This window comes from Crystallibacter degradans, assembly GCF_012952295.1.
Classification (GTDB): Bacteria; Actinomycetota; Actinomycetes; order Actinomycetales; family Micrococcaceae; genus Crystallibacter; species Crystallibacter degradans.
Genome location: NZ_JABBCH010000009.1, coordinates 1 through 57,671, shown reverse-complemented (window position 1 = coordinate 57,671; position 57,671 = coordinate 1). Strand labels below are relative to the sequence as shown.

46 protein-coding genes, 1 tRNA gene, 4 pseudogenes and 1 riboswitch (1 of these 52 running past the window's edge) are annotated in these 57,671 nt (G+C 64.2%); of the genes and pseudogenes, 37 read left to right on the top strand and 14 right to left on the bottom strand.

Translation table 11 applies throughout. The annotated features are described in order from the left end of the window. Positions 1–787 carry the beginning of an acetolactate synthase large subunit gene (locus HGO92_RS14685; protein WP_169996093.1) on the bottom strand. It extends 1,118 nt beyond the left edge of the window, so the window shows 787 of its 1,905 coding nt (coding positions 1–787); its start codon is at positions 785–787; its stop codon lies off the left edge, out of view. Positions 788–1,136: 349 nt separating this feature from the next. Further along, positions 1,137–2,840 carry a dihydroxy-acid dehydratase gene (gene ilvD, locus HGO92_RS14680; protein ID WP_169996091.1) on the bottom strand — a complete coding sequence of 568 codons (1,704 nt, stop codon included), beginning with the start codon at positions 2,838–2,840 and terminating at the stop codon, positions 1,137–1,139. 88 nt (positions 2,841–2,928) lie between these two features. On the opposite strand from ilvD, the gene HGO92_RS14675 reads away from it, so the two are divergent. Next, the gene (locus tag HGO92_RS14675; protein ID WP_169996089.1) at positions 2,929–3,372 is read left to right on the top strand and encodes a hypothetical protein; all 444 of its coding nucleotides are present in this window, start codon (positions 2,929–2,931) and stop codon (positions 3,370–3,372) included. A gap of 22 nt (positions 3,373–3,394) precedes the next feature. On the opposite strand, the gene HGO92_RS14670 is transcribed toward HGO92_RS14675, so the two are convergent. After that, on the bottom strand, positions 3,395–4,345 hold the full coding sequence (locus HGO92_RS14670) for a 2-hydroxyacid dehydrogenase (protein ID WP_169996087.1): 951 nt from the start codon (positions 4,343–4,345) through the stop codon (positions 3,395–3,397). Between the two features lie 142 nt (positions 4,346–4,487). On the opposite strand from HGO92_RS14670, the gene HGO92_RS14665 reads away from it, so the two are divergent. The 3 genes from HGO92_RS14665 to HGO92_RS14655 all read left to right on the top strand — a co-directional run bounded on the left by HGO92_RS14665 (position 4,488) and on the right by HGO92_RS14655 (position 6,493). Continuing rightward, entirely contained in the window at positions 4,488–5,201 is a 714-nt protein-coding gene (locus HGO92_RS14665; RefSeq protein ID WP_169996085.1) for a hypothetical protein, read from the top strand. A 196-nt stretch (positions 5,202–5,397) separates the two neighbouring features. Further along, positions 5,398–6,309, top strand: a complete 912-nt coding sequence (locus tag HGO92_RS14660; protein WP_240974654.1) for a PQQ-dependent sugar dehydrogenase — start codon at positions 5,398–5,400, stop codon at positions 6,307–6,309. Between the two features lie 111 nt (positions 6,310–6,420). Then, positions 6,421–6,493: transfer RNA gene (locus tag HGO92_RS14655), tRNA-Lys, on the top strand. 800 nt (positions 6,494–7,293) lie between these two features. Here HGO92_RS14655 and HGO92_RS14650 read toward each other — a convergent pair. After that, the gene (locus HGO92_RS14650; RefSeq protein ID WP_169996081.1) at positions 7,294–7,959 is read right to left on the bottom strand and encodes a recombinase family protein; all 666 of its coding nucleotides are present in this window, start codon (positions 7,957–7,959) and stop codon (positions 7,294–7,296) included. A 1,500-nt stretch (positions 7,960–9,459) separates the two neighbouring features. Continuing rightward, positions 9,460–9,786, bottom strand: coding sequence for a hypothetical protein (locus tag HGO92_RS14645; protein ID WP_169996079.1), 327 nt, complete (start codon positions 9,784–9,786; stop codon positions 9,460–9,462). A 298-nt stretch (positions 9,787–10,084) separates the two neighbouring features. Here HGO92_RS14645 and HGO92_RS14640 point away from each other — a divergent pair, with 298 nt between their 5' ends. The 4 genes from HGO92_RS14640 to HGO92_RS14625 all read left to right on the top strand — a co-directional run bounded on the left by HGO92_RS14640 (position 10,085) and on the right by HGO92_RS14625 (position 14,099). Then, entirely contained in the window at positions 10,085–12,892 is a 2,808-nt protein-coding gene (locus tag HGO92_RS14640) for a hypothetical protein (protein ID WP_169996077.1), read from the top strand. A gap of 290 nt (positions 12,893–13,182) precedes the next feature. Then, the gene (locus HGO92_RS14635) at positions 13,183–13,386 is read left to right on the top strand and encodes a cold-shock protein (protein ID WP_169996075.1); all 204 of its coding nucleotides are present in this window, start codon (positions 13,183–13,185) and stop codon (positions 13,384–13,386) included. 159 nt (positions 13,387–13,545) lie between these two features. Further along, entirely contained in the window at positions 13,546–13,941 is a 396-nt protein-coding gene (locus HGO92_RS14630) for a hypothetical protein (protein WP_169996072.1), read from the top strand. After that, positions 13,875–14,099, top strand: coding sequence for an antitoxin Xre/MbcA/ParS toxin-binding domain-containing protein (locus HGO92_RS14625; RefSeq protein WP_169996070.1), 225 nt, complete (start codon positions 13,875–13,877; stop codon positions 14,097–14,099). The genes HGO92_RS14630 and HGO92_RS14625 overlap by 67 nt, the downstream gene beginning before the upstream one ends. 163 nt (positions 14,100–14,262) lie before the next feature. On the opposite strand, the gene HGO92_RS14620 is transcribed toward HGO92_RS14625, so the two are convergent. Both HGO92_RS14620 and HGO92_RS14615 read right to left on the bottom strand, forming a co-directional pair. Continuing rightward, on the bottom strand, positions 14,263–14,739 hold the full coding sequence (locus HGO92_RS14620; protein WP_169996068.1) for a hypothetical protein: 477 nt from the start codon (positions 14,737–14,739) through the stop codon (positions 14,263–14,265). Continuing rightward, complete coding sequence (locus tag HGO92_RS14615; RefSeq protein ID WP_169996066.1) at positions 14,736–16,508, bottom strand: zinc-ribbon domain-containing protein; 1,773 nt, start codon at positions 16,506–16,508, stop codon at positions 14,736–14,738. The genes HGO92_RS14620 and HGO92_RS14615 overlap by 4 nt, the downstream gene beginning before the upstream one ends. Before the next feature lie 277 nt (positions 16,509–16,785). Between HGO92_RS14615 and HGO92_RS14610 the strand changes: the two genes are divergently transcribed. Continuing rightward, the gene (locus HGO92_RS14610; RefSeq protein WP_169996064.1) at positions 16,786–18,132 is read left to right on the top strand and encodes a competence protein CoiA; all 1,347 of its coding nucleotides are present in this window, start codon (positions 16,786–16,788) and stop codon (positions 18,130–18,132) included. 170 nt (positions 18,133–18,302) lie between these two features. Here the strand turns inward: HGO92_RS14610 and HGO92_RS14605 are convergent, their stop codons facing one another. Next, positions 18,303–19,157: a DUF4062 domain-containing protein gene (locus HGO92_RS14605; RefSeq protein WP_169996062.1), complete on the bottom strand. Its 855-nt coding sequence runs from the start codon at positions 19,155–19,157 to the stop codon at positions 18,303–18,305. Between the two features lie 83 nt (positions 19,158–19,240). Here HGO92_RS14605 and HGO92_RS14600 point away from each other — a divergent pair, with 83 nt between their 5' ends. The 4 genes from HGO92_RS14600 (at position 19,241) to HGO92_RS14585 (ending at position 25,838) form a co-directional block, all read left to right on the top strand. Further along, on the top strand, positions 19,241–19,576 hold the full coding sequence (locus tag HGO92_RS14600; RefSeq protein WP_169996060.1) for a hypothetical protein: 336 nt from the start codon (positions 19,241–19,243) through the stop codon (positions 19,574–19,576). A gap of 176 nt (positions 19,577–19,752) precedes the next feature. Continuing rightward, complete coding sequence (locus tag HGO92_RS14595) at positions 19,753–20,160, top strand: hypothetical protein (RefSeq protein ID WP_169996058.1); 408 nt, start codon at positions 19,753–19,755, stop codon at positions 20,158–20,160. Between the two features lie 1,821 nt (positions 20,161–21,981). After that, positions 21,982–24,420 (top strand): type IV secretory system conjugative DNA transfer family protein, encoded by a 2,439-nt coding sequence (locus HGO92_RS14590; RefSeq protein ID WP_240974653.1) that lies wholly within the window; start codon positions 21,982–21,984, stop codon positions 24,418–24,420. Beyond that, positions 24,420–25,838: a hypothetical protein gene (locus HGO92_RS14585; protein ID WP_169996054.1), complete on the top strand. Its 1,419-nt coding sequence runs from the start codon at positions 24,420–24,422 to the stop codon at positions 25,836–25,838. The genes HGO92_RS14590 and HGO92_RS14585 overlap by 1 nt, the downstream gene beginning before the upstream one ends. Positions 25,839–25,989: 151 nt before the next feature. Here the strand turns inward: HGO92_RS14585 and HGO92_RS14580 are convergent, their stop codons facing one another. Then, positions 25,990–26,379, bottom strand: coding sequence for a heavy metal-responsive transcriptional regulator (locus HGO92_RS14580; protein ID WP_169996052.1), 390 nt, complete (start codon positions 26,377–26,379; stop codon positions 25,990–25,992). An 89-nt stretch (positions 26,380–26,468) separates the two neighbouring features. Here HGO92_RS14580 and merA point away from each other — a divergent pair, with 89 nt between their 5' ends. From merA to HGO92_RS23780, 3 genes and pseudogenes are all read left to right on the top strand, one after another. After that, positions 26,469–27,860: a mercury(II) reductase gene (gene merA / locus HGO92_RS14575; RefSeq protein ID WP_169996050.1), complete on the top strand. Its 1,392-nt coding sequence runs from the start codon at positions 26,469–26,471 to the stop codon at positions 27,858–27,860. 177 nt (positions 27,861–28,037) lie between these two features. Further along, complete coding sequence (locus HGO92_RS14570; protein ID WP_169996049.1) at positions 28,038–29,216, top strand: MFS transporter; 1,179 nt, start codon at positions 28,038–28,040, stop codon at positions 29,214–29,216. Positions 29,217–29,431: 215 nt separating this feature from the next. Then, positions 29,432–29,860 (top strand): annotated as a pseudogene (locus tag HGO92_RS23780) (PhnD/SsuA/transferrin family substrate-binding protein); the annotation flags it as partial. Positions 29,861–29,895: 35 nt separating this feature from the next. Here the strand turns inward: HGO92_RS23780 and HGO92_RS14565 are convergent. Next, positions 29,896–30,024: pseudogene (locus tag HGO92_RS14565) on the bottom strand (HAD family hydrolase); the annotation flags it as partial. Between the two features lie 179 nt (positions 30,025–30,203). Beyond that, entirely contained in the window at positions 30,204–31,697 is a 1,494-nt protein-coding gene (locus tag HGO92_RS14560) for an MFS transporter (protein ID WP_169996047.1), read from the bottom strand. Positions 31,698–31,954: 257 nt separating this feature from the next. Between HGO92_RS14560 and HGO92_RS14555 the strand changes: the two genes are divergently transcribed. The 9 genes and pseudogenes from HGO92_RS14555 (at position 31,955) to HGO92_RS14510 (ending at position 38,727) form a co-directional block, all read left to right on the top strand. Then, a complete protein-coding gene (locus tag HGO92_RS14555) occupies positions 31,955–32,131 on the top strand; it encodes a hypothetical protein (protein ID WP_169996045.1) in 177 nt (58 codons plus the stop codon). 230 nt (positions 32,132–32,361) lie between these two features. Beyond that, positions 32,362–33,180, top strand: a complete 819-nt coding sequence (locus tag HGO92_RS14550) for a DUF8832 domain-containing protein (RefSeq protein WP_169996043.1) — start codon at positions 32,362–32,364, stop codon at positions 33,178–33,180. A 164-nt stretch (positions 33,181–33,344) separates the two neighbouring features. Beyond that, complete coding sequence (locus tag HGO92_RS14545) at positions 33,345–33,884, top strand: carboxymuconolactone decarboxylase family protein (protein ID WP_169996041.1); 540 nt, start codon at positions 33,345–33,347, stop codon at positions 33,882–33,884. A 53-nt stretch (positions 33,885–33,937) separates the two neighbouring features. Continuing rightward, a pseudogene (locus tag HGO92_RS14540) lies at positions 33,938–34,093 on the top strand (MFS transporter); the annotation flags it as partial. A 302-nt stretch (positions 34,094–34,395) separates the two neighbouring features. Continuing rightward, positions 34,396–34,611, top strand: a complete 216-nt coding sequence (locus HGO92_RS14530) for a heavy-metal-associated domain-containing protein (protein WP_169996039.1) — start codon at positions 34,396–34,398, stop codon at positions 34,609–34,611. Then, entirely contained in the window at positions 34,608–35,579 is a 972-nt protein-coding gene (locus HGO92_RS14525; RefSeq protein ID WP_169996037.1) for a DUF8832 domain-containing protein, read from the top strand. The genes HGO92_RS14530 and HGO92_RS14525 overlap by 4 nt, the downstream gene beginning before the upstream one ends. Before the next feature lie 59 nt (positions 35,580–35,638). Further along, positions 35,639–37,960, top strand: a complete 2,322-nt coding sequence (locus HGO92_RS14520) for a heavy metal translocating P-type ATPase (RefSeq protein WP_169996035.1) — start codon at positions 35,639–35,641, stop codon at positions 37,958–37,960. A gap of 27 nt (positions 37,961–37,987) precedes the next feature. Further along, a complete protein-coding gene (locus tag HGO92_RS14515; RefSeq protein WP_169996033.1) occupies positions 37,988–38,236 on the top strand; it encodes a YHS domain-containing protein in 249 nt (82 codons plus the stop codon). A gap of 290 nt (positions 38,237–38,526) precedes the next feature. Then, positions 38,527–38,727, top strand: a complete 201-nt coding sequence (locus HGO92_RS14510) for a hypothetical protein (protein ID WP_169996031.1) — start codon at positions 38,527–38,529, stop codon at positions 38,725–38,727. Positions 38,728–40,037: 1,310 nt separating this feature from the next. On the opposite strand, the gene HGO92_RS14505 is transcribed toward HGO92_RS14510, so the two are convergent. Further along, entirely contained in the window at positions 40,038–40,739 is a 702-nt protein-coding gene (locus tag HGO92_RS14505; RefSeq protein WP_169996030.1) for an AfsR/SARP family transcriptional regulator, read from the bottom strand. Positions 40,740–41,141: 402 nt separating this feature from the next. On the opposite strand from HGO92_RS14505, the gene HGO92_RS14500 reads away from it, so the two are divergent. The 12 genes and pseudogenes from HGO92_RS14500 to HGO92_RS14450 all read left to right on the top strand — a co-directional run bounded on the left by HGO92_RS14500 (position 41,142) and on the right by HGO92_RS14450 (position 54,226). After that, on the top strand, positions 41,142–42,434 hold the full coding sequence (locus tag HGO92_RS14500; protein WP_346768968.1) for an aspartate kinase: 1,293 nt from the start codon (positions 41,142–41,144) through the stop codon (positions 42,432–42,434). Between the two features lie 27 nt (positions 42,435–42,461). After that, positions 42,462–43,844, top strand: coding sequence for an aspartate aminotransferase family protein (locus tag HGO92_RS14495; protein ID WP_169996029.1), 1,383 nt, complete (start codon positions 42,462–42,464; stop codon positions 43,842–43,844). Positions 43,845–44,466: 622 nt separating this feature from the next. Then, positions 44,467–45,222: pseudogene (locus HGO92_RS24895) on the top strand (carboxylate-amine ligase); the annotation flags it as partial. Next, positions 45,221–45,628, top strand: a complete 408-nt coding sequence (locus tag HGO92_RS24890; protein ID WP_502305988.1) for a glutamate-cysteine ligase family protein — start codon at positions 45,221–45,223, stop codon at positions 45,626–45,628. The pseudogene HGO92_RS24895 and the gene HGO92_RS24890, both read left to right, overlap by 2 nt. Before the next feature lie 351 nt (positions 45,629–45,979). After that, positions 45,980–46,324: an NADH-quinone oxidoreductase subunit A gene (locus HGO92_RS14485; RefSeq protein WP_169996027.1), complete on the top strand. Its 345-nt coding sequence runs from the start codon at positions 45,980–45,982 to the stop codon at positions 46,322–46,324. Beyond that, a complete protein-coding gene (locus HGO92_RS23775) occupies positions 46,315–47,589 on the top strand; it encodes a hypothetical protein (RefSeq protein ID WP_240974652.1) in 1,275 nt (424 codons plus the stop codon). Before HGO92_RS14485 ends, HGO92_RS23775 begins: the two co-directional genes overlap by 10 nt. Then, positions 47,582–48,520 carry a complex I subunit 1 family protein gene (locus tag HGO92_RS14475; protein WP_169996025.1) on the top strand — a complete coding sequence of 313 codons (939 nt, stop codon included), beginning with the start codon at positions 47,582–47,584 and terminating at the stop codon, positions 48,518–48,520. Before HGO92_RS23775 ends, HGO92_RS14475 begins: the two co-directional genes overlap by 8 nt. Positions 48,521–48,523: 3 nt before the next feature. Beyond that, positions 48,524–49,087, top strand: coding sequence for an NADH-quinone oxidoreductase subunit J (locus tag HGO92_RS14470; RefSeq protein WP_169996023.1), 564 nt, complete (start codon positions 48,524–48,526; stop codon positions 49,085–49,087). Further along, entirely contained in the window at positions 49,084–49,386 is a 303-nt protein-coding gene (locus tag HGO92_RS14465) for an NADH-quinone oxidoreductase subunit NuoK (RefSeq protein WP_074701912.1), read from the top strand. Before HGO92_RS14470 ends, HGO92_RS14465 begins: the two co-directional genes overlap by 4 nt. Then, on the top strand, positions 49,383–51,296 hold the full coding sequence (locus tag HGO92_RS14460; RefSeq protein WP_169996021.1) for a proton-conducting transporter transmembrane domain-containing protein: 1,914 nt from the start codon (positions 49,383–49,385) through the stop codon (positions 51,294–51,296). The genes HGO92_RS14465 and HGO92_RS14460 overlap by 4 nt, the downstream gene beginning before the upstream one ends. 2 nt (positions 51,297–51,298) lie before the next feature. Continuing rightward, positions 51,299–52,789, top strand: coding sequence for a complex I subunit 4 family protein (locus HGO92_RS14455; RefSeq protein ID WP_169996019.1), 1,491 nt, complete (start codon positions 51,299–51,301; stop codon positions 52,787–52,789). A gap of 3 nt (positions 52,790–52,792) precedes the next feature. Then, positions 52,793–54,226, top strand: coding sequence for an NADH-quinone oxidoreductase subunit N (locus HGO92_RS14450; protein ID WP_205834517.1), 1,434 nt, complete (start codon positions 52,793–52,795; stop codon positions 54,224–54,226). A gap of 145 nt (positions 54,227–54,371) precedes the next feature. Here the strand turns inward: HGO92_RS14450 and HGO92_RS14445 are convergent, their stop codons facing one another. Both HGO92_RS14445 and HGO92_RS14440 read right to left on the bottom strand, forming a co-directional pair. Next, entirely contained in the window at positions 54,372–55,271 is a 900-nt protein-coding gene (locus tag HGO92_RS14445; RefSeq protein ID WP_240974651.1) for a C40 family peptidase, read from the bottom strand. Positions 55,272–55,275: 4 nt separating this feature from the next. Then, positions 55,276–55,451: riboswitch (cyclic di-AMP (ydaO/yuaA leader) on the bottom strand. A gap of 475 nt (positions 55,452–55,926) precedes the next feature. After that, a complete protein-coding gene (locus HGO92_RS14440; protein ID WP_240974650.1) occupies positions 55,927–56,568 on the bottom strand; it encodes a DUF305 domain-containing protein in 642 nt (213 codons plus the stop codon). Positions 56,569–57,671: the final 1,103 nt, after the last annotated feature.

Below are 57,671 nucleotides of genomic sequence, written 5' to 3'. Positions count from 1 at the left end.
CGACGTAGAAGACGGGACGTTCCGCGGCGGCAATCAGCTTGGCTGCCTCGCGGACCTGCTTGGAGTGTCCTCGGACCACCGTGCGGTAGCCGGGAATGTCGATCTTCGGCGGCCACGAGAACGTCATCTTGGCCTGCTGGGCATCCTTGGGGATGTCTACCAGGACGGGGCCCGGACGGCCAGTGGTGGCAATGTGGAACGCCTCGGCCAGCACCCGCGGAATGTCTTCCGGGTTCGTGACCAGGTAGGAGTGCTTGGTGATCGGCATGGTGATGCCGACAATGTCCGCTTCCTGGAAGGCGTCCGAACCGATAACGCTGGTGGCTACCTGGCCGGTAATCGCCACCATCGGGACGGAGTCCATGTGGGCGTCCGCGATGGCCGTCACCAGGTTGGTGGCGCCGGGGCCGGACGTAGCGATGCAGACGCCTGCCTTGCCGGTGACCATGGCATAGCCTTGGGCGGCATGGCCTGCTCCCTGTTCATGGCGGACCAGGATGTGGTTAATCTTGGTCGAGTCCATGAGCGGGTCGTAGGTGGGGAGGATGGCCCCGCCCGGCAACCCGAAGACGTCATCGACGCCCAGTTCTTCCAGTGAACGGACAACGGCTTGTGAGCCGGTCATTTCTGTGGGCGGCACGATGTTGTTGGGCCCCTGAACGGGGTTGACCGCATCCACGACGGAAGAGACAGAAGCAGCGACATCTTTGTTCTTGACAGCGTCGCCGGCCGCGGCCGGCGCTTTTTGGGCCATCAGCGAGGGGCTGATTGGCGATCCCTTACTCATCGGATTTCCTTTGCGGATCTTCTGTAATTTCGGATGTGCCTGCCGGTTCCCTATAGCGGGACCGGCTCTGTTCTCTTCTGCAAATAAAAAAACCCCGTCGAGCCGGTTGGCTCCGATGGGGTTTCGCGCGTGACGTGGTCTTACCAGCCGGGGCTTACGCCACGCGCTTGATAAGGACGACCACGGATACGTTCTGCATGACTTCAGTGTTCTACCACACAGATATCAGTGTCAACCGGAGACAACGTTGTCTCATTATACGGACATTTCTGTCCAGTTAGTGGACTCTAACCGGGTCCACCGGAAGGCGGACGACGGCGGGTGGTTCCCCGCCGCCGTCGTTCTTCGGTTAGCCGCAGTATGCGCCGGTGGAGGCCGAGTGCACCAGCTTGGCGTACTTGGCCAGAACGCCGGTGGTGAACTTGGCCGGCAGCGGCTCCCAGCCGATCTTGCGGCCTTCGAGCTCGGCCTCGTCGACCAGCAGGTCGAAGCTGCGCGCGGCAATGTCCACGCGGATCCGGTCGCCGTCCTTGACGAACGCGATCGGACCGCCATCCACCGCTTCCGGCGCCACGTGGCCAATGCACAGACCGGTGGTGCCGCCGGAGAAGCGACCGTCTGTCAGCAGGAGGACATCCTTGCCCAGACCAGCACCCTTGATGGCGCCGGTGATAGCCAGCATTTCGCGCATGCCCGGACCGCCCTTGGGACCCTCGTAGCGGATAACGACGACGTCGCCCGCCTTGATTTCGCCGCGGTCCAGCGCTTCGAGCGCACCCTGCTCGCGTTCGAAGACACGGGCTGTGCCTTCGAAAACGTCGGCGTCGAAGCCGGCGCTCTTGACGACGGCGCCTTCCGGAGCCATGGAACCGTGCAGGACCGTGATGCCGCCGGTCTTGTGGATCGGGTTGTCTAGGGCGCGCAGGATCTTACCGTCCAGGTCCGGCGGATTGATCTCGGCCAGGTTCTCGGCAACGGTCTTGCCCGTCACGGTCAGGCAGTCGCCATGCAGCAGGCCGGCGTCCAGCAGGGCCTTCATGATGACCGGCACGCCGCCCATCTTGTCCACGTCGAACATGACGTAGCGGCCGAAAGGCTTCAAATCGCCCAGGTGCGGGATCTTGTCGCCGATGCGGTTGAAGTCCTCGAGCGTCAGGTCCACCTGAGCTTCGCGGGCGATCGCCAGCAGGTGCAACACGGCATTGGTGGAGCCGCCGAAGGCCATGGTGACGGCGATGGCGTTCTCGAAGGCCTTCTTGGTCATGATGTCGCGCGCGGTGATGCCCAGTCGCAGCAGGTTGACCACGGCCTCGCCGGACTGGCGGGCGAACATGTCGCGGCGGCGGTCGGCCGAGGGCGGGGCGGCGGAGCCGGGCAGGGACATGCCGAGGGCTTCGCCGATGCAGGCCATGGTGTTGGCGGTGTACATGCCGCCGCAGGCGCCTTCGCCCGGGCAGATCGCCCGCTCGATGGCGTCCAGGTCCTTCAGGCTCATCTTGCCGGCAGCGCAGGCTCCGACGGCCTCGAAGGCGTCGATCAGCGTGACTTCCTTCTCCGAGCCGTCCTCCAGCTTGGCGAAGCCGGGCATGATCGAGCCCGCGTAGAGGAATACGCTGGCAAGGTCCAGGCGTGCGGCAGCCATCAGCATGCCCGGCAGAGACTTGTCGCAGCCGGCCAGCAGCACCGAGCCGTCGATTCGTTCGGCCTGCATCACCGTCTCCACCGAGTCGGCGATGACCTCGCGGGAAACCAGCGAGAAGTGCATTCCCTCGTGCCCCATCGAAATGCCGTCCGAAACGGAGATGGTGCCGAACTGCATCGGGAACCCGCCGCCGGAGTGGACGCCTTCCTTGGCGCCCTGGGCCAGCCGGTTCAGCGACAGGTTGCAGGGGGTGATTTCATTCCAGGAACTGGCAACGCCGATCTGCGGCTTGGCAAAATCGTCATCCCCCATTCCCACTGCTCGGAACATTCCGCGTGCCGGGGCTGCGTGAATGCCGTCGGTGACTACCCGGCTACGGGGCTTGATATCAGGAGTTACGTCCGCGCTCATGACTTCGATTCTATGACCAGCCCCGGTGCCCCCATGACCATGTGACACGGGGGCGCAACACAACGGCGTGGTTCCCTAGGATGGAAACATGCACTCCACCACGCCCACCAGCGACGAACTCAAGGACATCCTGAGCGGCATTTTCGACGCCCAGATCCCCAACCACGGCGACTACAATCTGGTTTTTGGCAGTGTAGGGGCGGACCGGACAACCCAGTCTCCGACGGTTTCGAGGAAAGGCCGGTATTACGTCATCGGCTATCGCTGGCGCCCGCAGGAGCTGATCATCGCCCCGTTCAACGGGCCCACGCTCACGGCGGGAAGCACCCCGGTGGCGATCAACATGACCAATCTCTCCCACGCCCTCCAGCTGGCGGAGGGTGACTACGAAGTAGGCACGAGCACAGGGAAAACCTTCCGGTTCACCGTCCAGGGCCGTGGCCTGCTGCCGATTCCCGGGCACGTTATTGAGCAGGAAGAGGACGAAGCGGATTTCCGCAGCTTCATGGCCGGCCTGCTCGAAGTCGCTTGAGTACTCGAGGTCACCTGAGTACTTAGGCGAAGGGACCGGGCTGTACCAGGTTTTCCGGCAGCTCCCCTGCGGACAGCCGCTGCAGCTGGCCCTGCAGAAGCTTGACGATCCGGGGCCAGAACGCGGTGGTGTTGCCGCCCACGTGCGGGGCGATGATGATGTTTTCCGACTGCCAGAGCGGGTGGTCGCGCGGAATCGGTTCCGGGTCGAAAACATCGACGGCGGCTTTGAGCCTGCCACTGAGAACCTCGGCGGTCAGCGCTTCCGAATCGACCACCGCACCCCGGGCAACGTTGACCAGCAAGGCACCGTCGGGCATGGCGGCGAGGACTTCGGCGTCGATCAGCTGATGGGTGGAATCATTGAGCGGGGTGATGACGATCATCACGTCGCACTTTGTTGCCAGCGCGGTGAGTTCGTCCGCGCTGTGCACCTGGCCCTCGGCGTCGGTCCGGGCGGTGTTCCCCACGCGCGTGAGTTCAACCTCGAAAGGCTGGAGCCGCCTGGCTATTTCCTTTCCAATGCCACCGACCCCGACCAGCAGGACCCGGCTGTCGGCCAGGGACTGCCGCCGCACCGAATTCCACACCGCCCTGGGCTGATCCCGGACCATCTGGTCCACACCTCGCAGCGACGCCAACGTCAGCCCCACCGCCAGTTCCGCCGTGGCGGCTGCGTGGACACCGGCAGCACTGACCACGGCGACATCCGGCCCCACCAGCTCAGGCAGACCGTCATAGCCCGTTGACTGGGTGTGGACCAGCTTCAGCCTTGGCAGGTCCTTCAACGCGTCCCAGTCGGTGCCCGCGGCATACGGCAGGATTACCGCTTCGATTTCGGCGGCGGCAATCCCTTGCGGCGGCCCCTGCAGGTCCCACACTCCTGCCTGCAGTCCGGAAGGCAACGGCCCCACCGCCTCCAAGAGGGATGAATCCGGAAAGGTAATGGTGTTGATCAAAGTCTGCTGAGCCATGTTCGGAACTTTAGCCCGGCGGCCGCAGTGCTCCCAAAGCAGCCGGGCCTGCTGGCCCGACGCCTAGCTATGGACATGCTCTGGGGCGGGAACTAACGTACGCATCAGACGATCCACGCCGCCAACCGAAGAAGGTCCCGTCATGGAATGGTTCATCTGGGTACTGATTGTCGTCATCGTGGCTGCGTTGTTGTGGTGGCTTTTCACCCGGGGCTCCTCGGCAGGGCAGGTGCCGGCCTCGAGCGGACCGCTGGGCCACGCACCGACCAACATGGCGCACGGGCCCTCGGATGCGGCCGCCCAGGCCCCTACTGTCGGAAGGATGGGCGTGACAGAGGATGACCCGAAGCCGCGGCAAGGCAATGTAGCGCACCGCTCCGAACCGGCGGCCGGCGGCGTCGCGGCCGGTGCAGCTACGGGCGGTCTCATTGCCGGACATACCAATGAGACAGGCTTGAACGACAAGGGCTCCGAACCTATCGACGGCTGGACCGAGAGCGCCGCGGAAACAGCGCACTCCGAGCCCGCCGTCGAGGACAAATACATTGAAGACTCCGACGCCCCGGCGCCTACGCACGGCAAGCACGCTGCACCGGTGGAGCCGGATGCGCCAGCCGGTTCCTTCACCGGAGCCACCGGCGAGCAGGGAAAGGGTCGGTCTGCATCCCAGGCAAGCCCCGGTGTTCCGGAGACCGAGGCGGAACCGAAGCCACAGGAACGCGGCAGCACCGCGGACAGCCAGGATCCGCTTTACGATGAAACGCAGTGGCCTTCGCACGACGGCGAAACCGTCATCGAGCCGCGGGTGGACAAGGTTGAGGACAACGACGACGACCGCGGCACGAATGCGACCTAGGCCGCTGCCCCCCACTGGCATCTCCGGAGGGCGCGGCGGGCGCCGCAAGAGTATTCTTCGGCGCGGCCGGCTCCCAGCCACCGCTGCGCTCTTGGCGCTTGGCTTGGCGGCTTGCACCGGTCCGTCCGATAACCCCGCCCCAGGCACCGGGAGCACCTCGTCATCAGGCGGCCGGGTCACAACGGCAGCTACGGACTTGGAGACGCCCTGGTCCATCGCAGTGCTGCCGGATGGGAGTGCGCTCATTTCGGAAAACGACACCGGGCTGATCAAACACGTCAGGGACGGACGCACCGTGGCTTCCGTGCCAATTGACTCCCCGCTCGAAACAACGGGAGAGGGCGGCCTGATGGGTCTCGCCATCGGCCCGGACTTCGCCGAAAACCAGCGCCTCTTTGTCTATCTGACGTCCCCTCAGGACAACCGGGTCATCAGCTACCGCTGGAACGAGGGCACCCTCTCGGACATGCGCGATGTTGTCACCGGGATCCCCAAATCGCGGATCCACAACGGCGGACGGCTGGAGTTCGGCCCGGACGGCTACCTCTATGTCTCCACCGGCGACGCGAGCAATTCCGAAACGGCGCAGAACCTGGATTCCCTGGGCGGCAAGATTCTCCGGGTCACTATCGACGGGGAGCCGGCCCCGGGCAATCCCTTCCCGGACAGTCCCGTATACAGCTATGGGCACAGAAACGTCCAAGGCATGGATTGGGATTCGCAGGGCCGCATGTGGGCCACCGAATTCGGCCCCACCGAGGACGACGAGCTCAACCTCATCGAGCCGGGACAGAACTACGGCTGGCCCGCCGTTACCGGCGCCCCTGGAGACGAAAGGTTTGTGGACGCCGTCGTGGTTTGGTCTTCGACGGCGGAGGCCTCCCCCAGCGGCATGGCTATTGTGGAGGATGTGGCCTGGATAGCGGCCCTGCGGGGCGAACGGCTGTGGCGCGTAGAACTGACCGAGGAAGGCGCGGGAGAACCTACGGCGCTCCTAACGGACAAGTACGGCAGGCTCCGCGACGTGGCGCTCTCTCCCGAAGGCGACCTATGGGTACTGACAAACGGGGGCGATCCGGACCGCATGTTGGCCGTTTCTGTGAAGTAGCCAACAATCCCCCGCTGGATTTCGCATTCACCAAAAAGTCCTGCTAGAGTTACATGTCGTTGCGAGGGAGAGAACGGAAACAAAAAGGTCCGAAACTCTTCCGAACACACTGCACCTCTAGCTCAACTGGCAGAGCAATTGACTCTTAATCAATGGGTTCCGGGTTCGAGTCCCGGGGGGTGCACTAGAAAACCCCGTCTGACTAGGCAAAACGCTTGAGCAGGCGGGGTTTTACTTTGGCCTGAATCCACAAAAGGGCTATTTACGGGATATTTATTTTCCGCCGGCGCTCAGCTACCGCCCTAACGACCAGCCGTCCGCCTCGGTCAAGCCACTGAGCCATTCAATGTATTTACCCCTCATCGGGAGACCGCGAAGTGCTGCGCCGGCGTGGCCAGCCACTCAAAGAGACCCTCGAACAACGATGCCCGACTCGTGGTGAAACAGAGAGATGGCCTTCATCAGGAAAATGTCGGACAATAGTCGCCCTTCCGCGGTGAAAGACGGGTAGACAGCCCATATGCGCTACGATTCATTCTTCAGTTCGGTAATGCTCGTTATGGGGGTGGTTTCCCGCCAGGTTAAGACGCCATCTTCACGCACGTCCAGCCAAAAGCGCGCGCTCTCCCCCACTCTTAAAGTATCCAGAAACACAAGACGCAGTGGCTCGCCGTCGCGACGGAGCCCCCTTGCTGGGTCCAAAGCAAATCCGGGATGTTGATCGTGTTCGAATGGAAGCCGAGTCAGCGTACGACTGGGAGGCCTCAGATCCAGTAAATAAGCAGTACCCGCAGCGGAAGTCATTCGATACGTAGCCGTGTCATGGTCAGTAACTTCGTATACATCGAACATGCATGTCCAATCTGAGTTGATTCTGGTACCACGGCTGCCGTTAGAGATATGCCATCACTCGGGCCAGTTGTTGTGTTCGGCGACTCTGGCACCAGCGCTAATCGGAAAGGTGCGATGCACCCTCGGAGGCCATCACTGTTCACGGGGCGGCATACTGCGCCTCCTCGCCGCATATTTGGACCCATCCTTGCCTGGGCGCACCGGGGCATCTTCTTCCATGGGCTCATTCCCATAAGTTTTCAAGTACCGGTACATCGTTGACTTAGACCACCCGACGGTCTTGGCCGCCAAGTTAGCGGGCTTACCGGCAGCCATCATCCGCCTTGCGGTGGCGACACGTTCTTTAGCGATCGCTTCGTCCAGGGGGGATGGCCCGAATCGAACCCCACGCTTCTGTGCGGCGATCACGCCAGCGCGCACCCGCTCGTTTATCAGTTCCCGCTCATATTCGGCGAGAGTAGCCATCATCGCCAGCTGCATTCTGCCCTGTGGCGAAGTAGGATCGACGCTGTCCATGATCGAGTGCAGTCGCACACCCCGCTCGACTAACTCATTGACAGTGTTCAGGACATCGACCACCGATCGGCCAATCCGGTCCAGACGCCAAAAGTAGACATCGTCATCACTTCGGACATACTGCAACAGCTCCTGCATTCCAGGCCGATCCTTTGCCTCCTTCGCACCGGAGAGCTCGTCGATAAAGATCTTGTCTGCTGCGACGCCGGCCTGGATGAGGGCATCTACCTGCATACTGGCGTCCTGGTCGGTCCTACTAGTACGCGCGTAACCGAGTTTCACTGCGATCTCCTCTAATCGGTATCGTCTCCGGCATCTTCAAGGGAACGTGATACAGGAATAGTGAACCATCTTGCTAAGACACTTTTGGCCTTGGAACTCCCGGATCGGGCCACCGGAGAGAACCTATCTGACCTAAAGTTCACGAAACTGCAAGGGAAGCCGCGGCTATCCCAGGGCATCCTCCAAGCTCGCCTCCACACCATCCAGCCTGTCGTTATTGACGAAGGCCAGTATTCTCTGCCACTGGCGGCCAGGGTCAGTGCCCGCCCGACGGCAGCCAGCCGACTTGCTCACGTCATGGCTCTGCGGGCTGGTGGTTAGCCCTTAGCCGATGCAACTGCCGTCAAGACTCGACGGATCGCGATGTCTGCCCCGGCGTCACCCTGAATCCGGTCGACCGTCCTTGACCGACGGCATACCGCCGGTCAAGGACGGAATCTGTCGCATTTGACGGCCCCAACGGTGTACCGGCAGCGGCCCGTTGCACCGGGGCCACCTATGCGACCTGAAACCGCAGGACAGAACTAAAGATAGTAACCGTATGTAAACCGGTGATTGGAGCCCATTTACGCTTCTGCGTTCACTTGCAGCAGGTGTACAAACAGGTGGCCCGGGTGGCACTAAACACTTATATCTCTCTCTTAACCTCTAGAAATAGAGAGAGATAAGGGGAAGACGGTTGTCTTACGGGTCGGCTTATTCCTCGGCACGGGGTTGTCCGAGGTTGCCCAGCCAGTATGCGACCTGCTGGACCATGCCAGAGTGCCCCGGGTCACCGCAGTGGCAAGGGAATCCAACGTTACTCGCTGCAGAAGCACCTAGATGCTGCACGCGCTGCCGCTTTCACGAGCATTTCGCCTTGCCGCTTCGAGGAGTTTTCCGACCGGTCCGATGGCTGGTCTTCCCGACAACGGGCTGAGCAGTCATTAGCTCACTGTGAATTGGGCAGTTGGAACGGCAGCCGGCGCAATACGAAATAGGCGAAGCATCAGGACGATTCCGCTTCAAGCCTCGCCATCAGCGGCAGGGTCCACATCGTGTCGTTGACGGAAGAATCCGCGGCGTCCCCTCGCTTGCCTGCATAGGCACTGGGCGACGCAACTGCTCGCGGTTCGTTCCACGGACGGAGGACGATGTTTCCAAATCAAGATGATCGATTGTCTGTAGCTGGCCGGTTTCTGGCCGACTTCCAACGGAAGGGTCGAACTGCGGCAGCAGAATCCTATCTTCGGATGAGTGGCACCACACGCCTGGCACTAGTCGACGGGCTCGTTGCCCTGCTACTGAATCAGCAGAAAGGAAGTCCGGAGATCATGCCCAGCGAGGGACAGGATTCATGCGGGCCTCGTCAGGTGGGATCAGTTAGGGCAGCCAGTGAAGACGCCATTTTCTGGGGGATGGTTTCGAGGGAATTCCCAGGAGGCGTGAGTTCCTGATCCTGGTATGAGGAGATTCGTCGGCCGCAGGTGAACGCTCAAAACGACCTCGGGGCAGCCGACATCAGAAGAGCTTGCCCTCCGCACTGTGGTTCAGCCCCATCCGATGGGGCTTTTTCTCCTCCGCTAATGCACGTTTTCTGGCCAGCAAAGACTTTTTGTCACCGATACCGACTCCTTCATGCATAGGGCGGATCAGAGACCAGAGATGAAGGGAATCGTCGTGGAACCGAATGACCAACTCATTACACCCGCTGAACTCGCGAACAGACTCGGCGTCAGCGAAAGGAGCGTGCGGGAAAAGTGCTATCGGCGACTTTGGAGGCACACACGGCTCGATGCTCGAACGATCCGGTTCGCGCCAAGCGACGTAGCCGAGATCCTCGCCCAAGCCCGCACGCCTGCATCTTCAGAACCTATTGAAGCATAAGCACCCACTGGCGGCTCATACAGTTGCCACTGACACAAGAACGGACAAAAGAATGAATGTGGCGAATCATTCCGCGCTGCGAACAGGGCCTGCATTTCCCGGTTCCATTCTCGAGGCTGCGCAGAACGCTTTCTTTCCTACGGAAGTACCGCGATGGACTTCGGATGACTATCGAGAATCCCTCCATGGCCCGGCGGCCAGATGGCTTTCGTCGTCAAGCATCGCTCCCCTCGTTGTACACGCGCGTGGATATGCGGTCATGGATGCAGCTACGACTTCCGATCGACTGAAAGAAGCCGGGGTCAAACTTTCAACGACACTAGGCAAGGCCTGGAAGAAGCAGTTCCAGAAGCGTGACGGGCTCTTTATTCCGTGGCATTCGCTGGCCAGCCTCCGGGACTCCCTCCACAAAGGGAATCGTCCTAACCATGCCGAAAGTTTCGTCATCTGCTCGCCCGAACACCTCGGCGAACCGGAACGCCACAACTTCACGATGAAGGTGGGCGGTTCATTGGGCGTACACCCCTCAACACCCAAGTCCTGGATCGAAAAAGCGAATGTCGCCGTCTGTGTGCCTTCTCCTATGGCCGCAGACGCCTGGCTGACGCAATCCCTTTTCAATTCAGGCATCAGCCGTGACGAACTGGCCCGATCCGGCCAGAACTCGGCGCGGAGACTCACGGACATTATGGAAATGGTTCCCTTTGAAGATCGGGTGCTGGTCCTGTCCACGGATGCCTTGGCATTGCACCGGCCCTCGCTGCCGGATGACCTGGCCGGTGCAGAACTTCCGTCTGAGGTCCTGCTCGTCTTCGACCCGCAGCACGCTTCCCTCGCTAAGTCTCATCAAGAGGCATCCACTGTCTGGGAGGCCCTGGAACACAACCCGTCGGTGTCGACCCCGAGGGCGCTTTTTCTGCCGCCGCTTGCGGGCCGGTCACTCTTTCCAGACGGAAACCTTCGTTCTCTCCTGGGATCGGGTGCCCGCTTGGACGAACTGATTTCCGCTTCCGTACTCGAGATGCCGACAGCACCAAGCAGCAATGAAGAGACCAAGCCAGGAGCATGGCGTATCAGCGAGGACGGGTTGAGGACTGAACAATTCGTGCAATCGGCCAGGAGCGATGAAGCACCTACCCTGCGCTGGGAAGAACGAATTCCGCTCGGCGGCCGCATCACCAAGCTCCTCACGCGGCGGCGGCCCACGGCACGTGAGCTGAAGACTGGCTGCATGGAGGCCGCCGCCAACGGCAAGGTATTCGTTGATGTGGAAGTGAACTGGGAGTACCGCGGATCGCCGGAGGAAACCTGTCAGGTAACCGGCCCCAAGGAAATTCTGCACTACCAGCCGGTTGATTGGATCCGCCATGGAGCGGTGATACCGACTGAGCTGCTGATGCATCCGAATTGGCCCCCCAGGCATCAACACGCAGAGGGTTTCCTTCAGGCAGTTAAAGTACATCGTCGGGACGAACGTAGGGATTCGATGGTTTGGCAGCAAATGGGATGGGTGCCTACAGCCCACGGTCTGCCCGCGTTCATAGCAGGCGAACAGGTAATTCCGGCGCATGAGGACGTTACGTCCGAAATCAAGACACCGAGCCCAGAGACTTCACTCAGGTATGGTTTCGGAGAGATCAGCGAGCTCAACTGGAAAGACGCAGCTGATGTGGAGCAGGTTAGAAAGGACTTCCGCACGATTCTGGATACCTATGTCCGTTCGGAAGCGTGGAGCGACCCGGCAGCGGCAGCGGTCATACTAGCCGCTGCACTCCGCCCCTGCCTGCCGCTCCGGCCAAAGACCTCCATCTATATCTGGGGCCCTAAAGGACGCGGCAAGACCTTCAGTGCGGAAACGGCCATGTACTTCTGGGCACGCGACAAGTCGGCTTGGATCGATATGCCTCCCGGCTCCGCCGGTGACACTCTCGCATACACCGAAAAGGTCCTGTCCAGCGTTCCCATCTGGGTCATTGATGATCTTGCTCCTTCCGCGTCTAGGGACGCTGCACAAAACAAAAGTGCACACCTCGAAGACACGATCCGAAACGTGTTCAACAATGCTGCGAAGGGTCGCTCCGACCGAGATGCACAGGCGCAAGAGCGGAACTTTCCCATTGCTCAGCTCATCATCACAGGCGAGAACCAATTGACGACGCCTAGTGCACGTGAGAGAACTATTCCTGTCCACATTGGTACTGGAAGCCTTCACCCCGATCACAAGAGGACGGCTGCCATCACCGAACTGGCTGTGTCCGATGGAACTCAGGCCAGATTCACTTCCCACCTAATTTCCTACATCCGCCATCTTGCGTCGACCGACAGCCGCTTCTCCAGTGGCCCAGGCAGTGGCATGACGTCATGGGAGAGAATGCGCTCGTGGCTGGGCGAAGAACTGAGGAGGCACCAGAAGGCTGCTGTTGAATGCAGCTCGACAGTCGGCATGGCCGCTGCGGATCGCGCCGGTAAGCTCGCAGGTGATCTCTCGGTGGTCTACGCTTTGCTTGACGATATGGCACAGTACGTAAATCTCGGCGACGAATACCGAAAAATTCTGGACTTCGAGACGGGACTGCCGCAGAGGATTCGCTCGCTGACTGTGTCAACTGCCGCAGACCATGCGAAAGCAAGTCCGGGCCAGGCACTTGCACAAGCCCTTGCCTCTGCGCTTGCAGCCGGGTACTGTCACCTGATCGACGGGACTGATCCCACCAAAGCTCCCGAGAATTGGCATGCACTCGGCTGGACCGTCGGCCACGACGAACACCCTATGCCCAAAGGAATCTGCGTCGGCAGCATCTACGTGCATGAGGGTCGAACCGTTGCCTTGTTCGACCCCATAAGTGCATTCAAGATCGCTGAGGAAAAGTTTCCTGCCCTCATTCCTCCTGGCCAAAAAGGACCCAGCTCGTGGAGGTCGATGTGGGATGAAGGCCTGATGGCCCCCAATACGACCAGGCAGAAGGACCTCAACACTGCTCGACTGCTGAGCATTAAGGAACGCCCCTCAGGAGTGCCCGTGGCGATCGACCTACTGCTGAACGGCGGTGAGCCTCTGGAGCCTTGATCAGGTGGCACTGCTATCGCGTCATCCCCACCCGTTACAGAGCAGGATTTCCACTAGGCAACGGCACCGGCAACGGGTGGAGTCCTCAGTTCCGGAGGTGCCCCGGATCATGAACTGCCTAGGCGGCCGGGGGGCGGGCGCCGCTTCAGCGCAGTGCCCGGCGAGTAAAAGCGAAATCAGCTGGCGCTTCATGCTTGCCGCGGGACCCCGTTCCCGCCTAGCGTTTCACCTAGGCAGCGGGAACGGTGTTTGCATATGGAACACGCAAAGCAGGCCTAGAAGGAAGCAACATGGCAACTGGCACTGTGAAATGGTTCAACTCGGAAAAGGGCTTCGGCTTCATCGCCCCGGATAACGGAGGCGAGGACGTCTTCGCGCACTACTCCGGCATCACCGGCGGCGGCTACAAATCCCTCGAAGACGGCCAGAAGGTCGAATTCGAAACAACCCAGGGACAGAAGGGCCTGCAGGCGGTCGACATCCGCCCTCTCTAAGGACAAACAGGTGCCCGGGCGCAGCAGTCAGCTCCGCTCGGGCACCCTTATGCCCGGACGTGTACGAACAGCCGCAGCCCCCGCCGCAAACCGCCCGACTATTCGCCTGCCGTTTCCTGAACTAGCCTGAAAATGCGGGAAGCACAGGAAGGAGCGGCCGTGAACACCGAAATCCACCACCGGGAAGAACCGCTGCGAGCCAATTCAGCCGCGCTGCAGGATGCACTGGACAGCGCGCTCGTGAACCTGCACCGCAGCATGGACGCCATCCGCCCCGCCCTCGCCTCCCTCCCTCTGCCAGTCAGCCCACAAGTCATGGCCGGCATGCAGTCGACGGAAAACGCGTGGCGCGCAATTGAGGCCGAGTTCGCCATGCTCACCGGAAGCCAGGTCGGCGAACTGCTCGGTTCCCGCGCTACCGGACGCAGCTCCTACGCATCAGATAAACGGAAGGCCGGCCAGCTCATCGGTGTCCGCGCCGCAACGCAGTGGTCTACCCGGGCTTCCAGTTCGACCAGGACGCCGGCCGGATCCGGGAAGCCATCCCCGGGCTGATCGCCGTCATCCGAGAGTACGGGCGCACCGACGAAGACCTCGCCCAGTGGATGTGCGACCCCAGCGGCTATCTGGACGGTGGCCGCCCTGCCGACTATCTGGATGAACCCGAGCGGGTGCTGGCCGCAACTGAAGCCCACTACGGGATTGAGTGGTGAGCTTGATGATGCACAGTGCTGGCTATTACTTCCGTGGCACCAGGCTGCCATCCTGGAGCCGTCCTTAGCGTTAATTGGGCAGCAGGGGGAGTTCACCTCAAAAGACCCTAAGGCTGGTATTCACCCCGGCGTCGTGGCCGGGCCGCTTCGCCGGGCAGGGCAGCTAGACGACGAAGTTCTGGCCTCGCCAGACCCGGACGTACACCTCGGTAGTGCCTTCGTAGAGGATGACGGTGTTGCGGGTCCTGGCTTCCCCGCCAGTGTAGCGGCCGCCACCGTGGTTGGCGCCCAAGCATGAGCAGATGCATTCGTCTTTCTTCGCTTTTATGCAGCTGTCATTGCAGCGCTGCCTGTCCGAGAACTGGAGGTAGACATCGACCAGCCCGCACTGGTCAGAGATGGCCTCCACCGCCAAACCGAGGTGCTTTCTGGAGATCCTCCAGACATTGCTTTCCTCCAGCTGAGGACGCAGGTTCTCTCCGGTGTCGAAGCCTGACTTGATCCAGAACCTGTTATGGTCACCGTTGGCCTTGTACGGCAGCCAGACATGAAGGGCGCCAGTGATCGGCCGGACGATCGTAGGAGTGGATTTTCGGAAGCCGAGGTTGGCTTCGGTTACGACATCAAACGGCCCATTCACTGGGAAAGCTCCTTCCCAGAGAGCACCCGGTCTTCAGCCCACCTGAGCACCTCGGCGATAACTGCATCAGGCCGCGGCGCCGTCGAGAACACGGGCATCTCGAGGTAACGTTCGTCGTCGATGCCCAGCGTCGGCAGGTCGTCTTCGCGGAGCCGAACGACCAAGTAGCCGGCGGAGAGCAGGTCCAGGCTCTTGCGCCGGTCCGTCAGCCGCTTACCCTCGGGTGCGTGCCAGTAGGCGCCGTCGTACTCGATGGCGATCTTCCGGTCATCGAGCGTGGCGAGGATGTCAATGGTCCATCTGCGGGCGAACGCCTTATCCCTGACCGGGGCACCGGAACGGACCTTCGTGAAGACCTTCTTCGCCGCCTCCAAGTGGTCGAGCTCGACACGGGACTTGCCGCTCTGCCTGCACTCCGGGCACTCGGAGCCATTCGACCGGACGGCAAGGGCCGCTTCCCACCGGTGCTCCGGCTCCACGGAGCACACCCACTTCGGGACAAAGGAGGTCTGGGCGGTCGGCCGGATCTGCCAGGGGGTGACCGGGTTCTCCGGGCTCCATTCGGCCGCCAGGCCCGGGTCGTACCAGGCCAACGAGTCGAGGATCGTCCGGCATTGCGGACAACGCTGCCTCTTATTCTTGTTCCGGCTGCGGACCTGCTCTTCCCACTCGTAGCCGCAGCAATCGGCCAGCCACCAGACGGTGCGCTTGGAGTCCGGCACCACGTTCTCCGGAGTGTGCTTGGTCCCGTTCCGGGTTGGATGCCACTGGGCGGCTATCTCCGGCAGTTCTTGAGCCAGGGTGGGCCGGCTCTTGGGGCTTTTGGACTGGCCCCGGCAGAATTGGCAGCCGGAGCTCAGGTATGTGGAGGGATTCACCCGGGCGTAATGCCCGTTTCGACATTTGAACCGGCGAAGTTGCCAGTCGCCTGCCACCATGACCTGGCTTGGGTCGGCGTCATCGGCCCAGGCATCCAGCAGTTCGGGCACGGCAGAGACCGCAGTTCGCTTTAGCTGCTCCCTCTCTTCGGCCCAGCTGGTGCTCCTTGCCTCCTCGCACTTTGGGCACTGCAGCCAGCCCGTCATGCTCAGGACCTTGCGTGTGAACCGGTGACTGCATTCAGGACAAGCCCATTGGACGACGCGGTGGGCGCGTAGTGTCACCGTCTGCAGGTCGGCCTCGCTGTTGGCTTCGTGGTCCCACCACGTCAGTGCAGGGTGTCCCGAGTCGATTAGCAGGTTCTTGGTCTTGCCCGCGCGCGCCGCCGGTTTGGGCCGCTGCGGAGCAGCATTACGAGTGCAAGTGCAGTTGAACTCTCCCGGCCGTTTTGCTTCCTGTCGCCCGCACAGCCGGCACCGGGTGATGACCGGGTGGTTAGCGCTCGGCAGCGGCACCAGGGGCTCGACCGGGTCGAACCCTTTGCGGTCCAGCATCTGCCGAAGCTCATCGACGCCCACGGGTCCGCTGCCACCGCCGGCCATCTTATTCGCATGCTCAGCCCAGGCGGTCCAGTAGCAGCGCCTGCAGGCAGGCTCATCTCGTGTCCGCAGTTCCAGCAGGTACTTGAGCAGATAGTGGCACTCGCCGCCGCAATTACGGCAGCATGTCAGCCAGCGCTCGTTTTGGCCGGGAAAGTCGCCCAGGGGAACCAGATCGAGTTCGGCCAGGATGCCGGTCAGGCAATCGGTGCACCACGCCGGCTTGCTCCTGGTCGTGAATGCCGCCGGTTTTCCACATCCCTCGGTTGAACAGACCTGATCCTTTGCCATGATTCCCCCACATCCTTTCACCACTCCCCGAGACCTTATCTCCAGCGGCGAGGGTTTACGAAGTCGTCTTGAACCGGCGATCAATCATGACGGCAAGGCTGCGTGTCCGGCTGCCCTCGGTGGGGAAGGTCAGGTGAGCGGTGTCGCCGTCGTCTCCGTTGTCCGCCTGGCAGAGTGCTACACGGGCGTCCGCGCGGAGAACGCGAAATGTGGTTGAATCGGCGTAAATGGGGTCGGCGCCTGGAGCCGCCCTGAGGACCGAGTTCGGGGGTGCCGGTTGCCACTTGTCGCGTATCTGGATGGTGAGCGCATCGACGCCACCAAGAAGACGTCTCAGGACTGGGACGACCTGCAGGCGTCCGAGGAACGGAAGCGGCTAAAGATGCCGCTGTGCGGTGTCAGGGCTGTTGCGAAGGCACGCGGGCTAACCCAGTTCTTCGCCCATTTCAGGCTGGCCGATTGCACGGTGGAGCACCAGGGCGAGACGCCCCAGCATCTGGCCATGAAGGCAGCGCTGGCGGCGTACATCGACTCCGTCCCCAACTGGAGTGCCTGGGTCGAGTATCCGCATCCTTCCCAGGAATGGATCATCGATGTCCTCGCCGTATCCGATGACGGCCGCAGGTATGCCTTCGAGGTCCAGCTGTCCAGCCAGAGTCACAGCGAATACAGCCGCCGCAGCCAGCGGTACTTCGACAGCGGCGCCTTCCCGGTATGGCTGGTCCCCCAGGACCTCGAGTACCACCCCATCAAGATCCCCGTCGTAGTCACCGGCTTCGGCAAGAGCTCCGAGGTTCCGGATGACCCTTCCACTCTGCTGGAGCTGGAAACGGAACAGGAGGTCGTCCGCGGAGACCACGACCTGCGACGTTTCCTGGAACGGCTGCTAACTTTCGGCCCGGACTGGGCCTACGGCGCCCCGGATGAGCAGACCAGAAAAATCGCGGCTGAAAGGAAGCGGCAGGAAACAGCCCGGCAGGCCGAAGCGGCCAAGCAAGCCGAGTACACCCGGATGATCGAGGAAACCAACCGCAACAGCGCCTCCCCCGAGGCGGCCTACGGCGCCCACACGATCCAGACCGAGGACGGCCCGTTTGTCTGGGCCACGCTGAACCAGTGCTGGAAATGCCGACACCCGATGCTCCTGTGGGAGGCCAGGGGGCCCAAATCCGGCAAGCCTTTCGTCAGGGTGCCGACACTGCAGGTGAAAGGCGAAGTCGACCAGAAGCGTTATGAGAACCATCCGGATGTACACCGGCTTGTCGACCGGTGGATGCGGGAGACCAAGGCAGACGTCGACAAGGCTGTGATCGATAAGCGCAAGAGCCAAGCCAAAGGGTCGATCTACAGCGCCTTCGTCTGCCCCTCCTGCTCAGCTCTCATCGGCCAGATATTCGTCTCCTGCATCCGGAACGAGAAATGGGCCATTATCAGCGCCCCGAAAATTCGTGAAACCGATGTGGAGCGGGCCCGGAGAACACCCGCAGTACACCGACCCCAGACAGACCGGCCGTCCCGGGTCCGGCAGAACCGCATGTCCGACGCGCAGTGGGCTAAAGAGGTGCGCGATCGAATCGATCGCGGGCCGGAGGCATCAGGCTCACAAGACACGCCTGCGACCTGAGGTCCTACGGCTTTGGCGTGCTGCAGCGGTAGCTTCCGACTAGCGGCCGGCGCTGGCAGAATGACGAGCAGGCCCGGGCTCTCTCGGACGCCCGCGGCGCCATTGCCGAGGCGAAAGAGGCCCTGAACCGGGCCGCCCGCGCGGAGCCCTGAACCAGGGCATCAGGCCGGTCAGCTCACGTGAAATTCCTTTGACTGCTCTTCGCCGTCCTCAGTCCATGAAAGGCGCACCGCGGGCTGACCAGCACCGCTCAGCATTATCAGGGGGACGTGCCGCATCTGGCCCCTGTGGATGTCAGCCAGTTCGCCGTCGTTCGCCAGCATCATCCCTGCGTCCGGGTCCACAACCTCGATACGGGCGCTCTTGGCATCCTGGTCACCCTGATTGGTAATCTCCAGCCAGTGCCGCGTCGAGTACTGCGGCTTGTTCTGCTTCGAGTACCCCTTCAGCTCACGCTCTCGGCGGGGCTGCACGAGCAGGTCCACGCCGACGTTACGCTTTGGGGCACCTGGGGCTCCCAGGTCTAGGGCCGCCAGGTCGTGTTCGATGGCCTTCCATACCTCGTAGTTGAGTTCGCTCGGGCTACTAAACTCCCCAAGGATGCCCTTCTTCTGCAGGGCCTCCTTGAAGTTGCGCACGGCGGTCAGCTGCTCGACGTCCACATCGTTAGGCAGCGGGCCGTTGGAGAAATAAACGTGCACATGCTTGCCCTGCTGCTCGGCACGTTCGACCTCCTCGACGGTCCCGGAAATAGCCTCGCCGGTGGGGCTGCCAAGGCGGCTGCCAAACAGCGCGAAGACAATGTCGGACTTATCGACTCCTTGAGCATTGATTAGCGCCTGCGGCCGGTCCCCCAGTGTCGGGACGGCGTTGTCCTCCCAACGCCACGGCAGCAGCACAACCTGCCTGTTGTGCGAGTGCGCCACATTCCAGCCGTGAATGGCTGCCTCTACGGCGTCCCTTGCTTCGGGCAGGTCGGACGGGGAAGCGATCATGACGCTCAGGACGTTTGCAACGTAGCTCATAGCCACATCCTAGACAGGTTTGACGCCGGTTCAGGCCCAGCCTGTTACCGTCCCATAAGTCATCGACCGGGCAGTTGATCGCGATGCGTCTCGTCATTGTGCTCGGTGTCGGCATCTTCTTCGCAGCGCCGCTCCTGCAGCCGACGGCAGTCGTCACGACCGATGACGTGCTGCTCTCCTGCTCCTGCTTCCGCAAGCGGATCCCGCTCCGCGATATTGCTTCCGTCGACCCGTCCAGCTTTCCAACCCTCGGCTACGGCTACCGGATCCTGGGCAAAAACCACCGCGGCTTCATCGCCGGCGGGCCCCAGGTTCGGATCCTCCTGGACTCCGGGAAGCAGTACGAAGTCAGTGTCGAATCCGTGGAGGACTTCATCTCGGCCATCAGCGCGGCCATGAACGGAAACGGTCGGCGGTAGCCACAAGCCACGGCTCAAATTCCTATCGGAAAAGTGGCCATCAGGATAGGGACCTGAGTCCGTTGTTCCCAGGAGTTTTCAGGCGCAAACTGATCCGACGACACACAGAGCCGCCCCCTGGGCATCGATCCGTCGCGTGTCGCCCCGCCCACCCCAAACCTCGAACGGAGCTCCCCATGAATGCAAAGTGCAACACCTCGCTCGCCCTCGCACTTGCCTGTGCCTTCGGAGCCTTCTCCGTAGCAGCCCCTGCCCACGCCGTGAATCAAATCGTCGACATCAGCGACGAGGCCACACTCACGCAGCGAACCGCCCAAGGCACTTTCACTGTGATCTGCGACGCGGGCGACACCGGGATCGTCATCTTCGACCTCTTCCAGGACACCGGGCGAGGCACGTCCGTGGTGGAGGAAGGACAGTTCCTGTGCAGTGGCGAGGAGCAAACAATCACATACACGTCCACTCCTCAGCGCGGAAGCTTCCGGCCGGGTACGGCCACCGCCACGGTGAATCTCGTGACTTGCTCCGCTGGAACTTGCATTGAGGAGGCCAGGACATCGGAGGAGATCCAACTGACAAGGTGACCCCTCTTCCGGCCCGAGCCACCGTGCCGATTATGTCGGCGGTAGCCGCAAGTCCCGGCCAAGCGAACGCGCGGGCCGAACGACGGCGATAGCCGCAGGACCGGGAGCGGAAACCGAACGGGAGCCGGGGCCGGGCCATCGGGAAATTTTTGTAAGCCGGAGGCAGACAGGGCCCATATGTTAAGAGGGTTCGGCGCTGGCGCGCCTCACCCGAAAGCGAACCGTCGCGTGTTGCTTGTCGGGTCCCGTTGCGTTCACCCCCATGTCATGTCGTCTTCGTCTTGCTGTACCTGTTTGGTGAACTGGCGGCTGCGCCGCCGGGTCTCCTGCGCTTTGGTCGCTGGCGCTCCCGTCGCTTTGGTGACCCCGTGCATCGTGACGCCTCCGCGCTGTGGTGACGTTCCGCTTTCCTAGCCCGCTGCGCGGGCGGTCCCGCCTCGCTTGCCTTCTCGTTTCACTCTTCGTGCTGCTTCTCGTTGACCTGGCGGCTGCGCCGCCGGTTACCTGATTGGTTGCCTTCTCTCTTCGCTGGCCGTGCCTGTTGTTGCTCGGGCTTTTCTCCTGATTGGGCAGCAGGCTGCTGCCCAATTGGTGGTCCCTGTAGGTGCAGAGAGTGTCTGCACGATTGGCGTCCTCCTGAATTGTCCAGACACGTCTGGACAATTGGGCGGTTCCGAATTGTGCCACGGCTTGTGGCACTTTTAGTGCAGCGATTAGTGCAACGGCCTGTTGCACCTTCACCGGATCTCCCACAGGCTGTGGGACATTTGCGCGTGCCGCTACGTTCACCTGATCGATCATCTTGCGGTCGTGAGCTTCTGCGAAGCAAAGGTCACGGGCAGGCGATGATTCATCATCGTCCTGGCTTCGCCGCAGGGCGGGCGCCTGGCCGGGTGTTGCTGCAGGTCCTTGGCCTGCTCGTGGTGAATGCCGCTGCGCGGCAGGGGACGCTGTTCGTTCCCTGAGTGCGTGGCTGCTCGTTGTCACGGTGAGGCGTGCATCGACAGCTTCTGCGAAGCAAAGCTGGCGGACAGACGACGATTCATTGTCGTCTGTGGGCTGCGCCCTGCCGGAGAGGATGCCGGCTCGATGGCAGCCTGTCCGTTTCCCGTGTCGCAGACCGTGCCGGTCGTCGATAAGACGACCCCGCTCCTGCATGGCCGAAGGCCACATCACCCAAGTGCACATTCATGCACAAGCTGGCCACTGCCCCGTGCAATACTGCACCCTCTTCCATCGACAAGCCAACCACTGACACGCACCCCCGCCAGGTCGCACGGCACGGAGCGTTGCGCAGCAACCGACAGCCGGGCGGCCGGACACCAGACACACCCTTCGAGGCCGCTTGCGGCCGGACACACAACGATCCCGCGGCGCAGCCGCCATACGGTCCTGAGCTTCTGCGAAGCAAAGGTCAGGGGCAGGCGATGATTCATCATTGTCCTGGCGAAGCCGTACAGACAGGCGCCATGCTTTACAGCTTGCCCAGCTGCAAGCTGAACGATTGACAGGTTGTACAACTGAGAGAAAACCTCGGACAAAGTCCGCGCAAACCCCACCGCCCACCGTCACGGCCGCACACACAAGATCAGATACCCACAATGACCAGGACGGGACCGCCCCCGGCAAGGTGAAGTAGGTCCTCGCGGCCGCTGCACGTGATGACAGAGAAATGCCTACTGAAGGGGCCAGGCGGCTGCCCATACCGGCTTCCGGGGATTTACGGCATCTTTACAGTGGGGATCCGTCCTCTAAAAAGCCGCAAATCCCCGGTCCTGGGCCTGTAGGCCTCGGAGCCACTGTCTCCGCATGTTTATAAGTATGGAACAGCGCATTTTCCGGATGGCCCGCGCCGGCGGGATCGACACCAACCCGACGACCTTCATGCAGCGGGCAAACACCTTTGCCTCGGCCGCGACCCAGTACGGCACGACGACCATGCTGACCCGGCGCGAGCAGACCGGCCTGAACGGGTACGTGATCATGCCGGCCGAAGCCGCCCGGTCCAAGGCGGCCCTGGCGCTGGCGCACACGGTCGGCGCGAAGTCGGAGGAGACGCAGCTGCCGGACGATCTGGGCGACACCCCGGTGATCGGAACGCTGACCTTCCGGCCGTCGCCGGTGCTCCGCGAAACCCAGAACGGGATCGACCCGTCCGAGTTCCCGAAGCTGCTGGCCAACACGATGCCCGAAGGCTCGTGGGTGGCGGTGTCGCTGCGCAAGCCGTCGAACAGAGAGCGCAAGTTCCATACCAAGTGGCACAACTACCGGCTGGGCAATGCGAACCCTCAGCACCACTCCTACTCGCCGAGCGCGATCATGATCTCGGTGACCGCCGGCGGCGCCAGCCAGGACGAAGTCCGCGCGCTGCTGGGCCAGTTCACCTCCGGGATGCCGGGCTTCGATCTGGACACCGACGTCCGTTTCCCGAAGACCAGGCACAGCTCCTGGTTGGGTGTCCCGGCCGGCCTGCTGCTCGCGGCCGCCACTATCTTCGGCCTGCCGCAAATCCCGCTCGACCTGCCAGGCTTCACGGCTCCGTCGTTGTTCGCCATCGCAGGGTTCCTGCTCGTCACCGGGCTCGCCGGGCTCACCGGGCGCATGCGTTCCCCCGAGGTGAAGCTGCGCGCCAAACTGTCGGCGGCCCAGTTCCCACCGCCGCCGTCGCGCCGCACCAAGCCGCGTCCGCCGCACAAGGAAGAGACGATCAAGCGCACCATCAACGAGGGCGGCGAGAAGAAGACAATCGACAAACACATCAAGGCTTTCGACGGCGACTACCCGTTCGCGCCGGACGTGTTCCTGGTCGGGCCGACGGTTGTCGTCGGCATGGTCTCCCCGCACGCGGGCGCCATCTCCGGTGAGACCGTCTCGCGCGAACGCGCCACCCCGCCGGCAATGCTGCAGCCGATCGGTCCGTTCATCGGCACCAACCAGGACGGCAAGGCCCATTTGTCCGCTCCCGCCATGACCTTCTCTGTTGCGGTGGTGGGCAGGCCCGGATCCGGCAAGAGCTTGCTGACCCGGACACTGTTCGGTTGGCACTGCCTGGAGCGCGTCGCCCCGTGCGGCCGGCCCGGCTACCCGGGCCGCAACAACACGCTCATCGCGTTCGAGTCCAAGGGCGACGGCGTCGCCAAGTATCAGGCATGGGGGCACACCATGGGCGACCGCACGCTCGTCATCGACGTCGCCGATCCGAACACCCCAGGCATCGACCTGTTCGCCGTGCCCGGCACCAACGAAGAGAAGGCGCTCTTCTTCACCAACGCGATGATCTACACGTTCGGCAAGGACGCCATTGGCTACCGCTCCGCCACCACCTTGAAGGCGGTGCTGACCGCGGCGCTGGCCGTCAACGACGAACTCATCGAGTCCATTGAAGGGCGCGACCCGGCGGTCATCCGCACCGGCATGTCGCCGATGTACTACGCCTACCTCCTGCTGGCCGGCCGCTCCGACAAGGTCGGTGTCGAACTCGCCGAAGGCATCAAGGCCCGTGCGGTGAAGCTGCGCGAACGCGGCAGCCCCGACCCGGTCATCGAAGCCGGCTGGGCCGCCATCGCGTTCCTGTACGACGGCACCACGCCGTCGAAACGCGCCGGCCTGGTCGAAGCCCCGTTCTCCAAGATCGAGGACCTGCTCGCACTGGAACAGTGGTGGTCACCGTCCCGCCGCAAGGTCACCTGGGACCAGATCATCGAAGGCCACAAGTCGGTCATCATCAACACCGGCACGTCCGCGACCGGCGCCGTCCTGGACGACTCCGTGAACCACGCGATCTCGTCGCTGCTGATGTTCTCGCTGCAGAACGCGCTCAAGCGCCTGACCTCCGGCTGGCTTGAACAGCAACGGTACGTGACCATCTTCGCCGACGAACTTTCGCTGCTATCCGGCTCCAGCCCCGAGGTGATCGGATGGATCCGCGACCAGGGCCGTTCCTACGGCATCCGCGCCATCCTTGCGACGCAGCGGCCCGAGCAGCTAGGCCCGCAGCTGCGCTCCAACTTCCTCACCTACGCGACACTGATCTCGTTCTCCCAGACCGACGTCGGCACCGCGCAGGAGATCGCCGCCAACCTCGGCGGCCACGGCGAATGGACGCAGGAAGACATCCAGTTCCTCGAACCTTTCCACGTGGTCATCCGGTCCGAGGTCGACCAGAAGCGGCAGTCCGCGTTCATCGTGAAGCTGCCAAACTTTGAAGCCAACATGGCCTCCTACCCTGCCGCCCAGGGCTATGTGCAGGCGGCAGCTTGATGACAGCCACCACGCTCAACGGGCGCAAGGTTTCCACCGTCGCCCCGTTCCGCCGCGAACCCGAAGGCGTACTGCACGCCGACATGCTCCCGTCCGCGTGTCCGGACACCGAGCTGGCCACCGAATCGCGCCGGGACCCGTACTGGGACCGCCTGTGGGCACCCGGCTCCCAGGCCGTCTGGACGACGGCGTCCATGGTCCGCCAGCGGATCGAAGAAGGGTCGGCACCGCGCAAAGAGATGCAGTTGACCCAGGACGAGGCGCTGGAGAAACTCCTGCACGGCTACGGCTGGAAGGAGAAGTTGGCGTGCTGGGCGGTGCTCGACTCCTGGCGCACCGTCACCGCCGAACAGATGGCCGCGATCACAGGCCGGCGCTACCTGTCCGATGAGAGAGGCTCGAGCGTTTCGGCGTCGTTCGCCACCGGGATCATGGACATCGGAACGTTCCCCAACCCGCTCGCAACAAAGGCCGCCAGCCGTGCGGCCGTGTACCGTCCCGGTCACCCTGATGTCTTCGACAACCTCATCCGTCCGCGCCTGACCTGGCCGGAGGAACTCTCCGTCACCGGCGGCGGCGAATGGTCGAACAATGGGCTGCACGACCGGCACAACATCCTGGCCACCGAGCTGTGCCTGCGCGCCGCCGAGTACCTGCCCCTGGGCGCCGTGCTCGGTGAGAAGTACGCGACCGTGGATCTGCTCGCCGGCTCCGGCCTGGGCAAGAGGCTACCGGAGACATACCAGCGCCGTGCCGACGGCGTCCTGGTCCGCGACGACGGGCTGCGCATCGCCATCGAGCTCACCGCTACGACCGGAGACTCCTTCAAGAACAAGGTCCGCAAGTGGGCGGAGTTGATGACGCAGCGGCCGCTGGAAACCTCCGGGCTGACCGTCCTTTTCGTCGCCGCCCCGCACCCGGACCGAACCGCCGGCGGCAAAGACCCCCGCGCCGGCATTTACCGCACCCTGGCCGAGGTGCTGCGCTCCTTCCCCGGCACCGGCGAAGACTCCCCCGCCGCCCGCATCGGCGTCGCCAACTGGGAAGAGTGGTTCCCGGGCCGGCACCTGATGAGCGAAGCGTTCTTCACCCTGAAGGCCGACTTCGCGCTCAACGATGCCAAGGGCCCGGGCAAGTGGGTGGCCCGCGAACTGCTCGGTGACTACCCGTTCACGCCGTGGGAAACGTTCGATGCGACAGCGGTCATCGAGAACGCACCCCTGTTGGCGGCGACCCCGTACTGGATGCGGGCCGGCGACTACACCCGGCTCATCGGCTCGCCGTCTTCACGCGCCGGAGTCGAGCTCGTGCACAAGGCACCAGCACGACCGGAAAAGGTCAAAGGCCGCGCACTGGGTGAAGCGGTCGGCGCAGCCGGTAAAGCGAAGCTCCCGGACCGGCTGCGCATCACCGGCTGACCGGCTTTCTCCTGACCTTCCCAGGGGCCCACGTACGGCGGTTACGGTCTCTGGGTCCGGTGCGTGGTCTCAGGGCGCCGAGGCGACCGAATACACGTGGTGTTTGGGGCACAGAAGGCCTGAACTGAACGTGCGGCGTAGGCCCTGGTGATCAAATATAACGACAGACTTGATCAGGCCGGCACAATGACGAGTCTGGGGAGCGGCTGGATTCGTGGAGTTTCGCGACTGTTTCGCGGAGCTCCAACAGGTCGCTAATCTGCCGGTCGAGTTCTTCCAGCCGCTCGGCCAGGAGGGTTTCGACATGGGCGCACGGTGAACGCCCTTCATCGCGGAGATGAAGAATTTCAGCGATTTGGGCCAGAGACAATCCCGCGCTCTGGCCCCTGCGGACGAAATCGAGCCTGGAAACCATATCGTCAGAATATTCGCGGTATCCATTCGGGCTCCTGTGAGGCGGCGGAATCAGGCCAGCAGACTCGTAAAACCGCAGTGTTTTCGCCGTTGTCCCGGTAACGGCAGCCAGCTCGCCAATCCTCATCAACGGTCCTCCGGTCCTTTTCGTTCTTGACCTTCCATCTTACTGGAAGGTTCATGCTGGGGTGGAGGCTGTTTGAAAGGAGCTATCCAGTGGAAACGGATTTCGAGTTTGACCTGGCCGTGGTGGGTTCCGGCGGGGCGGCGATGGCCGCTGCTATCACTGCCCGGCAGGCGGGCAAGACGGTGCTGCTGATCGAGCGCGGCACGTTGGGCGGCACCTGTGTAAACGTAGGGTGCGTACCGTCCAAAACACTGCTGGCCGCAGCGGGCACCCGCAATGCGGCACTGGCCAACCCTTTCCCGGGCGTGCCGACTTCCGCCCAGGAAGCGGATCTGGGATCACTCGTCAGCCAGAAGGACCAGCTGATCGACCAGCTCCGTGGAGCGAAATATGCCGATGTCGCCAAGGCCTATGGATTCGAAATCCGCAGCGGCGAGGCGTCCTTCTCTGATGCCGAGACCCTTGGGGTCGATGGTAAGGCCGTCTCGGCCCGCTCCTTCATCATTGCAGCCGGCGCGGAACCGGCAGTACCAAACGTCGCCGGACTCACGGACGTGGATTATCTGACCTCCACCACTGCCATGGAGCTGACCCGGCTGCCAAGGTCTATGGCCGTCATCGGCGGCGGTTACGTGGGCATCGAACAGGCACAGCTCTTCGCGCACCTGGGAACTAAAGTAACGATCATCGGCCGGATAGCGCCCTCCGCGGAACCGGAAATGATTGCCGTCCTGCGCTCGGTGATGGAGCAGGACGGCATCACCATGATCGAGGAGCATGCAGCCTCCGTCACCTTGAAGGACGACCAGACCTTGGTCTCCACCGAGTCGGGTCAGAGCGTCAGCGCCGAAAAAGTGCTGGTAGCCACCGGCCGGACCGCCCGCACCAACGGCCTGAACCTGCCGGCAGCAGGGGTCGACACCGATGAGCGGGGATTTATCCTGGTCGATGACAGCCAACGCACCACCAACCCGCGCGTTTTTGCGGCCGGAGACATCACCGGCGCACCGCAGTACGTCTATGTGGCTGCAGCGACCGGAAAGGCTGCAGCGGCCAATGCATTTCGTAACAATCCCCGTGTCCCGGCGACCCGGATCGACTACACCGGTTTGCCTGCAGTCATTTTCTCCCGCCCCCAACTCGCCGCTGCCGGGCTGACCGAGGCCGAAGGCCTCGCCGCAGGCTACCAGTGCGAATGCCGGGTGATGAGCTTCGATGATCTGCCGCGCGCCCTAGTCAATCAGGACACGCGGGGGGCCATCAAAATGGTCGCCGAGGCGGGAACCGGAAAGGTTATCGGCGTGAGCGCTATCGGAGTCCATGCCGGGGAAATCATGCTGCCGGCGACCTACGCTATCAAAGCCGGTATGACCACCCGGCAAATCGCGGACACTTGGGCACCGTACCTGACCATGTCAGAGAGTCTGCGCCTGGTAGCGGGCATCTTCCATAACGAAATGCCAACCTCCTGCTGTGCCTGATACCGCTGTCAAACAACCTTTGTCCCCGGCTGAGGAAAATGCCTGCGAGATCTGCTCATATTCGACGATCTGGTCACCGTCAGGCGTTGGCCGCACCGGACCGAAAGAAGTGGAGCCAGCGGGCATGAACTTGTTCGAACCGGTCGCTTGAAGTCCCGGACCTCTTTCACCGCCTTGATGCGGCAGCAGCCGTATCGCCGCCTGTGGATTGCCCGGACCGTTTCGCAGTGGGGGGATGCATTCAACACGGTCGCGCTGGCCTTGCTGGTGTATTCGCTCACCGGTACCGGCCTGGGGGTGTCCGGGGTGGTGATTGCGGAGATCATTCCGGTGTTGTTGCTGGCTTCTTTTGCCGGTCCTTTGGTGGATCGGTTTCCGCGGGTGGCCGTGATGATAGCTGCGGACCTTGTGCGGGCTGCTCTCGCATTCTCGCTGCCGTTCATGGCCGGCTCCGTTTTTGCCGTGTACGCTGTGGCATTCGGCTTGTCTGCCGGCGCAGTGTTCTTTAATCCGGCGTCACAGTCGGTCCTTCCCTCCCTGGTCCGGGAAAGGGACCTTGTCGCGGCCAACAGCGGGCTGTGGACCGCAGCGGTGGTTTCACAGATTGTGCTCGCTCCGCTGGCCGGCGTCGTGGTTGCCGCATTCGGCTACGACTGGGCGTTCTGGATCAACGGGGCCAGTTACCTTGCCTCTGCCGCTGTGTTGTTGCGCTTGAATGTCCCTGCCGGCATAGCTCCGGCAGGGCGTTCCTCGTGGTACAGGGAGGCAAGGGAAGGTTTATCAGTCCTTGCCGGGCACCGGCTGTTGCGGGCGCTGGCCGGAGCGCAGTTCCTCGGCGCGCTCTCAGCGGGAGCCACCGGGGCCCTGCTGGTTGTCCTGGCCCGGGAACATTTGCAGTTGGGCGAGGCGGACTATGGCCTGTTGCTCGGCGCCATTGGGGTCGGTGCTGCGATCGGCCCGCTCATCCTTTCCCGGTTCACGGACAACCCCCGGCAGGCAGGGTTTGTGCTGGGTCCTTTCGTACTGCGCGGAATAGTCGACGCGGCACTCGCAACGGCCGCCGGCCTTGTCCCGGCGATGGCAGCGCTGGTCGCGTACGGGCTCGGGACCTCTACCGGAGCAGTCACCTTCAATTCCCTCCTGCAGGCCGAAACCCCCGAACGGCTGCGTGGACGGATATTCGCGACCTTCGACATGCTGTGGCAGTCCGGCCGTCTCATCTCACTCCTTGCCGGCGGCCTCATCGCCGACATCTTGGGCATCCGCGCCGTTTTCTACCTTGGTGCCGTGCTGTTGTTTGCAGCAGCCTGGGCCGGCTGGCACGGCCTCCGAAAGGAACGCGCCAACAGGCAGTAGGCCGTCGCTCCGGCGTACCTTCAACAGCAGATGGCATCCGACTGCCATGAGCCGCTCAGGTCCACGAATCGGCGGCCGCGTGTCGGATAGTGTACCGCCGTAAGTCAGGCTGGCAGGCCGGCGAACAATTCCTTGACGCGGCGGTCGAGCTGGTCCCTGATGGTGAGCACTTCTTGCAGAGTCCGGCGCCGGAGGGCGCCTCGCTCGTGTTCGCGATGCCGCCCGGTACTGATGATCCGGACATCCTTGCCGAATCCGAGATCATCGAACAGATGATCGCCGATGCGACCGGCAAGGAAGTGCAGCGGGAAATGCCCGCCGATTATCTGGGCGTGGTGGAAGCAGTGTGCCAGGGCCAGGTGGATGTGGCATTGATGAGTCCGTTCTCCACTGCCCTGGCTGTCAAAAACGGTTCAGTGGCCCCCTGGTGGTCTGGAAGGGCGATGACTAGCCGGCGTCGTTCTGCTATTCACGGCCGGACAGCGGCATCGACTCCATCGCTGACGTCGCCGGCCAGCAGGTTGCTTCCGTTGATCCGGGTTCCACCACAGGCTATTTCATGCCGAAGTCCCTTACTTGCCGATAACGGGCTGACGGACGGAGAGGACTACGAATCCACGTTCGCGGGCGGCCACGACTCGGCGATGCTGGCCATGAGCGCCTACTTAGGCGTGCATTGGACCTCGGTGATGCCGGCTTCCTTGCCGAGGCCGTTGGCGGTGATGGTGTTGTCGCCGGTGAGCATCGCGGTCGTGTAGCCGGACCGGGTGAGCCGGGCGATGACCTCGCGGGCCTCGGGGCGCAGCTCGTGATACGCCGGCATGAACGAATGCCATCACGAGGTTACCCGCGCCGGAAAGCTTGATCCTCACAAGGGCTTGGACAGCGTTCCGAAATTCGGGGTTGATCAATAGGTCTTCCCGTCGGATCGAGGGGCCGTCCCGCTTGCGTTCGACGGGACGGCCCGATGGTGCAATGGGATGCTGCTTAGTGGTGGTGTGCTGCGTGACCGTGTCCGGCGGTGGCCGGTCCGGCTGGTGCCATCGTGTCGCTGTGGTGGTCATGGCTTTCGCCGGCTGAGCTTTGCTCGTGCTCGTGGGCGCGATCATGCGTCGTGGCGTTGGCGCGCCTGTCGAGCAGCGCCCAGGTCAACACCGCGATGATGAGTCCGGTTGCAGTGATGAGGCCGCCGATCCAGTTCACCGACGCCAGCCCGAGTCCGCCGTCAATGGCTGCGCCACCGAGGCTGATGCCGATGGCGCTGCCGAGGGTGAACGCGGAGATGTTCGCCGCGGACGCCACGTCGGGGGCGTGGCCGGCAGCCTTCATGACGCGCAGTTGCAGGGGTGCGACGACCGCGAACGCGGTCACACCGAACACGAAGGTCATGATCACTGCGGAAATCGGATTTTGGATGGCGAAGGTCATCCCGAAGAGCACCACTGCCAGGGTTGCGAGTGCGCCGAGCACAGTGGGCATGAGTGCCTTGTCGGCGAGCTTTCCTCCGAGCGCATTCCCGACGAAGAGACCGGCGCCGAACAGCAGCAGGAGCGGGGTAATCCAGCCCGCGTCGAACCCGGTGACCTCGGTGTATTGCGGCGCGAGGTAGACGAAGCTGGTGAACACACCGCCGTAACCGAAGAGTGTGGTGAGCAAGGCTCCCCAGACAGCGGGCCGGGTGAGGGCCCTGAGTTGCTCTCGCAGAGTAGGCCCGTTTCCGGCGCCGCCGAGATGGGCGAGAGCGTGGGCATCGAGCCCCTCAAATTCGCTGCCGGCTGCTGGAGAGGCATGGCCGTGCCCGTGCGACGCAGCCGAGGTTTCGACGGGCTCGACGAGGCTCTGCCCTACTGTCGGTTCATGGGTATGTGCGTGCACACCTGCGGAATCGTGGGCGTGGTGCGCATCGTACGCGTGCACCCCCTGCTTGGCGGTTCGCGGCAGTGAGATGAGCAGTCCCAGCAGCGCGATTCCCCCGAAGACGACCAGCGTCCAGAAGGTGAACCGCCATCCGAATGCCTGACCAACCGCGGCACCGAGCGGGGCGCCCAGCACCGTGGACGCCGTGAGACCGGAGAAGACGATCGCGACAGCCCGTCCCTTCCTCGCCGCGTCAACAAGTTCCGCGGCAAAGACGGCGGCGATGCCGAGGAATGCGCCGTGTGCTGTGGCGGAGATCACGCGTCCGGCCATGATCAGCTCGTAGCTGGGCCCCAGCGCCGACACCACGTTGCCAAAGAGGAATACTGCGGTTGTCAGTAGCAGCATGGACCGGCGCCCGAACTTAGTACCGATCGCGGTGAACACTGGGGCGCCGATTGCGACGCCGAGCGCGTAGATGCTTTCGAGTGCGCCGACCTGCCCGTAAGTGACGTTGAGGTCTTCGGCGATCTCTCTGACGACCCCGGCGACGATGAACTCATCGGCTCCCATTGCGAATGCGCCGATGACCATCGCCCAGATCGCGAGTGGCAACGTTTTCATTTCTGCAGCTCCTTTCCGTTGCGGTTCATGGTGCCCGGGTCGACCTGTATCGGCTCATCGCGCCATGCACATCAGAACCGCATTACCCCCCGGGGGTATTCCAGATTTGACGAACTATTGTTGCAGAGGCAGTTTTAGGCCACCGGACCGCGGCGCCCCTCGGCGGGAGAGGCATGTGCGGGCGGGAGAGGCATGCGCAGGCGGGTTCATCCTGGGGGTGACCCGCCCTAGCAACCTGGCAAGCAGGCAGGCAAGCAATGACGATCGCTGGCACGGGACAACCGACCGTGGATCTGCTCAACGGCCTTCGCCCGGACGGCGACGTCGACGTCGGCCGGGATGGCGCCACATTCCGGTCGCGGGAGCTGCCACTGAAGACCGGGATGACCTTGATGAAGCGCCGACGGACGGCCAGCCCGCCGACAATGTCGTGACGGCCATCCTGATCTCCGGCTTCTTCGTGCACCGGGGTTCACTGTTAACCTCACGAATCGTCTAAATCAGGAGTGTCACACTGTAGAGGAATACCCCATAGGGGTATACAGTTCTAGTAACGGGCAGACACTCCGAAGGTGCCGACCCAAGGAACGAACAGAGATTTCCCGCCTACATCCTGGCGGACTGCTCCTTCGAATCAGAGCTGACAGCAAAAGGTGGGAATGACATGACAAACGAACTCGATCACACAAACCACGAAAGCCACGGGGGCCACAGCCCCCAGGGACACCGTGCCGGGCACGATGCCGGTCACCGCAATACCCAGCCCGGCGGAGTGCTCGTGTCCGAGCATGGCTACACTCTCGAGCTGGACGCCCCGATCCTGGGCAGCGGACTGCAGACCGTGAGCTTCAGGATCATCGGACCCGATGGGCAGCCGGTCACTGAGTACCAGAACGTGCATGAGAAGGAACTGCACCTGATCGCCGTCCGTCGCGACATGGCCCACTTCCAGCACGTACATCCGGTGCGGGACGCTTCCGGAACCTGGATCATCGACCTGAACCTAAGCTCCGGTGTCTGGCGGATCTTCGCCGACTTCCACCCTGCCGGGCGCGGTCAGCCGATGACCCTGGGTATCGATGCCTCCGTCGGCGGCACGTATGAGCCGCAGCAACTGCCCGCCGCGGACCGGACGGTGCAGCTGGGCACCTACACCGTGACGCTCGAGGGCGAGCTCATGGCTAACGAGGCCAGCGAACTGACGTTCACCGTCAACAGGAACGATGAACCCGTAACCGACCTCCAGCCTTATCTGGGAGCATTCGGTCACCTGGTGGCACTGCGGAGGGGCGATCTCGCCTACCTCCACGTACACCCGGAAGGCGCCCCGGGCGACGGGCAGACGGAGCCGGGACCGAAGGTATCGTTCTTCACTATCGCCCCATCGGGCGGTACCTACCGTCTCCACCTGGACTTCCAGCACGAGGACACCGTCCGGACAGCACAGTTCACCGTACACGCGACTGCGGCCGCCACATCCTGATGTAACACGACCCGCCGGGCGCACCGCACGACCTATAGCACCGGTGCGCCCGACAGGCATCGGCGGGACCGGATGCCCCGGGCCCCCGCCGCCTGGCCGTAGATGCTCCTCCGCCTCACAACAACTTCATCACCTTGCACAGCCCGCCAAAGGATCAGATCACCATGCCTCGCCTCGCTCGACTAACTCCCCAGACAGCAACCGGTGCCTCCCGCGATCTTCTGACCGACCTGGTATCTCGACACGGCCAGATCGGCGACATGGTCGCAACCATGGCGCACTCCCCCGCCGTCCTGACCGGCTACCTGCAGCTCAGCCGTGCCATGAAGCGGGCCAAGCTCAGCCGGAAGGTCAGCGAACTGATCTCGATCGCCGTCCAAACCCAGCAAGGGTGCGGCCTGTGCCTGGAATCGCACATCAGTGCCGCTTTCGCGCTCGGGATCGACGACGAGGAAATCGATCGCGCCCGGACCGGAACGTCCGCGGACCCCGGTGTCGCGGCGATGATCACCCTAGGGCTCCAGGTTTACCGGGAGCCGACGTCCATCACCGACGAGCAGATCCTCTCCCTGTACGATCACGGCTACAGCGAACGCGAGATCACCGACGTCGTCGGTGTCGTGTCATTGAACATCCTCACGGGAGCGTTCAACCTTGTTGCCGGCCTGACCCCGCACCGCCCCTCCTCCGGCCGCAGGCCCTAGCCCCGGTTCGGCTGCGAATACCAGCCGAACCGCACATGGAAAGGAACAGGACTATGCGCTTGTTCGCCGTCCGCGACTATCGCCATCTCTTCAGCGCCCAAGTCATCGCCCTTTTCGGGACCGGCCTGGCGACCGTCGCCCTCGCATTGCTCGCCTACGATCTCGCCGGTCCCGACGCCGGCGCCGTTCTCGGCACCACGCGTCGCATCGGCCAGCATCGAAAAAATCTCTACCGCCAATTCGACGTATTGGCTATCGGCATAACGGCCAAACGGCCACACACTTCCTTACCTGCGTTCATACGCAGGTTATTACATAGGTCTGGCACAGCAGGAATAACCCTGGATGGAGGTGGCGCGCAGGGAGCAGGGCAGCGGACCGTCGCTCCTGAAGCCGAAAGGCAGCGCTGCGCGAAAACGACCGCCGCCCCACCTTGACAGCAGATACCCATTGGGGGTATACCTATCCATTAGGAGTACCCCCTAGGGGTATGTGAAAGGGAGGAAGGATCATGTCAACAACTACCGAATTCGAAGTGACGGGAATGACCTGCGGACACTGCGAGCTGTCCGTTCGCGAAGAGGTCCAGGAGGTTCCTGGTGTCGAGACCGTCGAAGTAAGCGCGAAGACCGGAAAACTCGTCATCGGCAGCCAAGGGCCTGTCGATGAGGTTGCTGTCATTGCGGCGGCGGAGGAAGCCGGTTACCAGGCGGTGAAGCAGCAGTGAATACCGCCGGCCGGCTGGGCGCTTACGGTGCGACCCTGGCCGTGGTGTTCGCAGGAGCCTTCGCTTCCGCCGGTGCCCTCGCGCCGGCTGAGATAGCCGCCAACTGGACCCAGTCGGCAGCACAGGGACACGAAACAGCACCCGGAGGAGAAGAAATGAAGCAGGCGACAGGCACCGGAGGTGAACATGCCCCACACGCCGTGCAGGGTGTGACAGCCGAACAGGGCGGATACATCCTGCAGGAGGTATCCGCGCCTGCAACCACCGGAGATCAGGGACAGCTGTCCTTCACGATCACCGGACCCGACGGGCAGCCGGTCACAGGGTTTGAGGCCTCCCACGAGAAGGAACTGCATCTGATCGTGGTGCGCTCCGACGGAGCACAGTTCCGCCACGTCCATCCCGTGATGGACGATGCGGGGCGCTGGTCCCTGCCGTGGCAATGGGAAACGGCCGGAACCTACCGGGTCTACACCGACATTGTTCCCGCAGCAACCGACGAATCCCTGACACTGACCCGTACCGTGCACGTTGCCGGCTCCTTCCAGCCGGCCGAAGCGAAGACGGTCTCCACCCGGGACGAGGTTGCCGGCTACGACGTGACCCTGGAGGGAAACCTGACCGCCGGCGGTACGTCAGCCCTGTCCATCAGCGTCACCCGTGACGGACAACCGGCGACGACCCTCGAACCCTATCTGGGCGCCTACGGGCACCTGGTCGCGTTGCGGGCGGGCGACCTGGCATATCTGCACGTCCACCCCGAAGGCGACAACCCCATTGAGGGCCAGACCTCAGGGCCAACAATCGAATTCGCCGTTTCAGCGCCGACCCCGGGGCCCTACTACCTGTACTTCGACTTCCAGATCGACGGCCAGGTCCACACCGCCGCGTTCATCGTCGACACCAGTGCATCGTCCGGCACCGCCACCGACGACGGAGCTGCCGCCGACGGACACAGCGGCCACTGACCCGGCGTACGGTACGGCACGCACGCCGGAACCGGCTTCGAACAGAAAGAAGGAAACCAATGTCTGCATCCCCGGCCCAGCCGGATGCCCCCGGCACCGACGTCGAGCTCGAGATCGGCGGGATGACCTGCGCCTCGTGCGCCAACCGGATCGAGCGCAAGCTCAACAAACTCGACGGCGTAAGCGCTACCGTGAACTATGCGACCGAAAAGGCGCGCATCACCGCACCGGCAGGCTACGACCCGCAGGCCCTGATCAAGGAAGTCGAGAAGACCGGCTACACCGCCGCGCTCCCGGCCACCCGGCAGGAGCAAGCCGCGGAGGCCGGCGCGGAGCAGCCGGAAACCGAACTGGTCTCGCTGCGGCACCGGCTGGCCGGCAGCATCATCCTGTCGGTGCCGGTGATCCTGCTGGCCATGGTCCCGGCCCTGCAGTTCACCTACTGGCAGTGGGCCTCGCTGGCCCTGGCCGCCCCGGTCGTCGTCTGGGCGGCCTGGCCCTTCCACAAAGCCGCCTGGACGAACCTGCGCCACGGCACCGCTACGATGGACACCCTCGTTTCCCTCGGCACCATCGCTGCCCTGCTCTGGTCGCTCTACGCCCTGTTCCTGGGTACCGCCGGCACCCCCGGCATGACCCATGGCTTCGAGTTCTCCATCGCCCCGAGTGACGGCGCCGCGAACATCTACCTTGAGGTCGCCGCCGGTGTCACCATGTTCATCCTGGCCGGACGCTACTTCGAGAAACGCTCCAAACGTCAGGCCGGCGCCGCCCTGCGCGCCCTGCTCGAACTCGGGGCCAAAGACGTCGCCGTTATCCGTAACGGTAACGAGACAAGGATTCCCGTCGAGGAGCTGAGCGTGGGCGATGAATTCATCGTCCGGCCCGGCGAAAAGATCGCCACCGACGGCGTCATCGTCAATGGTCTCAGCGCCGTCGACCAGTCCATGCTCACCGGCGAATCCGTCCCGGTCGAGGTCGCCGAGGGCGACCCGGTCGTCGGTGCCGCCGTCAACGCCGGCGGACGCCTCCTGGTCCGCGCCACCAGGATCGGCTCCGACACCCAGCTGGCACAGATGGCCCGGCTCGTCGAGGACGCCCAATCGGGCAAGGCCGAAGTGCAGCGCCTCGCCGACCGCGTCTCCGGCATCTTCGTCCCGATCGTGATCGCCGTCGCCGTCGCGGCCCTCGGAGCCTGGATCGGCGCCGGCTTCCCGCTCGAAGCGGCCTTCACCGCCGCCGTGGCCGTACTGATCATCGCCTGCCCCTGCGCCCTCGGCCTGGCCACCCCGACCGCGCTGCTGGTCGGCACCGGACGCGGAGCGCAGCTGGGCATCCTGATCAAAGGCCCTGAGGTCCTTGAATCCACCCGCAAAATCGACACTGTCGTGCTGGACAAGACCGGCACCGTCACCACCGGCAAAATGACGCTGCTGGGCATCCACGCGGCATCCGGTACCGACAGGGACGAACTGCTGCGCCTCGCCGGCGCCGTCGAGGACTCCTCCGAACACCCGATCGCCCAGGCCATCGCCAAGGGCGCCACCGAACGCACCGGGCGGCTCCCGGCCCCCGAGTCCTTCAAAAACATCGAAGGCAAGGGCGTGCAGGGAATCGTTGACGGGCACCTCGTCCTGGTCGGACGAACCTCGCTGATGGCCGACTGGTCCCTGGCCATCGACGCGGACCTCGCCGCCGCAAAAGCCGACGCCGAAGCGGCCGGGCAGACCGCCGTGGTCGTGGCCTGGGACGGCGCGGTACGCGGCGTTCTGACCGTGGCGGACGCAGTCAAACCCACCAGCGCCGAAGCCATCCGGCAGCTGAAAGACCTGGGCCTGACCCCGGTACTGCTGACCGGCGACAACCAGGCCGTGGCCGAACAAATCGCCGCGCAGGTCGGCATCGAGCAGGTCTTCGCCGAAGTCCTCCCCCAGGACAAAGTCGACGTGGTCGCCCGGCTCCAAAAAGAAGGCAAGGTCGTGGCCATGGTCGGCGACGGCGTCAACGACGCCCCCGCCCTGGCCCAGGCCGACCTCGGACTCGCCATGGGCACCGGCACCGACGCTGCCATCGAGGCAGCCGACCTGACCCTGGTCCGTGGAGACCTGCGCGCGGCCGCCGACGCCATCCGCCTGTCCCGCAAGACCCTGCGCACGATCAAGACCAACCTGTTCTGGGCCTTCGCCTACAACGTCGCCGCGATCCCGCTGGCGGCACTGGGACTGCTGAACCCGATGCTCGCCGGAGCCGCCATGGCGTTCTCCAGCGTCTTCGTCGTCGGCAACAGCCTGCGCCTGCGCTCCTTCAAGAGCAAGGCAACTGACCGGCAGCCGACACCGGCCGCCCCGCGCACTCCCGCGCATGAATCAATCAACGCCTGAACCACCCACCGAAAGGAAACAAACATCATGGGAAGCTGCTGCAGCTCCAACGCCACGAATACCACGACCGAGGACCTCACCCTCACCGCCCGCCCCGAACAGACCGACGACACGATCGCCCGGTGCCCGGTCATGGCCGGCACCCCGGTCGTCAAGGCCGACGCCGAGGCCAAGGGATTGTTCCGCGACTACGAAGGCCAACGCTACTGGTTCTGCTGCGCCGGCTGCGGCCCGGCCTTCGACGCCGACCCGGCCCGGTACGCCGCAACCGCCTGACAACCCTCCCGTCTGCGCCCCGGGCTCCTGCCAGGGGCGCAGACGGGAGAGAAACAGCAAGACCGGAAGCCACTATGGACTCAGCAACCGCCCGCAACGGCGACACGGCCCACGGCTATATCTTCGACATAACCCGCTACGCGCCCTATGAAGCGCATCGACGGGCAGGTCCGCGGCATGGCCCCAAAAGGCCTGCAGCGAAGGTAAGGATGCTGATGGCTCAGGCGGGCAGGAGCGGTTAGTCTGGCCTTCACTTACTGCAAATCACCCTTTATGGCCGGGAGGAACCAGTGGATGATGAAGCATCAAATAAGGTCAGTCTTGCGGCTGCCGACATGGAGTCCGCGCAGTACGAGCTGGACCACGCCCGGTACGATCTGAGGGATCAGCTCCTGGCCGCGTTGGGACGGGGCGTCCCCTTAACGGACCTGGCCAGGGACACGGGGATGAGCGCCAACCAAGTAGAGGCCATCATCCGGCTGCCGGACTGACCCGTCCTAATGACGCCAACAGGAAGCCACAGCGATCCGCCCGAGACCAGCAGCGCGATCGTGGCGCCTGCCGTGCGGGAAGGAAAACAAGCCCTCCAGGGAGTGCCGCAGGGCTTCGGGCGGGGTCACTTCTCAGCAATGGAAAGACGGCGCTGCGCCGGCCGCTGGCTGAACGCTCCGTTCGGAGGGCCAGATGGCCACAGGACTGCCGGGAGGGGGCGTGGAGGACGGTGTTCCGGTCACATGCTACGCCCTCGACCCCGCCGCCAGGTTCGCAAGCTCACGCTACGTCTTCAGCGTAGCATGTGCAGTCAAACGATTATCCAATTGTTACACCGGGAGGGCAGGTTCCGGCGCACCCCCGGTGCACCCGCGATCACCACCCGGGAACAGTAAAACCGCAGGTCAGAGGCATATTCACCCGGTTTGCGCCACTTTTCCACCCCGCGCACCGGGAAACAACGACTCCATAGAGGCAGGAGTAACAACCCCATACGAAGACAAGGGGACGGTTGTTATGGCCCGCATATGTGTAGACAGGCGAAAACAGGTGGCCCGGGTGGCCCTATACATACATATCTCTCTTAACTCATGAGAGAGGGTTGTATATAGGGGCCTTTTGCGCCCCTGCCCGGCCCGATTTCCGCACCACCCGCCGGTGGCACCAAGGTGGCACGGGTGCACACCGGCACACCGGCCCCCTCAACACCCAGGAACACGGACACAACCCGCCCTGCCCCTCCCCCGCTGCTGGTCCGCGGGGAGCAACCTCAACCAGGGTTTGCTCATCCGGGGAGCATGCCCCTGGCACCGAACGACTATGGGGTAAGCGGTACTGACGCGCTACCCAGACCGGGATGGGTGACAGACTTCGGCGGATGAACGGCACCGCAAGCTGAAGTCAGCTTGTGCAAGGGCCCATGTCCGGCCTGCCGATACGGGCAGTCACAGCGTTATCAGGGCAAAAGCCCCACACGCGCCTCAGGGGTACCAGAAAGCCTCCAATATCCATTGGGCGGTTCTGGGCCCCGCCGCCCCTTAAGGCCCGCAGAAGGCCCTTCAGGAGCTTCCTAGGCCTATGTGTCACCGAGAGGTCTGGTTCGGAACGGTTAATCGCTCTCCCCACTCCCAGGGTGAGCCGGTCGCGCGGATACAGCGGTCCGTTAGACACGGGAGTAGTGGTCACCGCGGCGCACTGACGTGGCGGGCCCGCCTTTAGGACCGCTAGCCCGCTCTCGAGGTGCCCGCAGCCGGCGTCAGGAACTATCCGCGTCAGCTGCTGCGACCGAAATGCTGTTCCCCCATCCGATTCAGTCCATCAGGAGCGAACTAACCAAGTCAGCAGTGAAGGGCGAGGGGTCAACACCGAACTCCTGGCGGAGCCTGATCCGAAAAGACTGGTAGGAGCGCAGTGCTTCCGCCTGGTTTCCCTCGGCCATGTAACACTGGAGCAACAGCCGCTGCGCGCTTTCGCGAAGGGGCTCGATGGTCGTGGCGGCACGAGCAGCTTCCACGGCCAGGTCGATCTTTCCCTGCAGCAGGAATTGCCTGGCCAGCCGTTCGAGCACGGAGAGCCGCCAACGCTGCCAACGCTCCTGTTCCGCAATGACCCAGTCTTCATACCAGCCAGGCAGCAGTTCAGCCTCAAGGACGGAATCCAGCATGCTCTGCGGGAGGTCCGGACCCGTCTGTTCTTCCGGACCGGTCTGTTCTTCCGCACCGGATGCCTGCGCCCTGATGTCCCGGACGTCAATCCGGGCCCGCTCAGCCAGATCCAAGGAATCCCGCGTTGGCACCAGGAGCTTCGGCAGATTCCGGTTCACCACGAAGACACTCTCCCGCAGATTGCCGAACGCCTGATGTTCGGCGCGGTCCGGCCATAGCAAACCGGCCAGAAACGTCCGGGGTTGCCTGCCGTACAACGCCAGAGCGGCGATAAGGCGCTGCTGACGCAGGGCCACTGTGACCCGTTGGTCTCCGCGCTGCAGCTGCCATCCGCCCAACAGCTGCAATTTCCACATTCGATCGGTAGCCATAGCTGTCGTGACCCCCACAGTCCCACTCCACAAAGAGCCAGCCGGACCGTCCGGCCGCGGCTCCCCTCGCGGGCCCCACCGCTTGGAACCTTCAGCATCGCCAAAGTGCGATTCCCTGTCAATGAATGGTGCAAACGAATTCAGGAAAGCCCAAGGTTCAAGAAAAATCCAAGGTTTTTTGGCACTTATCCCGATTTCGTGACAAGGCAGTAACAAACGGATAACAGAGGGTGCGGTCATACTGTTGCTGTCAGCAAGGGAGGCATCATGGACCGACAATCGGCCCACGGTGGGGGGATGCTGGGTCTCACCTCAACACCGCGACGGCAAATCAGCCCACTTAGGGCTTCAAGACCCCTTGATTCATCCGATCTCGTCGTGCAGAAATTCGGAGGTTCATCTATCGCCGATGCGGACGGCATTAAGCGCGCCGCACAGCGCATCCTGGAAACCCGGGCAGCCGGGCACAACGTTGTGGTGGTGCTGTCGGCCATGGGAGACACAACAGACGACCTGCTGGACCTCGCGGCCACCGTCTCACCGTCACCGGCGCCACGCGACCTCGATTTCCTGCTTACCACCGGCGAATGCATCTCCATCGCTTTGCTGGGCATGGCCTTGGCCAATCTGGACGTTCCGTCGCAGCTGTTCACCGGTCACCGTGCCGGCCTCAAGACCGACGACGTTCACGGCAAGGCGCATATTGTCGACGTAGATCCGCGGGAGCTGCGCACCGTCCTGGCCCGCGGCGAAATTCCCATCGTGGCAGGCTTCCAGGGGACGGGTGTGGGGTCGAAGGAAATCACAACCTTGGGCCGTGGCGGTTCCGACATTACCGCCATCGCTCTTGCCGCCGCCTTGGGTGCCGGTATCTGCGAAATCTACACGGACGTCGACGGCGTCTACAGCGCCGACCCCCGCGTGGTGCCGACCGCCCGGAAACTGGAGGCCATTACCAGCGCCGAAATGCTGGAACTCGCCGCTTGCGGCGCCAAGGTACTCCAAGCACGATGTGTGGAGTATGCCCGCCGTTTCGGCGTCCTCCTGCACGTCCGCTCGTCCTTTACCCACTTGAACGGAACGCTGGTGGTCCCGGACGGGGGCCGCGTCGGCTCGGGACCGGGGGCCTTCACCGAGCGCCCGGTGATTTCCGCCGTCGGCTATGAAAACAGCACTGCCAGTATCCGGGTCGAGTCGGTTCCGGACGTTCCGGGCAAAGCCGCTCAGGTCTTCGCTGCCCTGTCCACCGTTGGTTCCGCTGCCGACATGGTGGGCCAGAGCGTCTCTGCCGTGGCCGGCTACAAGGACATGGTCCTGGCGCTTCCGGCGACGGAGGCGGCGGCCGCCTGCCAGGCCCTCCAGACAGCGAGGCAGACGATCGGTTTCAGCACCCTGCACTGTGATGAGCACATGGGCAAGCTTTCCCTCACCGGCGCCGGTATGCGTCTGGACCCTGAGGTGTCCTACCGCTTCTTCAGGGCCCTCACGGATGCAGATATACCCATCAACCTCATATCCACCTCGGACTTCACCTTGAGCGTGCTGACCCGTGCCGACCTGCTCGACGCTGCCGTCCTGGCCGTCCGCCGAACATTCGGCTGGGAGCCCGGTACCGCACCGGTAACCGTCCCTGTCCCCGCACCACCCGCCGTCGTTCATCTTGCCCAGTGAAATCCTGGCCCTGCAATCGGAGCAATCATGACCCTGCAAATGGAACCTGTTAATTACACCCGCCCGTACGTCTCGGGCCCGTTGCCCGGGCCGAAATCGGCCGAACTGCTCTCGCGCCAGGAAAAGCGCGAGTCGAATGCGCGCGCCTATCCCCGGCACCTGCCGATCGCGATCGCCGACGCCGCAGGATCATTTGTCCGTGATCTCGACGGGAACGTCTTCATCGATTTCCTGGCCGGTGCCGGCGTCCTCTCGCTCGGCCACAACCACCCGGAGCTCGTCGAGATCGCCAGACGCCAACTGGGCACGTTGGCCCACGGACTGGATTTTCCGACGCCGGTCAAGGACGCCTTTATCGAAGCACAGCTGTCCATGCTTCCGCTCGGCATGCGTGAACGCATGAAGATGCACTTCTGCGGACCGACAGGGGCGAATGCCGTCGACGCAGCGATCAAACTGTGCAAGACAGCGACCGGACGCTCCGAGATCATCTCCTTCCAAGGCGGTTTCCACGGCAGCAGCGCCGCTGCCATGGCCCTGACCGGCCTTGTCGAGCAAAAGCGGCCGGTAGCCAACGGCATGCCCGGAGTGCACTTCTTCCCCTACTCCTACTGCTCGCGGTGCCCGGTAAACCTCCGCCCCGAGACCTGTGCCATCAACTGCATCGGCTACCTGGAGAACTCCCTCCATGACGGCAACGGCGGCATCCCGCTCCCGGCTGCGGTCATAGTGGAAATGGTTCAGGGCGAAGGCGGAGTGATCCCCGCGCGGCTTGAGTTCGTCCAGCGGCTGCGGCAACTGACTCGGCAGCTGGAGATCCCGCTCATCGTCGACGAGGTACAGACCGGCTGCGGCAGGACAGGGACCTGGTTCGCGTTCGAGCAGTACGGGATCGAACCGGACGTCATCGTCGCTTCGAAAGCGTTGAGCGGCATCGGTACCCCGGTTGCCCTGATCATGTACGAGGCTTCGCTTGATACCTGGGCCCCCGCAGCCCACACCGGGACCTTCCGCGGCAACCAGCTGGCATTCGCCACCGGAGCAGAAGCCGTCCACATCGTCCAGCGGGACGGAGTGCTGGACAACGTCCGCGAACGCGGGGACCAGGTAGCCGGCCTGCTTGCACCGCTGGAGTCGCTGCCGTGGGTACGCGAGATCCGCGGCCGGGGACTGATGTGGGGCATCGAGCTGCAGGACCCGTCAACCGGGATGCCAGCCGGCGACTTGGCGCTCTCCGTCCAGGAACAGGTGCTTCGCCTTGGACTGATCCTCGAAACCGGCGGCCGGAACGGTTGCGTAGTCCGCATGCTGCCGCCGCTGAACGTGACAGCCGATGTGATCGAGTCTGCCTGCCGGATCCTGGTCAATACGATCCAAGCGCTGATGCCCCGGACACAGGAGGCAGAATAAGCGCGCCGCACCGAGCGACAAGCCGGCAGCCGCGCAGCTGCCCCTCTTCATGACCCGGTCCCCGTTGGAACGCTGGCCGGCTCGCTTGACGGGGCTGGTCCCTGACGCGTCTTGGACGTCAACGCCGTCCAAGACGGAGGGGATGGCAAACACCGGTCCCCTCAACACCCAGGAACACGGACACAACCCGCCCTGGCTCCTTGTGACCGGAAAACCGTCCTCCACGCCCCTCCCGGCAGCGGCTTCTAACACCTTAGCCGCTCCGGGCACAGCCACTCCCCTGCAAGAGTGATCTGGCAACAGGCCCCGCCCTTCCACGGCATCTTGCTTCCCGGGACCGGCACCTGGCCGTACTCATGCAGGCAGACTTCGTGATGACCAGAGATCCTGTTTCTCGTGCTGGACCGGCGGCAGCCGGCACCCATCGTCCAAAGGGATTATCGGTAATCAGGTGCTCGTAGTCCGAACATCTGCCAGCCGGCATGCCTGGCGCGTCTATGGATGCTGTGCAGGGAACCGGTGAACTTCGGACAGGCCAATACACCGCAAACTGCTGCTCCTGCAGATGCTGTACGGGGGTTTAGCGGCGAAGTTACGGTAGGACCAGATCGCTCTACAGCTGATGTCATCCGGTCCAGCAGGAGCTCAAAGGGTTCGGGCACCTTGTGCCCGGTCCGCGATGCGCCCGGTATTAGCCTTGGACAAGCGCGGCCGCCCGCCAGAGCGGGCAGGGGCAGGAAGCACCATGCGTACGTTCGGTGTGGAGGAAGAACTGCTGCTCGTCGATCCGGGCAGCGGGATGGCCGTGCCCGTGGCCCGGCAGGTTATGGATCTTTACGCCCGATCCGGCGTAGCCGGAATGGCTCCGGAAGCTGGCGTGCGGGCATTCGTCCAGGAGCAGATCGAAACCGCTACAGCCGTGCATACCACGCTCCACGGCCTTGCCGAGGACATCCTGGCCGGCCGGGCACGGGCTGATGTCCTGGCGCCCCAGGTCGAGGCCACAGCCATAGCCCTCGGAACCGCTCCCCTGCCCGCAGAACTGCACACGGTGCGGTTGCCGCGTTTCGAAGCGATCAGGAACCAGCTGGGGCTGACCGCGGTCCAGCAGCTGACGTGCGCCTGCCATGTGCACGTCGGGATCGAATCGCCGGAGGAAGGCGTGGCGGTGCTGGACCGCATCAGGGTCTGGCTTCCGGTACTGGCGGCATTGAGTGCCAATTCGCCCTTCTGGGACGGCACCGACACCGGATACGCCAGCTTCCGCACGCAGCTCTGGGGCCGCTGGCCCACGACTGACCCCACGGAGATATTCGGTTCCGCGGACGCCTACCGCCGGCTCGTGCGTGACCTGCTCGCGACCGGTGTCCGGCTGGATGAAGGCATGGTGTATTTTGATGCCCGGCTGTCCCGGACCTATCCGACTGTGGCGATCCGGGGTCTCCGACGTTTGTCTCAACGCCAACGACTCTGTCCTTATCGCCGCCCTGGCCCGCGCGCTGGTCTGGACGGCAGCAAGGCAATGGCGGTCCGGACGGCCGCCGCCTGTGATCCCCGCTCCCCTGCTGAAACTTGCAGACTGGCAGGCCAGCAGGCACGGCATCGAAGCCGAACTCCTCCATCCTCGGGATGCGCGGCCTTTTCCAGCGGAAGACATCATCGGATTACTGCTCAACCCACCCTCCCGGCCCTCGCCGACATCGGAGACGACGCATGGGCGAAGACCTCCTTCGGGATCTCCTCCACCGGGGCACCGGTTCCCGACAGCAGCGGAATGCCTATAAGGGCACGCGGTCCTCAACAGGCGTGGTGGCCGAAGCACTGAAGCACACTGGCACCGGCAGATCGGCCCGGGCGCCTCGTCGCATCCGCGGACGCCAACGATCACGGAGCCATCCGGTTGCGGCCTTGCTTTCGGGCCTGCGATGCACTGGCCAGACTTCGAATAGTAAGGGTACTGTGCGTATTGGGGCCCGGCGCCGCCGGAACCGCAGCAAACCGGATTGGAGCAGGACCATGAATCACATCAGCTCGATGCTCGAAGACTATCCGAAGGACCCGGGCGGGGTGGACCGGGAGAAGCTTGCCTCCGCGGACCTGGTCTCCGCACTGGGCTGAGTTTCGAGCCTCCGCCCGTGTACTCCGGAATCGTGGCCATGGCCCTGATGGCGGTGTTCGCCGTCGTCTTCCTTTATGCGCTTCACCGCCTCACCGCTGTCGCCGCCAGCCCGGTGGAGGTTCTGCCCGCCCAGTCCGGCTGGATGCCGCAGGAACACGCTTTGTCCCGGTTCCATGTGCGCTGGTACATGGCCTCGATCGTTTTCCTGGCCTTCGACGTCGAGATGCTCTTCATGTACCCCTGGGCCGTGATCGTGATCGAAAGAGGGCTGTCCGCTGTTGTGGAGATGTTCCTGTTTCTCGGCGCCCTGCTTGTAGCGGTGGTCTGGGCCTGGAGGGAGGGAGCCTTTCGATGGGCTTGACCGATGCCCTCGCCGGCCTTGCCTTGCGCGCTACCCGGGTCCTCGTCGTGGAGGCCCCGGGACAGTGGCCGACACGGGTGGTGCTCGAGGAGAAGATGCTGCGCCGCGGGTGGCGTCCTGCGTGGACACCAGGAGACGCGGACGTGCTCGCTGTGTGCGGGGTACCCGGTCCCGAGCTGGCGCAACTGGTGGAACGCCTCTGGGAACAGATGCCCGGACCACGCGTACGCGCCGCCGTCACCTCGCCCACAGCTGTTACCTCCGCCCTCAACGAAGCGGCAGCCCTCCTTCTCGACACCCCCGCCCACAGGACCGACGCCCGGGAGCGGGCGCAGAAACCACAGATCCCCGCGGTCATGGACCATGGCGGCCACGGTGAAATGGGTAATCACGGCATGGACCACAGCGGCATGAACCACGGCGGGCACGGCGGAATGGACCACAGCAGCCACGGGGGCATGGACCACGGCGACACCGACCAGCCCTTGTCAGGCGACGAAGACCACCAAAACATGGACCACAGCGGCACGGACCACGGTGGGCACGGCGGGATGGACCACAGCAGCCACGGGGGTATGGACATGGCCCCGGAAGGTATTCCGCTGGCCCAGGGCGGGGAGGACCGCGACGGCTTGGGGGTGGATGTGCTGCATCTGCCCTTGGGCCCGGTGCTGCCGTTCTGGCCGGCTGGCCTGGTCCTGCATTGTTCGTTGCAGGGCGATGTGGTGATTGATGCTGACGCGGCCGTGGTGGACGGCGGGAGCCACGGGGTCGGCATCCGCAGCCGGCATTCGGGCTTGGTGCCGGCTGCGGCGGTGCGGTGTGACAACCTCGTGGCGCTGCTGGCACTGGTCGGCACCCAGGACCTTGCCGCACGTGCCCGGTCGGCAAGGGACGCGTTGTTGCGCGGTGACCGAGCCGGCCCCCAACGAGCCGTGGAGCGGTTGCACCGGGTTGTCCGCAGGTCCATCATTCTGCGCTGGTCCCTGCGTGGGGTTCTGCCGCTCACACCTGCTGACCTTGAGCGCCACAGTTTGCCGGACCGCTGCCTCGGGGATGCCTACGACCGGTTGCTGTCACTGGTGGAACGGGTCCGGGCCGAGGTGAACGGTGCAAATCCAGGGGCACCGGTTGGCACTGAAAGGGTGCCGTGGGACGTGGTGCCGCATCTGGTGACCGGGCTGGAGATAGGCACGGTGCGTTTGGCGGTGGCGAGTCTGGACCTTGACCCGTTCCCGGCCGTCCACGAGGTGGGACATGCCTGAGACCGTGCTGACGACTGTTCCCGCCGGTTGGGCGGCATTGGCGGGCATCGTCTTGTGCACCCTGGCCTTCTTCGCAGCCGCTCTCGATTCTGCCCTGTCCGCACGCGCCGAAGGCGCCGGCCGCGGAGGATGGCTGGCACCTGCGTGGTCGACGGCGCGTTTGCTGCGGCAGCGGCGGCGGACCGTCGTTGCCGCGGACACTTTGTTGTTGCGGGTCGGGGCGGCCGGGATGTTGGTCGGGTCGTTCCTGATGGTCGCGGTGATCCCGCTGGGCCGGTGGACACTGGCAGACCTGGACGTTGGTGTCGTGTGGTTCAACACGGTTGATGTCATGGTTTGGGCATTGGTCTGGCTGGCAGGCTGGGGGGCGAACTCGGTCCACGGTCTGGTCGGCGGTTACCGGTTCCTGGCCCACGGGTTGGCCTATGAGCTCCCGTTGATGTTCGCGCTGGTGGCGCCGGCGATCGCAGCCGGCAGTCTCAGGGTGGGCGATGCGGCCGGTGCCCAGGACCGGCTGTGGTTCGTGGTGTGGATGCCGGTAGCTTTCGTCATCTTCCTGGTTGGAGTGACCGGGTTCTCGGTGTGGGGGCCCTTCGCCGCTGCCCTCGGCGCGGATGTCGCCGGCGGTGTGCTGGCCGAACTGTCCGGGGTGGACCGCCTCGTCATGCAGGCCGGGCGCTACGCCTTCCTGGCGGCCGGGGCCGCGTTTTCGGTGCCGCTGTTTTTGGGCGGGGGCGCCGGGCCGTTCCTGCCGGAGTGGGCGTGGGTGGCGGTGAAGACCGTCGCGGTTCTGGCGGTACTGGTGTGGTTGCGGCGGAAGCTGCCGGTGTTCCGCCCGGATCGGTTCCTGGAGATCGGGTGGGTGGTGCTGCTCCCGGCGGCCGTGGCCCAGGACCTCGTGGTATCTCTCGTCGTCGTGTGGAAGGGCTGAGCCATGGTGGCTGCAATCGTGTTCTGGGGACTGGCCGTGGTGGCTGTGGCCGCCGGGGTGGCGGTCTTCGTGGTGGATTCCATGGCCCGGGCCACCTACGCCCTGGCGGTGTCGTTCATTGCCGTCGGGGCGCTGATCATCCTGCTGCAGCAAAGTTATCTGGGAGTCATCACGATCCTGATGATGGTGATGGAGATGGCGGTGATGGCCGTCTACATGGTGATGTTCATGGGCATGAACCCAGCGCTGATGCCCATGGACATGACCCACGGCAAGAAGACGGCGATCGGCGCTTCCACCGGTGTCTTCGTCCTGCTGGCCTCCGGTGCGCTGCTGATCCCGTGGCCGGAACGCCGCGGGGTTCCGCCAGAGGACCTCACGAACGCGCTGGGACTGGAGATCATGGGCGAAAAGATGCTGGTGATGGCGGTGGTGGGCCCGGTCATGGTGGCCACCATCGTCGCCGGAGTGGTCCTCGCGGCCGGCCGCACCCGCTACGACCGTCTGGGCGATGACCTGCGCCGCCGCCCGGCGGATGACCCCCAGCCCGGAGGGATCGGCCGATGAGCCTGGACGCTGTTCTGGTCGTCGCAGCCGCGCTGTTCGCGGTGGGGCTCTACGGGGCCCTCTCGCAGCAGGTGGTGGTGATGGTGATGATGGGCCTGGAGCTGATGGTCAACGGGGTGCTGCTGGCCGCCGCCGGATTTTGGTGGTTCATGGCCCCGGCCCCCTCCGGGCAGGTGCTGCTGCTGGTGGTGCTGGCGGCGATGACCGTGGAGATGGCCATGGGTTTTGCCGTGGCCACGCTGCTGCACCGGCGGCGGCAAACGGACATGACCGACATGGCCGAGGACCTGTCCCGGTGACGGCGGTCCAGGCCGCGCTGCTGACACTTGTGCTGCTGCCCGCCGCCGTGGGCGTACTGCTGGCCCTGGTCCGAGGCGCCGAACGCGTGGCCGCGCCGGCCGCCGTCGTAACCGCCGGGCTCACGACGGCCCTGGCGTGCGTTGTTGCCCCGGCCCGGCCAAGCCTGGTGCTCCCGTTCATGGTCGGGGCCGACTTCTCGCTGGCGGTCGACGCCCTGGCGGCACTGGTCGTGCCGGCGGTCGCCGCGGTGACTTTCCTGGTGCTGGTCTTCGCGGCCGGGAACATCCGGGAATCCCGGGGCCGGTTCCACGGGCTGATGCTGATCTTCGCAGCGGCCGCTTTGGCCACCGCGACGGCAGCCAGTATCCCGGCACTGTTGTTCGCGTGGGAGCTGATGGGTGCGACTTCCTACGCCCTGATCGGGTTCTGGTGGCGCGACACCGACCGGGTCGGGGCCGGGCTGACGGCCTTTGTCACTACCCGTACCGGTGACCTTGGCCTGTACGTGGCCGCCGGCGCCGCCCTGGCCGGCGGGGCCGGGATGGCCCTGGCCGACCTGCCGGCAGCTACGGATCCGTGGCGCCATGTCATCGCCGCCGGGATCCTGGTCGCCGCCCTGGGCAAGGCAGCCCAGCTGCCCTTCTCGTTCTGGCTCTCCGGGGCGATGAAGGGTCCCAGTCCGGTGAGTGCCCTGTTGCACTCTGCGGCGATGGTGGCCATGGGCGGGTACCTGCTGCTGCGGGTGGAGCCGTTGCTGGCAGCGACCGGCTGGGCCGGGCCGGTGGCGGCGTGGATCGGGGTGGTCACCGCGGTCCTGATGGGGGCCGTGGCCCTGGCCCAGCGTGAGCTCAAGCAGTTGCTCGCAGCCTCCACGGTCGCCCAGATGGGCTTCGTGGTCCTGGCGGCCGGCGTGGGCTCGGTCAGCGGCGGTGCGGCCCATTTGGTGGCCCACGCCTCGACCAAGGCCCTGTTGTTCCTGGCCGCCGGGGCGTGGCTGACGGCACTGGGTACCGGGGAGCTGGCCGGGCTGCGGGGCGTGGGGCACCGGTGGCGGGTCGTCGGCGTGGCCGCAACCGTGGGGGCGCTTGCCCTGGCCGGAATTGCCCCGCTGTCGTTGTGGGCCACCAAGGACGCCGTGCTCGCCGCCGCACTCGTGGCCTCCCCGTGGCTCTACGCCGCCGGTCTCGTGGCCGCCGCGTTGTCCGCGGCTTATGCCGCGAAGGTTTTGTGGACGATCTGGCGCCGCGGGCTCCGCGAGGAAGCAGAGGAGGGCGGCACCGGCGAAGTGGGCGTGCTGGAGCGGGCCCCGCTGGTCGTGCTCGCGGCCGGAGCCGCGGTGCTGGGCGTGCTCGCCCTGCCGCCCATCAGCGGCACTCTCGCCGGAGCCCTCGGCGGACACGGAGAGGCTGCGTTGACCGAGTTGCTGGTTTCGGCGGGAATCGCCCTCGTGGTGCTGCTGGCCATGTTCCGGTGGCGCGCCCCGGGGCCTAGATGGGCCCGGCAGTGGCTGTGGCTGGAGCACACCGCCCACGCCGTTGTTGTCCGCCCCGCCCTGGCCCTCGCCAGAGCGCTGGCCCGCTTCGACGACCGGGTTATCGACCGCGCCGCATTGGCTGCCGCCAGGGCAGTGGCCGTGGCGGCCCGTGCGGCCGCGCACGTTGACGACCGGGTCCTCGACAGCGGGGTCGAGGCCACGGCGGCCGCCGCCGATGCGGCCGGCCGGAGTGCTGCACGTCTCGATGACGCCGGGGTGGACGGTGCTGTCGAGGGCCTCGCCGGCCGGGTTCGCCGGTTGGGTGAGGTCGCACGGCGCCCGCAGACCGGGGCGGTCCACCAGTACCTTCTCCAGGCCGTCGCGGTTCTCGCCGTCGGCGTCCTCGCCTGGTCCGTCTATGCCGTGATGGGATAAGCATGCTGAGTCTGATCGTCTTCCTGCCCCTGGCCGTCGCCGCTGTCCTGGCTGCCGCGCCCGCTATCGGTCCCACTGTAGGGCGGTGGATCTGGGTGGCCGTGAGCGCCGCGGAACTGGTGCTCGTGGGGGTGGTGTGGGCCGGCTACGAGGATCCTGGGCCCAGCGGGCTGGCGTTCGAGGAGCGGGTGCCGTGGATCCCAGGGGTCAACAGCAGCTATCACGTGGGCGTGGACGGTCTCTCCCTGCCGTTGCTGGCCATGACGGCCGTCGTGTTCCTGGCCTGCGCGGTCTACGCCCTGCGGGACTCCGACCGGCCCCGTGTGCAGGCAGCCCTCTTCCTTTTCCTGCAGGGGGTGAGTCTGGGGCTGTTCGTGGCGGCCGACCTCATCCTGTTCTTCGTCTTCTTCGACTTGTCCATCGTGGGCATGTATTTCGTGATCGCCGGGTGGGGCCACGGCAACGCGGCCCGGTCGGCGCTGAAGTTTTTCCTCTACACGTTTCTGGGTTCCCTGGCCCTGCTGCTGGGCTTCATCGGGCTCTATGTGGCCGCCGAACCGCACACCTTCGACATTCCCGAACTCGTCGCCGCGGCCCCGCTCGAGGGCAGCACGTTCACCGGTGGGCTGGTGCTGGCTGCGGTCCTGGTGGGTCTGGCCGTGAAGACCCCCACCGTCCCGTTCCATACCTGGCTGCCGCCGGCCCACACCGACGCCCCGGCACTCGGCTCGGCCGTGCTGGCGGGCGTGCTGCTGAAGATGGGAACCTACGGGTTCGTCCGTATCGCCATGCCGATGCTGCCTGACGCATGGCGGGCATGGGCCTGGGTGATCGTGGTGATCGGCATCATCTCGGTGCTCTACGGAGCGTTCGTGGCCCTGGCCCAGACCGATCTGAAACGGATGATTGCCTACACTTCCGTGAACCACATGGGCTACATCGTCCTGGCACTGGGCGCAGTCGGGCTCCTCGCCGACGACGCCGCCCAGGCCCGTTCCGTGGCGGTCACCGGCGCGATGGTACAAATGGTCAGCCACGGACTGATCACCGCAGCACTGTTCCTGCTGGCCGGGGTGATGCAGGACAGGTCGGGCACCTACGACATGGGTTCCTACGGCGGCCTTGCGGCCCCGGCACCGCGCTATGCGGCGTTGTTCGCGGTCGGCGCCTTCGCGTCTCTTGGCCTGCCCGGGTTCTCCGGGTTCATCGCCGAGTTTCAGATCTTCGCCGGCAGCATCGCACTCGCCCCCGTGACCGCGGTCGCGCTGCTCGGCATCCTGGTCACCGCCGCCCTGTTCCTGCGTGCCCTGCAGCGGGTCTTCACCGGGCCCGTGGAGGGCCGTTCCCCCGGGTTCGCGGATCTGCGTCCCCGGGAACTTTGGTCGGTCGGGCCGCTGCTGGGCCTGTCCCTGCTTATCGGTGTGCTGCCCCGGTTCCTGCTCGAGGTGATCGAGCCGGCCGCCTCCGCCCTCGCTACCCTGGTCAGGAGCTAGCCGATGGAAGCATCGATGCGGATGCTGCCCGCGCTGCTGCTGCCCGAGATCATCGTCTTCATCGGAGCCCTTGCGGTGCTGCTGGGCGGGTCGTTTTTGCCGCGCAGGCGCCAGTGGATCGCCCGCATCGTGGCCGCCCTCGCATTGCTGGCTGCAACTGCCGCGGCCGTTTCCGCCATGTTTGAGCCGGCGCAGACCGCCTTCAGCGGCACCTTCGCCGTTGACACCGCCACGGGCATGGCCCGTATCGTCACCGCCGTGGCTACCCTGCTGGTGCTGGGTGTGGCCTCCGGGGAGATCGCTGCCTCGCCTCGGGAATCCGACACCTACGCGCTGCTGCTGTTCGCCGCCACCGGGGTGATGGTCCTGGCCGGGGCCTCGGACCTGCTGGTGCTAATCGCCGGGTTCCTGCTGGCCAGCATCCCCCTGTACGGGATCGTGGGTTTGGCCGGTGGCCGGTCCGGGGCCGAAGCCGCCCTGAAGACTTATCTTATGGGCGCGCTGTCGGGGATCCTGCTCATGCTCGGGGTCACCGTGCTTTACGCCCTGGCGGGCGGCCCCGGTTACGCCCTGCTCGGGGAGACTCTCCCCGACGCTCCGGGCGCAGCGGTGGGGGCCGGCGTATTGGGCGTGCTGGCCGGGCTGCTTTTTAAAGCCGGCGGGGTGCCCTTCCACTTCTGGGTGCCCGACGCATCCCAAGGCACCGGGGGCACCGCCGCCACGTTCCTCACCACGGTTCCGAAGGTGGGGGCGCTGGTGGCGGTGTACCGGCTCGTGGATACGGTCTCCACCGGTGAGGACACTTTGTTGTTCGTTGCGGCGATACTGGCTACGGCGTCGATGTTCCTGGGCAACCTCGCCGCGTTTTGGCAGACTGACCCCCGCCGCCTGTTGGGCTGGTCGACCGTGGCCCAGGTCGGATTCCTGCTGGTGCCCGTGGCGGCGGCCGGGCGCAGCGGCCTGGCCTTGCCCTCACTGCTGTTCTATCTGGCCGCTTATGCCGTCACCAATGTCGCCGCCTTCGCCGTCACCGCCGCGTTGCCCCGGCACCAGGAGCTGGCGGCTTACCGGGGCCTTGTCCGGGCCCGTCCGGGGCTGGCGCTGGCCCTGCTCGTTGCGCTGCTGGGGCTGGTGGGCACTCCGCCGCTGGCGGTGTTCGTCGGAAAACTCACCACCGCCACCGCCGCCTGGGACGGCGGGTACGGCTGGCTGGCCCTGGCGGTGATGCTCAACAGTCTGCTCAGCCTCTTCTACTACCTGCGCTGGTTCGCCCCCGTCTTCGCCCGCCCGCACCAAGGTGCCATGGGGTTCCCGCAGCCGGGCGGGGCCGCATCCTGGCCCGCTGCCACAGCGGGTGTCGCCGCGGTCGCGAGTCTGGCGCTTGGCCTCCTTGCCGGGCCCCTGTGGGCGGCCCTCGAAGGTCCCCTGGCCATGTAGGTCCGGCTGGCTGAAGGTGCCCGGCGGGAAAGTGTAGGGGCTGCGGCAGAGATGCCACTGAAGCTGTGGTTGCAGAGGTATGCACCGTCGGCAGTGCCGACGGTGCATACCTCTACTGCTGCCGCAGCTACACGACTGCAGGGATTTACCGGACGGTGTAGTAACCGTCTACAGGCATCCAGCTGATCGGGTGGACCAAAGTGCCATCGCCCGGGTTCAGGGCGCTGACCATCTTGCCGTCGCCAAGGTAGATGCCGATGTGGCCTCCACCGTTCTGGGATACCAGGTCCCCCGGCTGCGGGTTGCTGGTTGGTGTCATGGCGGCGATTTGCTGCTGGCTGGTACGGGGAAGGTCGATGCCGGCCTGGGCGTAGACCCATTTGGTGAAGCCGGAGCAGTCCCACCCGGTGCTCGGTGAAGTTCCGCCGTAGACATACGGAGAATCCACCATGGACTTGGCGACATCGGCGATACTGGAGGTGCTGGCGGCCGGTTCAATATTGGCGCTTGCTGCAGCAACCGTGAAGGCTTCTTCCTTCGGCTCGGCCTGTGCCGGCGCTTCAGCCGGGGCCGGCACAGGGGCCGGAGCAGTCTCTGCCGGTGCGGCCTGGGCCGGGGCCTGGGCATCCGGTGTCTGTGCGGCGCCGGAGAGCTGGATGACGTCGCCCGGGTAGATGATCGATGTCCAGTCGAGGCCGTTGGCCGCGAAGAGATCGTTCAGGTCCATGCCGTGCTGCGCGGCGATGGCCCCGAGCGTGTCGCCGGCTTTGACAGTGTGGGTTGCAGCGTCCTCGGAGGAAGCCGGTGCTGCGGCCGGAGCGGCAACGGTTTCAGTTTGGGTCTGGGCTGCGAAGTTGCTTGAATCCACTTCTGCAGCAGCGTTGGCAGGCAGGCCGGCGCCGAGCATCAGGCCACCGGCAGCGGTGACAACTGCGGCACTGCGGCCAACGGTACCTGCGTGGGATGATACGGCCTTCGAAACTCCGCTGAACGGGTTGCTGCGGACCGGGGTGGCACGGTGGCGTGCGGAATTGTTCTTGAACAAGGTTGTAGCCTCTCCCAATGCCTGCGAGGTAAGCTGTCGGGTTCGGATGGGAGTCACCCGGCCGCGTTCCACCTCGGAAAATCGCTCCGTGGTGAACTGCGGCTTAACCCCAAGGGCTCTGGAGGGAGCCCGGTAAATGTGGGTCCCCCGCCTCTGCCATCTGTTTGGCGAACGGACTCGGAACGGTGGCAGAGTTAGGCAAAGCCATTCCGAGGGGGCCGGCCCAGGTAGCGCCGACGTGGTTGCCACCCTACATAACGGATTGGTAACAACGCAAAACAGACGCGCCGCCAATGCTTGGTTACCGAGGCATGTAATGCTGATGAAAGGATGAAGCATTCCGGTTGGCGAAGATCAGCATTCACGGCAATCCCGGTCCGTTTATCCGTGTGGAGAAAGCGTAGGAAACGGATTATGGTTCTGCTTTTCGTTCGCATGCAGGCCAAGCAAGGCAGCTGCCGTCCCGATGCTTAAATGAGCGGGCACCGGCCGGACTGGGAGACTGGGAGTTGCTCCTGGCCATGGCCGGTGCCCCTGTTCACTAGCACCTATGAGGCGGTTTCCACACTATCGGCACCTTATGTGCGGCAGAGCAACGTTCCCTGACCGTTCACTGAACGTCGGCGATCATGCGGCCAGGCCGGGCAGCAGACGTTCAGCGGAGCCGTGATCCTGTGGCCAACTCGGGCAAGCTCAGCGCAGATGAAATGCCCTGGCAGTGCCTGAGCGCACTCACCTCATACTCCGGTACCGGTCGGCTTTCAGCCTCGGCGGCAGTTTCCGCCGGCCCGTTCTCTGCAATGTCGTTGACAAGCCATTCCATCTCGCTGATTTCCCGCCGTTGGGCCTCACTGATGGCAACGGCCAGCTCGCACACCCGATAGTCCTCGATCCCGGCCCGTTCCGACCGCAGGATCGCCATGGAGTGGTGGGGGATCATTGAGTTCATGAACGCGGTGTCGTCGATGGTGGCTTGGCTGCGATCGAGGCTGATGGAGGTTGCGAGTACGAGCAAGGACACCGCCACGATAGCTATGTTCATCTTCCTGTTCCGGTACATGTTCAACATCCAGCCGAGCATGATCAGTGCCATCACACCGCCCATCGTGATCGCCATGTACATCCGGCTCTCGCTCCACCGCAAGTGGTCCAGGGCGTAGGTGTCGATGAACATAAGCCCGTACATCACGACGGTGGCGGTGGCGATCATCGCGCCGAAACGCCAATAGCCCATCTTCATCCCTCCCCCTTTGTCCTGCTCGTGGCCTGCATGGTTCTTGTCCGTATCTGAGTTCATCACATATCCTCTCTTGCAGAGGCCCACGTGATTCACGGGGCTACGTTTATCTACGGTCAGGGTAAGACGGTGACTTCACCGACGAAGGACTGGGTACGGGCGAGGCGAAGGGCGATAAATTCGTCTTCTCGTATAAGGGCTGCCGCCGGGCGAATTCCAGACACTGCGGGTCCCAAATAGTCCGTATGGGATCTCAACCATATGCCGTATCGTCTTGATGCCAGCCCTGCAGCCTAACTCCAGTCCGGCCATAAGCTCGCCTGGCGAACACGTTCTCCCTGCCTGCTGGTTTTGGTCTCTGCATCAGCGCGTGAGACGCTTCCGCTCGTCGCAGGTTTCGATGATGTCCCCGCGTGGCAGTGAGCAAGGTGGGCCCGCACAGATCACGTTGACGGCACAGCCGGGGCCGGCCCTGGCGCAGAAGGCAACAGCGGCGGCCATACCCAACCAACCGGCATCCGGACACTGAACAGAATCAGGCTCCAATGAAACCAGAACGTATGCCGGGGATGATTCGCCAACGTCTGCTCCCTGTCCTTTGCCGTCGTCGTCCTGCTGGTCCTGCGGGCCGGTAGGTCCCATCGGATTGATGAATCCCCGGGACTCGCTGCACTCCCCTATCAGTGACACCCATAGCCATTTGGTCGCCTGGACATCGGCGGTAGGCGCGCCACCCGCCAAACCAATAACTACTAAGGGCATTGACTAAGGTTCGGTGCGAAGCATTCATGCTGCCAGATTGTTAGGTAAGCGAAACAAAGAAAATCGAGAGGGTCTCGGCCAATCAACCGTCAGAGGGCGGCTGAATGCAGCGCCGCCAACCTAAGCAGGCCAGACCTGTACCGCCTGTGGGATGCCCGCGGAGCCAGGTAACGTTCGTGCAATTCTCCGCTGTTTGGATGGCTTATTACCAGCATGTTCGCGCACGGTGACGTCACCTTCACGCGCGTAATCCAAGGCAACGCTCAGACCTGCCTGTGTCAACGGTCATTAGGAATTGCCCATAGGCGGCCAGCAGATCTTCCCGCTGGTGGCCAGTAGAAATACCCATTGGTGGCCAGCTGGTTTGCCCGCGGAGCAGGTTGGGTTGCTGGCCACCGGGG

Bases quoted from the DNA above. Each gene is read 5' to 3' on its own strand.
- ilvD (WP_169996091.1), bottom strand. From the start codon at position 2,840: ATGAGCGCGGACGTAACTCCTGATATCAAGCCCCGTAGCCGGGTAGTC.
- HGO92_RS14675 (WP_169996089.1), top strand. From the start codon at position 2,929: ATGCACTCCACCACGCCCACCAGCGACGAACTCAAGGACATCCTGAGC.
- HGO92_RS14670 (WP_169996087.1), bottom strand. From the start codon at position 4,345: ATGGCTCAGCAGACTTTGATCAACACCATTACCTTTCCGGATTCATCC.
- HGO92_RS14665 (WP_169996085.1), top strand. From the start codon at position 4,488: ATGGAATGGTTCATCTGGGTACTGATTGTCGTCATCGTGGCTGCGTTG.
- HGO92_RS14640 (WP_169996077.1), top strand. From the start codon at position 10,085: ATGGATGCAGCTACGACTTCCGATCGACTGAAAGAAGCCGGGGTCAAA.
- HGO92_RS14635 (WP_169996075.1), top strand. From the start codon at position 13,183: ATGGCAACTGGCACTGTGAAATGGTTCAACTCGGAAAAGGGCTTCGGC.
- HGO92_RS14615 (WP_169996066.1), bottom strand. From the start codon at position 16,508: ATGGCAAAGGATCAGGTCTGTTCAACCGAGGGATGTGGAAAACCGGCG.
- HGO92_RS14605 (WP_169996062.1), bottom strand. From the start codon at position 19,157: ATGAGCTACGTTGCAAACGTCCTGAGCGTCATGATCGCTTCCCCGTCC.
- HGO92_RS14600 (WP_169996060.1), top strand. From the start codon at position 19,241: ATGCGTCTCGTCATTGTGCTCGGTGTCGGCATCTTCTTCGCAGCGCCG.
- HGO92_RS14595 (WP_169996058.1), top strand. From the start codon at position 19,753: ATGAATGCAAAGTGCAACACCTCGCTCGCCCTCGCACTTGCCTGTGCC.
- HGO92_RS14590 (WP_240974653.1), top strand. From the start codon at position 21,982: ATGGAACAGCGCATTTTCCGGATGGCCCGCGCCGGCGGGATCGACACC.
- HGO92_RS14585 (WP_169996054.1), top strand. From the start codon at position 24,420: ATGACAGCCACCACGCTCAACGGGCGCAAGGTTTCCACCGTCGCCCCG.
- HGO92_RS14580 (WP_169996052.1), bottom strand. From the start codon at position 26,379: ATGAGGATTGGCGAGCTGGCTGCCGTTACCGGGACAACGGCGAAAACA.
- HGO92_RS14570 (WP_169996049.1), top strand. From the start codon at position 28,038: ATGCGGCAGCAGCCGTATCGCCGCCTGTGGATTGCCCGGACCGTTTCG.
- HGO92_RS14560 (WP_169996047.1), bottom strand. From the start codon at position 31,697: ATGAAAACGTTGCCACTCGCGATCTGGGCGATGGTCATCGGCGCATTC.
- HGO92_RS14555 (WP_169996045.1), top strand. From the start codon at position 31,955: ATGACGATCGCTGGCACGGGACAACCGACCGTGGATCTGCTCAACGGC.
- HGO92_RS14550 (WP_169996043.1), top strand. From the start codon at position 32,362: ATGACAAACGAACTCGATCACACAAACCACGAAAGCCACGGGGGCCAC.
- HGO92_RS14545 (WP_169996041.1), top strand. From the start codon at position 33,345: ATGCCTCGCCTCGCTCGACTAACTCCCCAGACAGCAACCGGTGCCTCC.
- HGO92_RS14530 (WP_169996039.1), top strand. From the start codon at position 34,396: ATGTCAACAACTACCGAATTCGAAGTGACGGGAATGACCTGCGGACAC.
- HGO92_RS14520 (WP_169996035.1), top strand. From the start codon at position 35,639: ATGTCTGCATCCCCGGCCCAGCCGGATGCCCCCGGCACCGACGTCGAG.
- HGO92_RS14515 (WP_169996033.1), top strand. From the start codon at position 37,988: ATGGGAAGCTGCTGCAGCTCCAACGCCACGAATACCACGACCGAGGAC.
- HGO92_RS14495 (WP_169996029.1), top strand. From the start codon at position 42,462: ATGACCCTGCAAATGGAACCTGTTAATTACACCCGCCCGTACGTCTCG.
- HGO92_RS24890 (WP_502305988.1), top strand. From the start codon at position 45,221: ATGAAGGCATGGTGTATTTTGATGCCCGGCTGTCCCGGACCTATCCGA.
- HGO92_RS23775 (WP_240974652.1), top strand. From the start codon at position 46,315: ATGGGCTTGACCGATGCCCTCGCCGGCCTTGCCTTGCGCGCTACCCGG.
- HGO92_RS14475 (WP_169996025.1), top strand. From the start codon at position 47,582: ATGCCTGAGACCGTGCTGACGACTGTTCCCGCCGGTTGGGCGGCATTG.
- HGO92_RS14470 (WP_169996023.1), top strand. From the start codon at position 48,524: ATGGTGGCTGCAATCGTGTTCTGGGGACTGGCCGTGGTGGCTGTGGCC.
- HGO92_RS14465 (WP_074701912.1), top strand. From the start codon at position 49,084: ATGAGCCTGGACGCTGTTCTGGTCGTCGCAGCCGCGCTGTTCGCGGTG.
- HGO92_RS14455 (WP_169996019.1), top strand. From the start codon at position 51,299: ATGCTGAGTCTGATCGTCTTCCTGCCCCTGGCCGTCGCCGCTGTCCTG.
- HGO92_RS14450 (WP_205834517.1), top strand. From the start codon at position 52,793: ATGGAAGCATCGATGCGGATGCTGCCCGCGCTGCTGCTGCCCGAGATC.
- HGO92_RS14440 (WP_240974650.1), bottom strand. From the start codon at position 56,568: ATGAACTCAGATACGGACAAGAACCATGCAGGCCACGAGCAGGACAAA.